Origin of the sequence: Flavobacterium aureirubrum (assembly GCF_038739835.1) — a bacterium.
Classification (GTDB): Bacteria; Bacteroidota; Bacteroidia; order Flavobacteriales; family Flavobacteriaceae; genus Flavobacterium; species Flavobacterium aureirubrum.
The window spans coordinates 1-57,671 of the sequence record NZ_JBCGDO010000019.1 but is presented as its reverse complement, the minus strand read 5'-3'; the positions used below and the strand labels follow the sequence as shown (position 1 = coordinate 57,671).

The window sequence follows — 57,671 nt, the reverse complement described above, 5'->3', positions numbered from 1 at the left end:
CATCTGAATTTGAAAATCCTCCCACAGCTCCAATGAATTGAATGTCTTCTAAGGTTTCGCGTCCCGAAATCAAATCGGTCATGTGAACGTCTTTTACATCAAAACCTGCTAAAAACATGGCGTTTGCCATTTCACGTTCGGAATTGCTTCCTTTTTCGCGAATAATGGCTGCTTTAGGACGAGGGTTATTTGAATTACTAATAGGTTTAATTCCAGTAAAATGTGTTGGAAAAGTATAGTTTAAAACTTGTGTTTTATAATTCTCAAAGCGTTCTTTTGCTTTGTTGTTTTTAGTTTGTTTTTGATCGAGTAGGAAAGATGTTTCGAACCAAATGTCTCTGTAATGGTGAATTGTGAATTGTGAATTGTGAATTGAAAGTGTTTCCGAAGCAGTTGCATTTCCAATTTTAAAGAATTCGATGTTATTTGAATGTAATGCTTTTTCAAATGTTGCATCGTCTTTTGCTTGCAACACCAATCCAATATTTTCGGCAAAAAGAATTTTCACGATATCTTTTTCTTGGAATGAACTGAAATCAATTTTTGCCCCTAAATTATTATCTGCAAAACACATTTCCAATAGAGTAGTAATCAAACCACCACTTCCAATATCGTGACCAGACAAGATTTGTTGGTCTTTAATCAAATCTTGAATAGTGTTAAATGCTCTTTTGAAAAAAGCGGCATCTTTTATGGTTGGTGTTTCGGTACCGATTTTATTTTGCGTTTGTGCAAATGAACTTCCGCCTAGTTTGAATTCGTCTTGCGACAAATTGATATAATAAATAGAACCGCCGTTATGCTGTAAAACTGGCTCTACCACTTTTGTAATGCTTGAACAATTTGCTGCGGCAGAAATAATGACCGTTCCCGGTGCAATCACTTCATCGTTTGGATATTTTTGTTTCATCGACAGTGAATCTTTTCCGGTTGGAATATTAATTCCTAATTCGATAGCAAAATCTGAACAAGCTTGAACGGCTTCATACAAACGCGCATCTTCTCCTTCATTTTTACAAGCCCACATCCAATTTGCTGAAAGTGAAACACTTTTTAAATTCTCTTTTAAAGGTGCAAAAACAATGTTGGATAATGATTCGGCAATGGCATTTCTACTTCCAGCTGTTGGATTAATTAAACCTGAAATTGGCGAATGCCCAATAGAGGTTGCAATTCCTTCTTTTCCATTATAATCCAAAGCCATTACACCAACGTTGTTTAGAGGCAATTGTAAAGGTCCAACGCATTGTTGTTTGGCTACTTTTCCACCCACGCAACGGTCGACTTTGTTGGTTAACCAGTCTTTACATGCTACTGCTTCAAGGCGCAAAACTTGTTCTAAGTAGTTCGGAATATTTTGTTCTGTATATTCTAAATCTGTATAATTTCTATTGACTGTTTTGTCAGCCATGATGGTTTTTGGTGAACTACCAAACATATCTTCTAGGGCGAAATCCATAGGTTTAGCACCAGAAGTTTTGCTTTCAAATGTAAAACGGTTATTATTTGTCACCTCACCAACTTGATACATTGGTGAACGTTCTCTATCGGCAATGCGTTGTAAGGTGTCAATATCTTTTTGACTGATGACTAATCCCATTCTTTCTTGCGATTCGTTGCCAATGATTTCTTTGGCAGAAAGTGTTGGGTCGCCAATTGGTAATTTGTCTAAATCAATCAAACCGCCAGATTCTTCCACGAGTTCGGAAAGGCAATTTAAATGACCACCAGCACCATGATCGTGAATAGAAATTATAGTGTTTTCATCGCTTTCTACCATGCCACGAATAGCATTAGCCGCACGTTTTTGCATTTCGGGATTGGAACGTTGAATCGCATTGAGTTCAATTCCTGAACCAAAAGCACCTGTATCTGCTGAGGAAACTGCTGCGCCACCCATTCCGATTCTGTAATTTTCGCCACCCAAAATCACAATTTTATCTCCAGCTGTTGGTTTCTTTTTAATCGATTGGTTTAGTTTTCCATAACCAATTCCACCAGCTTGCATGATAACTTTGTCATAACCTAATTTTCTATTTTCTTCTTCGTGTTCGAAGGTCAAAATAGAACCTGTGATAAGCGGTTGACCAAATTTATTTCCAAAATCAGAAGCACCATTGGAAGCTTTTATTAAAATATCCATTGGGGTTTGATACAACCAATTTCTTTCTTTCATTCCGTTTTCCCAATCTCTATTTTCTTTTAATCGAGAATAGGATGTCATGTAAACCGCGGTTCCTGCTAATGGAAGTGAACCTTGTCCACCAGCTAAACGGTCGCGAATTTCTCCACCTGAACCAGTTGCTGCACCATTGAACGGTTCTACGGTTGTTGGGAAATTATGTGTTTCAGCTTTCAAAGATATCACAGAGTCAAATTCTGTAGTTTGATAGAAATCAGGTTTGTCAGCGGTTTTTGGAGCAAATTGGGTTACTCTTGGTCCTTTGATGAACGCTACATTATCTTTATAGGCCGAAACAATATCGTTTGGATTTTCGGCCGAAGTTTTTTTGATGAGTTTGAATAATGAAGTTGGCTTTTCTTCTCCATCAATGACAAAAGTACCATTGAAAATCTTGTGACGACAATGTTCTGAATTTACTTGTGAAAAACCAAATACTTCGGAGTCGGTGAGTTTTCGACCAATTTTATTTGCAACACCATTTAAATAGTCAACTTCTTCTTGGCTTAATGCTAATCCTTCTTGCTTGTTGTATGCTGCAATATCTTCAATTTCAAGAATTGGTTTTGGTTTGATATTGATGGTAAAAATTTCTTGGTTTAACTCGCTATATTTTTGTGAAAGCATGGGGTCAAAGTCATTGTAATCTGAATTGACTTTTTCAAATTCTTCAATTCTAATTATGCCTTCAATTCCCATGTTTTGGGTAATTTCTACCGCATTGGTGCTCCAAGGTGTTACCATAGCAGCTCGTGGACCAATAAAAAAATCCGTCAGGACGGATTTTGGTTTATTTCGAGAATCTGAAACAAGTTCAGATTGAAAAAGCCAGTTTAATTTTGAGATAGTTTCTGCCGAAGGTTCGTTTTGCGTTTGAACGGCAAAAACGGTAGTGCTTTCGTTTCCGAAGAAATGAATCATTGTATTTTTATTAGTGTTGTTGTAGTTGCAAATTTAGAGTAAAATAATTAAACCAAAAATTAGTTTTTAAATATTAATTACTCGGAAAAACAATCGAATTATAAGCACCCAAATCAAAAACGCCACTTCTAGGATTTCCTAAAATATCGTTTGGTACATTGATATTTATTCCGAAGCCTTTGGCAGCAGAGTCATCTCCGATATTTAACTTATTTTTTTGAACATCTAAAAATTTAGGATTTCGGTTACGGCGAATATTATTTTCATCGGCATAAATAAAAGCATAAAGTTGGAGAGTACTTGTGCCAAATTTTACTAGACACTTTGAAAAATTGAAATTAAAAGTTTGAGTATCGTCTTTATCAATGTTAAGCTCAAAGTTGTTACTACCATAAATTATACAGTTCTTAAAATCCGCTTGGTTTAATGGAAAAACTTCAGTAGATCCATTTTCTAACTCAAAATAGTTATTTAACAATACTGCCACTTGTCTTGAACTAGGCCAATTATTATTAAATGTACAATGTTTGAATTCATAGTTTCCGCCGAGTGTGCATGCCAACGAGGCTTCACCCGCGTTGTTAATAACCATGTTTTTGCCTTCTATTTTTGCAGCTCGTGCTAATAAACCAACGTTGGAACTGTTATAAATTTGGGTGTTTTCAATCGTCATAGTAGTGCCAAAATTATTTTCAACTAATAATCCAATTATGGCATTTTTTATGGTTAAGTTTTTTATGGAGTGATTAGTGCTTCCTTGTCTTAAATAAATGGTTCCCCATTGTCCAGGCACATCTGAAAAACCGGGTTCTAATCTATCGCCTTCAAAAATTACTTCGTTTTCAAGCGCTGCAGTGCTAGAAATGCCTCCTTCAACTTTTAGTGTGGCGCCTGCTTGTACAACAATTCCGGATTCTGCATGGAAATGTACTCTTGCACCACCAGGAATGGTTAATGTTTCTCCGTTGGGCACACTAGCATAGCCATAAACGACGTAGGGTTTGTCTGTATTAAAATTAAATTCGTCACCGTTATCAGGATGATTATTAGATAAGTTCCGACCGCGTGTTTCCACCACGTTGTTATCTTCGTCAAAACCAATAGGAATAGTATCATAAATTCCATTTTCTCTATTTGGAAAGATGAAGTAGGCATCCTGAATGAGCGTTACCAATTCTACTTGTTGTAAATTGGCACCACTGTCAAATTGGATTTGGTCTGTATAAAGGAAATCAGTTGGATTAGCATCAGCTACATCTGACGTGACCTCTATAAAAATAAACATGCTATCTTTGGCTAATAATTCTACATCTCGAAAAATTCTATTGTTTTCGCCAATCATTCCATCAACAGTCATTCTGTATTTAGAATTCAACCCTTTGCCCAATTGAATAGTTGGGATTTTGATGTCCTTACTGCTTTTATTATAAACTTTTAAAGTATAAGTACTAGAGCCAATGTTGGTAAACACCGTGTCTAAATAAACTGTATCGCGGGAGAAAGCTAAATCGCCTGTACTGGGTTCAAAGACAAAATCTTCACGACAGGAACTAACGGTAATGGCAAGCCCAATAAAAAGAAGTATAATAAGTTGACGCATTGGTAGTTTTAATTTTTGTAAATGTAAGTATTTATCTGAAAATTTGAAAATCACTCTTATATAACGTCAAAAGTTCTAGATTATTATAAATGTAGTTGATTTCACTGTCCTTTGATTTATATTTAAATGCAAATAAGTAGTAATTTTGGAACAAAAATAACGCTATGATATTTGAAAGAGATAAAGTGTTGCAACTATGCAACGATTGGAGTAAAAATACGTTGATGCAAACATTAGAAATAGAATACATTGATGCTGGTGAAGGATTTTTAACTGCAAAAATGCCAGTAAATTCTAGAGTTCATCAACCTATGGGATTGCTACATGGTGGTGCCACTGTAGCATTGGCCGAGAGTGTGGGAAGTGCAGCTTCGCTAATGTTTATTAATACCGAGAAACAAGAAGTTCGTGGCATTGAAATTTCTGCTAATCATTTGAGAAGTAAGCGCGATGGGATTGTTTATTGCACAGCGAAAATTATTCATCAAGGAAGAAGCATTCATCTTTGGGAAATTAAAATTATGGATGAAAAAGACAGGCTTATATCTCTTTGTAAGTTAACTAATATGATTTTACCCCGAAGATAGATGACCAATTTATTTGTACAAGTTGAAATTCATCAGCAGAGTCAACTTCCTTTTGTGTTGTATTGTAAACCCAATTCGGATAGAATTGTTGGCTTATTTCAACAGAATGATCATTTATATTTTATAGAAAGTTTCGAAGAAACGGGTTTTGTTTTTGCTCCTTTTGATGGTAATACAATGTCTTATATTCCGCATGAATACTCAGATATTATAGTTGAAAAGGTCAGCTATTCTGATTTTTATTTTGACAAAATTGCTGCTTTTTCAATAGATGATGAAGCCAAAAATGCTTTTGTGGATTTAGTTCAAAAAGGTGTGAATGTTATTAAAATGAACCAATTTCAAAAAGTGGTTTTATCCCGAAAAGAGAAAGTAGCGCTTTATGATTTTGATTTAGAAACTACTTTTAAAAAACTAGTTCACAGTTATCCTACCGCTTTTAATTATTGCTTTTTTCATCCTAAAATTGGACTATGGATTGGCGCAACGCCAGAACAATTTTTGAGAATTAATGATAAAAATATTCAAACAGTAGCATTGGCTGGAACCCAGAAAGCTGCGTTCATCGATAATGTAATTTGGGGCAAAAAGGAAATAGAAGAGCAACAATTAGTTACTGATTTTATAGTTTCTAGTTTGAACAAAAAAGTAGATGTAATTGTTGTTTCAAAACCATATACGATTACAGCGGGAAGTCTTTGTCATATTAAAACCGATATTTCTGCTATTTTAAAATCAAATACCCATCTCAAAGATATTATAACCAGTTTACATCCAACATCTGCTGTTTGTGGTTTACCTAAAGAGGAAGCCAAAACATTTATTTTAACAAATGAACAGTATGACAGAGAATATTATTCAGGTTTTTTGGGAGAGTTAAATATTGACGTGGCGTCTACTAACACGGCACAGTCCGATTTATTTGTAAATCTTCGGTGTATGAAGATAGTAGATGACTTCGCCGAAGTTTTTGTCGGATGTGGCGTAACCAAAGATAGCATTCCTGAGGCTGAATATCAGGAAACGGTGAATAAATCGCTGACAATGAAGAAATGTATACAGTAAATTGTATTTTTACCATAAGATAAAAAGAGTATGAAATTAGATATATTGGCATTTGGTGCTCATCCTGATGATGTAGAATTAGGCTGTAGTGGCACATTAGCAAAAGAAGTTTCTTTGGGCAAAAAAGTGGGAATTATTGATTTGACCCGAGGAGAATTGGGTACCCGTGGTTCTGTTGAAATCAGAGATGCTGAGGCGCGATTAGCTGCCGAAATTTTAGGTATTTCAATTCGTGAGAACTTAAATATGCGTGACGGTTTTTTTGTAAATGACGAAGCACATCAAATGAAGATTATCGAAATGATACGAAAATACCAACCCGAAATAGTGATTTGCAATGCCATTCAAGACCGTCATGTCGACCATGGCAAAGGCAGTAAACTAGTTTCTGATGCTTGTTTTTTGTCAGGTTTAAGTAAGATTGAAACTATTTATGACGGAATTTTGCAAGAATCTTGGCGACCCAAGGTAGTGTATCACTACATTCAATGGGCAACAATTAAGCCTGATTTTGTGGTTGATATTACAGGTTTTATGGATATTAAAGTAAAGTCTATTTTAGCTTATAGTTCTCAGTTTTATAATGAAAATTCAAATGAACCTGTCACACCAATTGCTACAAAAAATTTTCTAGAAAGTGTGCATTATCGCTCTCAGGATTTTGGGCGATTAGTTGGGGTAGACTATGCTGAAGGTTTCACTACAGAAAGGTATTTGGCAGTCAATCGCTTATCAGATTTGATTTAAAATTTTAAAATTATTCTTTGCATTAGAAAAGAAATGTAATATATTTGCACGCGTTAAAATGGTGGTTGTAGCTCAGTTGGTTAGAGTAGCGGTTTGTGGTGCCGCGGGTCGCCGGTTCGAACCCGGTCAGCCACCCAAAAAAGTAAAAGTCTCGATTTATCGAGACTTTTTTTGTTTTAAATATTTTATAATTTTTATTTCGCGTCGTCTTTATCAACCAGTAATCTTTTTTCACGATTGGCAATTTCCCATGCAATAGCAAACGCATACTGTGTTCTTTTAGTCAAGGCATCAAATTCTATTTTGCTAACTTCATCAGTTGCTTTGTGGTAATCTTCATGAACTCCGCTGAATAAAAATACCGATGGAATTCCGTTTTTTGCAAAATTGTAATGATCAGAACGATAGTAGTAGCGGTTTGGGTCTTTCTTGTCATTGTATTTGTAGTCAATAGTTAACAACTTATGTTTTTTATTCACCTCTTCGCATAAATTGTATAAATCAGTAGAAAGATAATCTGAACCAATTAAATAAACATAATTATTGCTGTCTTTGTGAAATTCATCACGACGACCTATCATATCTATATTCACATTCGCAATAGTGTTTTTTAAGGGATATAAAGGGTTTTCAGAGTAGTATCTTGAACCGTGCAAACCATGTTCTTCTCCAGTTACATGCAGAATTAGTATAGAGCGTTTTGGTCCGTGACCTTCATTTTTTGCTTTTTGAAAGGCAGCCGCTATTTCCATAATGCCCACTGTTCCCGAGCCGTCATCATCAGCACCATTAAAAACTTCTCCATTTTCTATACCAATATGATCATAGTGTGCTGAAATAACTACGATTTCATCGGGCTTTTCTGAGCCTTCTATAAAGGCCCAAATATTTTCTGAGTCAGGAAGATTTTCATTTCTTTTAGCGTTTAAGTAAGCAGCAGGAACAGATTGGTAATAATCTTTAGCTCCTTTTGGAAAACCAACGCCTTGTTTTTTATAAAAATCGATGATGTAACGACCCGCTTTTTTTTGACCTTCACTACCGGTTTGGCGACCTTCCATTTCATCGGATGCAATAATAGTTAAATGCGTTTTTAGACTTTCGGGGTTGATTTGATTGACATAAATAGTTTCGATTTTATCATAATCAACATTTTTTTTTGCTGATGAACAACTAATGAAAAGTGTTAAAGCAAATAAAGGACTGAGATTTTTTATCATGATTTTTAATGTATGTTTATGAATGAATATGCCGCAATGCCAGTAAGAATGATGCCTAGGATGATCATATTAATCACGAAAATGATTGAACCTTTTATAATTGTAATTAATCTTGATTGACCATAAAATCGATGATGCGCTGGAAAAAAATAATACAGAATATAAACGAGTACAATAAAATCTAATATTCCAGTTATCGACTGAAAGATTACATTATTTCCAGCCAAATTAAAGAAAAAGCTATATAATTCTATTATTAAAAAAGCGAGTAACAGAAATGAAAAATAGTGCAATGTAAAAATTCCGTGGTCAAAATAATACCATCGTTTTTTATCTTGAAAAAGCCATAAAACAAAGGCAAATAAAGGCATATAAATGAATAATGCTTTTGGAATATTCTTAAAAAAAGCCTCTGTGAACTTGTCTTTAACTTCTTTTTGGGTTTTGCCTTCTTGAGCGAGAATAAATTTTTTGTTAAGCCTATAGTAAAAATCCCCCAGTTTATCTTCTTCTTTTGCAAATTTTTGAATAGAATCCATTTCTTCTATCGAGGCATGTCCAATATTTACAATCCGTTCTTTGTTTCTGTTCTTCTTTCTAGATATTTCCATTTCTTTTTGAAGAGAGTCAACGTCTTCTTTGTCAATTAACCCATTTTTTTCAAGACCTTTAATGAAATTAGTAGTAACAATACTGTCTTTTTTAGTGTTTAAAGAATCTAATTCATTTTCATAAACAGTAGATTCTTTAACTTTAACAATATCATCATTTTCATTTTCAGGAAATATTGAAATGACAAAAAAAGTAACAAAACTTATGAAAATATACAATCGGATTGGTGCCAAATAGGACATTCGTTTGCCTGATAAATATTCTATCGTAAGCGAAGCAGGTTTGAAAATCAGGTTTTTAATGGTTTTCCAAAATGAATTTTCATAATGGGTTAAATCTTCAAAGAAATGGACAAATAGCTGCAAAAATGTTTTTCGAGTATCAATATTTTCTTGTCCACAATTGGGACAAAATTTATTCTCTACAACATATCTGCAGTTCAAACACGTCTTGTCATTTCTAATTGGACTTTTTGACATAAGAAAACAAAAATTATACGTGTAAATCTATTAAATTTATTTCTATTTTTGGAAATATAAATAACATCCATGCAATCTAAAGCGCTAACACCAGAAGAATATCTTTTTAACTTACCGGAGAATAGAAAAGATGTAATGAATAAATTACGAAACACTATTAAAGATAATTTGCCACAAGGTTTTGAAGAAGTAATGAGTTATGGCATGATAGGTTTTGTAGTTCCGCATTTAATTTATCCCAAAGGATATCATTGTGACCCAAAATTGCCACTTCCTTTTATTAGCTTGGCGTCACAAAAGAATTTTATTGCCTTATATCATATGGGGATTTATGCAGACAATAGGCTTTTAGAATGGTTTGTAGCGGAATATCCAAAACATTGTAAAACAAAATTGGATATGGGGAAAAGTTGCATTCGTTTCAAAAAAATGGATAATATACCTTTTGATTTAATTGGAGAATTAGCAAAAAGAGTTTCTGTTGCTGATTGGATTACAAAATACGAAATAGTATTTAAAAGGTGATTTCAATTGTAAATAATACAGATAACTGTTTCACCGATATTAGAGCTATTGCAAATGAAGTTTGGCCTATTGCTTACCGCACAATTATAAGTAAAGAACAACTCTCGTACATGTTACAAATGATGTATAGCAAAGAAGCTTTACAACTACAAGTAAGAGAAAACAAGCATCACTTTATCCTTGCAATAGAAAATAATAAACCGATTGGTTTTGCCTCATACGAGTTTAATTACAGTGGCTCAAAGAAGACAAAAATTCATAAAATATATATTTTATCGGATCATCAAGGAAAAAGAATAGGGGAACAATTGATAAATTATATTGAAACAGAAGCAAAGAAAGAACATCAAGTCTCGTTATATCTTAACGTTAACAAGTTCAATAGTGCTCAACATTTTTACAAAAAAATGGGTTTCTCTGTCAGTTTTGAAGAAGTTATAGATATAGGAAACGGCTATATAATGGATGATTTTGTTATGGAAAAGAAAATATAATTAATTCGATATACTTTTAAACGAAAATGCCCCGAAAGTTTTCACTTTTGGGGCATTTTTTTATCAAAAAGTTAATTATTCTTTGATGAATTTTTGACTGTAGTTTTTATTGTTACTGTCTGTAAGTTGCAATATATAAGTGCCTGTCGACAATGCATCCACATTTACAGTTTGATTTTGAACCGAAGTAGCTTGAACTTTTCTTCCTGTCAAGTCATAAATCTCAGCGCTAATGAATTCAACTGGATTGGCAGTATTCATTGAGATATTGATGATATTCTTAACTGGATTAGGATACATGGTGAACACAAAGTTTTCGAAGGAATTAGTTCCCAATGTTACACCTTCTACTACTAACAAAGTTTGGTTTGGATTAACATTGTTTAAGGTATCAACTACTCCTGATGGCCATCTTATAATAACTTGATCAATTGTTGTAGCTGTTCCTAGTCCAAAATAAACATTTAATGTGCTCATATATCTGAAGCCTTCACCACTTCTAACATCTCTAATTTGTTTTCCCCATGAACCATATATTTCAACTCGCGCACCGATACCATTTCTGTTACTTTGAATGCCTTGTAAATTTAATTTTAACCATTTGTTAGCATTTCCAGAGTTTATTCTTAAAGTAGTTCCTGATTGAAAGTCTAAAAACCCGTCATTATTCAAGTCACCAACAGCAGATACATCAAAACCATAAGTAAATGGTGCAAAAGTTCCATTACCTTGATTATACATAATTTTATTTCCACCGCCCATTACATCAATAAATCCATTGTTGTCAAAGTCATAGGCAATATGTTCAATACTTGTTGAAGGATTCGTATCCCAGCCTGTTCCTGTTGTAGCATCAGTGAAAGTTCCGTTTCCGTTATTTCTCATGTATTTATGTGGACCATCACTAAAGGAGCTTGCACCTACAAGTGCATCCATATCTCCATCATTATCAAAATCGCCCCAAGCCGCAGACCAAGTTTGAACGGGATCATACATATTTGCAGCTACAGAGACATCAGAAAAAGTTCCGTTTCCATTATTTCTATGCAATTCATTGAATTTTGCAGTACCTGCGCCACCACGACATTTAGCAATAAATAAATCTTGGTCACCATCATTATCGTAATCTGTCCATATAGAACCATAATTTCCGCCTTCGGGATTAATTCCTAACAAGATTGCTCCCGGCGTGGTTGGGTTATTGGATTGAAAATAAGTTAATCCACCAGAGCCATTATTTAAATAGTATACATTTGGATCTACATCGTGACAAGAAAAGGCATCGAGATTACCATCATTATTCAAATCAATAAAATTGGTTCTTTGACAGAAAACAAATTGTGTAAAATCAGTTACTGCTGTAAAACCCATGGTAGTTCCAACAGATCTCATAAATGTAACTCCGCTTCCACCGCCATATATCAAATCATTGAAGCCATCTTTATTATAATCACCAGCTGCAATACTCCAGAAAGGAAGAAAATTACTGTTTATTGTTGGCGTTGCAAAGTTATTAACTGTGAATGTACCGTTTGCATTTTGAGTATGAATTCTAATATTGTTGGCACTAACACCAACGATGTCATCAAGAAAATCATTATTCATGTCCACAACGGCCGAGTTGTAGGTGCTATTTATAGTATTAATTGTTTGTGATGTAAAAGTTACTGGAGCGGTAGGTTGCGGTACAAATGGTGATTCCGTGAGTTGGAATGATATTCCCGCTGAACTCCATTTATTATCCCAAGCTATATAGTATGTTGTACCAGCAACCGCATTGAAAGTAGCTCTTGATAAAAAGGCATTATTGTTTCCAGAATTACAGGCAATTGTACCACTATCATCATCACCCGTTACACAAGTTAAGTTACCACAAGTACCAGTGTAAATATGAACACGGCTGTCTTTACAAATATTCACCAGCAAATCAGAAGTCACAGTTACAGTGTAATTTTGAGTAGGTGTATAGGCATACCATTCTGCGGCAGTTTGGCCAGGCCCATTTTCAGCGCAAATAGGCGAAGAAATTTCTGTACCGTTGATGGCATCTATAACATAAGTTCCAGGTGTTATAGGCAATGCTGTCGAACATGTATTTTGAGCGAAATTTATTTGCATACTAAACGCAAATAATACAAGTAAAGTAATTTTGTTCATGTTTTAAGTTTGGTTAATTATTAGGGACAACCCGATAGTGAGTTGATGTATTCTTTTATTAAATCTACGCCTTCTTCGTGGATAATAGATCTTCCAGTGAGCGGCATTCTATAACTTGGCTCTTCTGTATCTAAACGGTAGTACAACATAGAACGATTGAAATTTCCAGGGTTTATAATTTTACTTAGTGCGCCAGGAAAACCTGCCATATCCTGCGTGTCTTGGCAAACTCCTTGGTTTGTTCTTCCATTTGTGCCACCTGTTTCACTAAATGCAAATCGCATAGGTCTATATGAACAGTGACTTCCTTCTTGATGACAATGAGCACAATTGATATCTAAGTATGATCTAACTCTTTTTTCTAATGGTTGCGAAGCATCTTTATAGTTAATCGTAGACTCAAAATTTGAAGGTATGGCATTTTCCAAATAACCTTCGTCAATCCATTTGGTTAATTGATTTTTGGATACTGTGCCATAATTGTAACTAAAATTTAAATTCTGTGGTTTAATACCAATAGGAATAGCAGCAGAAACAATACCAGAACCTTGGTTCACATCAACTTTATGGCAAATTAAACATTCTTCTGCTGAGGGTATTCTATAATTTGAAACTGTTTTGATAACGTCATTTTCATCTTTCCAAGTGATACTTGTGCTACTGCCATTCATGTTTAAAAAAGCTTCGGTTTGCTCTGCATTCCAAATATATTCGGCAAATATCCAACCATTTGCTTTTCTAATCATTACCCTAGTTTCAATGATACGCGTCGCACCCATAGGTGTTATATCTTGAACATTATTGTAGTAAAATGTTTTGATTAATGCCGCACCAACAGGAAGTTCAATTACGTTATTACTTCCGTTAAAAGTAGCTTTAACACCTTTTGGCATCCAAACAAATCTTTTTTTCAACGCATAATCAGTAAACAATGAACTTGCCGGTTCATAAGGTAAAACACCCAACGAAGGAACTTGATTTTTCATATCGCCTTCGAAAAATTTATAATCCGATAACTTTGAATAAGGTACTTGCGTTAAATCAACTACAACAGGAGAAACTGGTGTATAACCGTCATCATTGTTTTCTGAACAGGCAATAAATGAAGTAATAGATAAAATAGCAAAAATTAGTAGGTAGTATATTCTTTTCATATCAAAGGTAAAATGCAACCAAAAATAATATTTTTTTATTATAAATTAAAAATAATTTAATTACCAATAAAATTAAACATCATTTTATGAGAATGTTACAGTATATTTCTAAATATTATTCAATTTAACACGATAATCTTTAAGTTTATCTCGAGTTTCTTCAGAATGATAATCGAAAATATCTTCAAACAGATTTCTGTCTTTTTTTAAGCTAATTTGCTTTAAAGCGTTGCAAAAACGTTTTAATTCATCATCAGTATTCAAAATCAATCCGGGCACTTCAACATTGTTTCCCTGTTCATCTTTGGCAACCATAGTAAAGTAACTCGAATTACAATGTTTTACTTTGCCCGTTTGTATGTTTTCGGCTTCGACCCGAATACCCACAATCATGGAACTTTTGCCAACATAGTTTACGCTTGCTTTCATAGTTACAAGCTCACCTACTTCTATTGGGTTTAAAAAATCAACCGTATCAACCGATGCTGTAACACAATAATGCCCCGAAAATTTAGAGGCACTAGCAAAAGCAATTTGGTCTAGCAGTGACAAGATATATCCACCATGAATTTTACCACTAAAATTAGTGTAGGAAGGCAACATTAATTGCGAAATGATAACTATTGAGGACTCTACCGTTTTAAAACTGCTGCTCATCTTTATTGGCTCTTTGTAAAATATTTTCTGGTAATGATTTCTTTGCTTTAGCTCCCATTTTTTTTAAGTTTTCAACTCTTCTTACCAAATTACCGTCGCCTGAAGATAATTTTTTCATTGATTCTTCATATGCTTTTTTGCCTTCATCCATTTTTTTACCAACTAATACTAAATCATCAACAAAACCTTGAAATTTGTCATATAATGCACCAGCTTGACGTGCAATTTCTATCGCATTTTCTTGCTGTTTTTGATTGGTCCACATGCTGTCTATGGTTCGCAGCGTAGCCAATAATGTTGATGGTGTAACTATGACAATATTTTTTTCAAATGCCTTGTTATACAGGGTTGTATCCTCATTTAAAGCTAAAGCAAAAGCGGATTCGATAGGGATGAAAAGCAAAACAAAATCAGGACTTTCCATTTGATACAAATCGTGATAATTCTTCTCACTCAATTGATCAACATGACGTTTCAATGCCATGACATGTTCTTTTAAATGCTGTGCTTTTGAATTATCATCTTCCTCATTAATGTAGCGTTCATAGGCCGTCAAAGTTACTTTTGAATCCACAATCATTTTCTTACCGTCGGGAAGATTTATAACTACGTCAGGAAAAACGCGATTGCCTTCTTCGGTTACAAAACTTTGTTGCACTTCATATTCTCTTCCTTTTTCTAATCCTGATTTTTCTAATACTCTTTCCAAAATTAATTCGCCCCAATTGCCTTGCATTTTACTATCGCCTTTCAATGCTTTAGTCAGGTTCAAGGTTTCTTTACTCATTTGCTCGTTCATTTCGCGCAAGCCAAGAATTTGTTGACGCAAAGCTGCATGATAATCAATACTTTCCTTGTGAGTATCTTCTACTTTCTTTTCAAAAAGCTGAATTTTATCCTGCAAAGGGGAAAGAATATTTTTCAGATTTTCTTTATTTTGTTCGGTGAATTTAGTGGTTTTCTCTTCCAAAATTTTATTCGCTAAATTTTCAAATTCTTTGGTGAATTTCTCTTGAAGTTTTTCAACTTCCTCTTTTTGTTCTTTGTTGCGTTCCCAAAGATTTTCAAAATCGGTTTCCTTTTTTGATAGTTGAATGGCTAACGACTCTTTCTCCGTTCGAATGGTTTCTCTTTCCTGAACAGTTTGATTGAGTTGCAATTTGAATTGCTCAATTTGTTGTAACAAACCATTTAATTTTTCTTCCAATCCCGCTTTCTCTGATTTTGCATTGGCAGAAAAAATAATTTTGCCAAGGAAAATACCAACGGCTAAGGCGATGATGAAAGTAATTATAAGTGAGATAAATTCAGGCATTTTGAAATGTTTTTGGTAAAAATAAGCATTAAATTGAAATGTAGGAATTGAAAAATGTATTTTTGTTTTAATTAAAAATCAATGCACCGACACTTCCTTATCCATAAACCTCACGGCTTTTTAAGTCAATTTATTTATGCCAAAAAACGAAATAAAAAGTTGCTGGGCGAATTGCATAATTTTCCCGAAGGTACTATGGCAATCGGTCGTTTGGATGAAGATTCTGAAGGGTTATTGTTGCTAACAACTGATGGAATGATGAGTGAATTGGTGAGAAGCAAAACCGTGGAAAAAGAGTATTATGCCCAAGTGGATGGAATGATTAATCAAGAAGCAATTGACAAATTAAAAAATGGTGTAGAAATAGGATTTAAAGGCATACGATATTCAACCAAAAAATGTGACGCTAAAATTATTTCGGAACTTCCAAGTTGCATTGGCGAAGGACGAAAAATTAGAGATGAACGTCACGGACCAACAAGCTGGATTTCCATCACGTTAACCGAAGGGAAATTTCGTCAAGTGCGAAAAATGACTGCTGCCGTTGGATTTCCCACACTCAGATTAGTGAGAATTAGAGTAGGAAACATACATTTGCAACTCAAAGCTGGCGAAGTACTTGAAGTAGAAACTTTTTTTTAATCCTAAATCATTATGCTTAACATCGTTTTAGTAGAACCCGAAATCCCAAATAATACTGGCAATATTGGTCGTCTTTGTGTCGGTACTGAAAGTCGTTTGCATTTGATAAAACCCTATGGTTTCGAGATTACCGATAAGAATTTGAAACGTTCGGGTTTAGATTATTGGGTGCATTTGGACTGGAAAGAATATGAAACAGTTGGTGAATGGTTGACACAAATTCCAGATAAATCGAGAGTTTTTTTAACTAGTTCTCGTGCTATTAAATCCATCTATGAAGTGGAATACCAAGATGGCGATTGGTTGGTTTTTGGTAAAGAAAGTGTGGGTTTGAGCGAAGAAGTTTTAAATCAATTTGAAAACCATTTGAAAATTCCAATGTCCAACTTAATTCGTAGTTTTAATATTGCCAATTCGGTGGCATTTGTGGTTGGCGAAGCGAGAAGGCAGATTAATTTGAGATAAGTTATGAAAAGCAAGTTAACCAAATATCATTTATATTTGTTGTCTTTTTTGATAATCCATTTTATGATTTATAAATTAACTGGTTATGGTCTCAATCAGACTATTATTTTTTCACTGAAAATTGTTTTATCTTTTACTGGTTTTGTTCTTTTTATTTTTCATTTAAAGCCTTATAAAAAATTATCTTTTTATTTTTCCTATTATATTATTTCACCGATTGTAATGCTTTTAGGTTATCTGTTTGGAGGTGTTTTTTTGGTTGGAATTTTATTATCAACTTTGTTATATCCTATTATACCAAGAACGATTGTTTTTGAAAAAGATGATATTGTAATCTATAATAAATATCAAGATTTTTTAGGTACTTGTTGTAACTACGAAGTTTATCAAAGAAAATATTTTTTGTTTGAACAATATAAAAGCGAAATAAACTCTGAAGGTTTTGATAACGATAGTTTTCAGGTTTTGGTCGAAAAAGAAATTAATAGATTAAAGCAGAAAGGAGTGAAAAATTAATTAATCACAAACTTCCCTTTTTCGCCATCAAAACTGATTGCATTGTCTTTAAAAAGCGAATTGAAAACACCTTTCGTAATCAAATTACAAGGTTGGTCTTGCACCACATTTTCTTCTGACATCACAATCATTTCATCACTCAATTGAATGGCTAAATCCACATCGTGAGTTGAAAATAAAATACATTTATCGGTTTCTTGTGATAGTTTTTTGAGCAATTTAAAAACTGAAACCTTGTGTGGTAAATCCAAATGTGTAGTCGGTTCATCCAGAATAATCAATGGTGTGTCTTGTGCCAAAGCTCTCGCAATTAAAACAATCTGCAACTGTCCATCACTGATTTCATAACATTTTTTATCAAGTAAATGTTCAATATGTGTGAGTACAACCGCTTGATTTATTTTTTGATAATCTTCAGGTGAAAGTTTGCCAAGCCAATTCGTGTAAGGTTGTCTTCCAAGAGCAATCAACTCAAAAACAGTTAAATTGCTAGGGGGTAATTTTTCGGTGAGTACTACACTTAGATTTTGTGCTAAATCTTTCGCATCAAAGTCATGAATGCTTTTCGAATTCAAATATACTTTTCCATCCAATGGTTTTTGAATTCCCGTCAAGGTGCGCAATAAAGTTGATTTTCCGATGCCGTTTGCACCAACTATAGCAATGAGTTTCCCTGCTTCCAAACTTAGGTTTAAATTAAAGGCAATAGTATTTTTCCCCTTCTTGGTGGCGTAACCAATGGAGAGATTTGATGTAGATAATATGTTTTTATTTATAACCACAAATTCGCGAATTATTATTTTGCTGTTTACCGAACACTAAATACTGATTACTGAATACTAATTACTGAATACTAATTACTGAATACTTTTCTTCCTAACAATTAACCAAATAACTACTGGTGCCCCAATAATAGAGGTTATCGCATTGATAGGTAACGTAAAATCAAATCCAGGCATTTGGGAAACCATATCACAAAATAACATTATTATAGAACCAATAAGCACCGTGGCAAAAAATAAAACTTTATGGTTACTCGTCTGAAATAAAAGTTTTCCCAAATGCGGAACCGCTAAACCAATAAAAGCAATTGGGCCAGCAAAAGCGGTAATGCTTCCGGCAAAAACACTCGTTGCTAGTATTATAATATAGCGTGCTTTTTTGATATTTAAGCCCATACTTTTGGCATAGTTTTCTCCCAATAACAAAGCATCTAAAGGTTTTAAAGAAAGCAAACTCAGCAACAATCCAATGAAAACTGCAATGCTTAATAGAACAATATTTTTCCAAGACAGATTTCCAATGCTTCCCATAGACCAAAAGGTATATTTCTGTAATTGTTCGGCCGAACTAAAATACGTAAAAACGCTTACAATAGCACTAGTAAAACTACTGAACATCAATCCCACAATCAGGATAGACATGGTGTCTTTCAATTGCTGGGAAACAATTAAAATTAATAACAACACCAGCAAACTACCGATGCAAGACGCCAATATAATTCCATATTGCGATAACAAAATTTGAGATAAAAAAGTTGGTAAAAAAGTAGCACCCAGAATTACAAAAGCCACTCCCAAACTGGAACCCGAACTCAATCCGAGAACATAAGGTCCGGCCAATGGATTTCGAAATAAGGTTTGCATCAATAAACCAGAAATGGAAAGCCCAATACCAACAAGAATAGCCGTAATGGCTTTCGGTAATCGAAAATTCACAATAATATATTCCCAAGTATCTTTTGAAGCATGACCACCAAATAAGCTATTAAAAACTTCTTTCATTGGAATGTCCACTTGACCAAACGAGATATTCAATAGCAATGTCAATAGCAATAGCAGTGTTAAAATGGTAAAAATTACTGTTTTTCGACTTTTAAACATTTTTATTTCTTTTTTTGTCATTCCGACGAAGGAGGAATCACATTACGTATGATTCAAATTATGAGTTTCCTCGTGCCTCGGAATGACAATATTGTGGTGAAAACTATTTTAATTTCTCAAAAAAGACAGGTTTATAACTCGACAACAATTCAGGATGCAAAATCTTTACCAAATCTTTCAGGACTAAATCCGGTCGGTTTGGAGCCAATTCATAATACAAAACACCACCCGTTTTTCCTTTCTTGCCACTGAACGAATATACATTTTTATTTTTGAAAGCTTTGAATTTAGCATAATGTGGATTAGAATTGGTCATTTCGGATAAAGACGAAAATTGTCCTGAAGTAATCCAAACGTCTGCCATGGCTGCTTTTTCAAAAACGGTTTCAAAAGAAAAGGACAAACTTCCGGTGCCGCTGGTTTCTTGCCAAAGATAATTGCCATTGGCTTGTTTTAAAAGTAAACTTCCCCAGCTGCTGCCTTTGGGCAAATACCAGCGGTCTTCAAACATATCGCCAGCTAAAATTGTTGGTTGTGTTTTTGCTTTTTTGGCAAGCTTAATAGTATTTAAATAATCCTTTTCAATTTTAGAAAAGATTTCTTTCGCCTCTTTTTCTTTGCCGTATAAAGCACCAAAGAATTTAATCCATTCGGCTTTTCCAAGAGGCGTTTCTTCGTTCCAATCGCCATTGAACATTACTTTTAATCCATTTTTTTGCAGATTGTCCAAAGTAGGATTACTATTGTCAATGCCATATCCAATAATCACATCGGGTTGCATGTCGAGTAAGACTTCGGTATTTAAAGTCTTATTGTTGCCTAGTTCTGTTATTTTTTTTGCTTCAATTCTAGCTCTTACTTTTTCCGAAGAAATATAATTCAGATTGGGGAAACCTATTAAAGTATTTTCTACACTAAGCATTTCCAACGAAGGAATATGGGTTGTAGAAGTAACTACAATATTTTTTATAGGAATTGAAATGAGGGTATTTTTTTTTAAACTATCAGGAATAATTCCATTTTTTTCTTTTAGAATATACCTGTAGTTTTTGTTGGCATTCGGCCAAGGATTTTTAACGGTTACAACCGAATATCCCTTGTAATTTTCAATAGAAAAACCTTTGGCATACTGGACTGTATTTTTTTGCGATTTTAATTTTGCTGATTTTGGTTCATTTTTGCATCGAACTAATGATAAAGAAATAATTACAATCGACAAAATAGTAGCAATATTTTTCATTATAACGTTTTCACAAAAGTAACATTTTGTGTTAAATAAATTAAACTTACATTTGTACCCGAATTAAGGTTGTGATTTTACTTTTTAAAATTACATTAAAAGGGAATCGGGTGATTGAAGATTGATGAGTAACGATTGAAGATTGCAGAACTAAAAATCTGAAATCAATAATAAACATTCAAAAATCAAAAATCCCGAGCTGTTCCCGCAACTGTAAGCTATCAAGCTTGTTGTTATCTACAAAACCACTGTTTGTAGATTTAGGAATTAGGAATTAGGAATAGGAATTTTTTTAAATCCCAAATCTAAAATCCCAAATCCCAAATCCGAATGGGAAGGTAAACAACAAGACGCAAGCCAGGAGACCTGCCTTTTTTCATTGAGTAACAAACTTTCGGGAAAAAAGGTTTGGGTATGGGTAAATTCTATACTTTTCTCCCTGTATTATTAAAATTATTGTTGAACTAAAAATGAAGAAAACAGTAAGAGCAATGGCTATTGTAGCCTTGTTAAACACTTGTGCCTATGCGCAAGTAAAGGATTCTACCAAAGTGAATTCCTTAGAAGAAGTGGTAATTTCTGATACCAAATTTGCGCAACGCAAAGAAAAATCAGGAAAGGTAATCGAAGTCATAACGGCGAGCGATTTAGAAAAAAAGTCAGGACAAAATTTAGCTACTGTTTTGTCTCAAGTTGTAGGAGTAGATATCAACGGAAATCAATCGGCAAACGGAAAAAATTTAGGCTACTACATTCGTGGTGGAAAAAACCGTCAGGTCTTAATTTTGATTGATGGTATTCCGGTCACTGATGCATCGGGTATTAGTTTGGAATATGATTTACGATTATTGCCTGTAGAACAAGTAGAGCGCATTGAGGTAATGAAAGGCGCAGCAGGAACGCTTTATGGAACTGGCGCAGCAACGGGTGTTATAAACATCTCTTTGAAAAAAGGAACTAAAAAAGGAATGACTGGAAATGCCTATGTCAACATTGGTTCAAACAATACGTTTGATGATAAAAAATACAATGGACAAGATTTCAATCAAGGAATTTCCATCAACGGTGCTAATGAAAAGTTCAGCTATTTTGCCAGCTTTAATAGTACAGAAACGGGCAATATGTCACAAATAGCGGCACCAAGTTCGGGTTTGAAGTATGAAGAAGATATTTTTTCTAGACAAAATGTTTTAACAAAATTTGGAGTAAAAGCTACAGATAAGATAACCCTTGATTTTTTTGCTAATTATGATAAAATCAGTAATAATTATGACGCCGCTTTTGACAATACTGGGTTGAACGATAATGCGGTAAATACCACAACTTCGGAGCAATTCAGAGTTGGTTTTGCACCAAAATATAAATACACTAAAGGAGAATTCAATATTAATGCAGCGGCAAATAGAATTTCGCGCGATTATTTTGAGCTGAATAGTTTTTCAAATACGGTTGACTACTCGTTGTATGAATCGCGTAGTGCTATTGTAGATGCTTTTAATAAATACCAATTCAATGACTCCTTTTTTATGGTAACGGGTTTTAACTACCAGTTTCACGATATGCTGAGCCAAACACCCTTTGGCAATCTTACCAGAGAAAGTACCAAATTTACCATGCTCGATCCCTACGTTACTTTGGTGTACACTTCCAAATTTGGTTTGAATATTAACGCGGGTTCACGTTTAAACCATCATAGCGAATATGGTAATTTTGTAGTATATAACGTCAATCCATCCTATAGTTTTAAAACTTCGTTTCCGTTGAAAGTGTTGGCTTCCTACAGCACCGCTTACATCACGCCTAGTTTATATCAACTGTATTCCGAATTTGGAAACACTAGTTTAACACCCGAAGAAAATGCAACTATCGAAGCAGGATTTGAAACGGAGTTATTTAATAAAAGACTACGATTGAATGTGGTAGGGTTTTACCGAGATGAAAAGAATTCCTTTGGTTTTTATTTTGACCCAACCACATTTGATGCTTTTTATATTAATATCAATGGAAAAAATAAAGCTAAAGGAATCGAAACCGGCCTGAGCGTTGCTGTTTCGGACCAAATAAAATTCAACGGAAACTATACTTTTACTCAAGTAGACGAAGCGTTGAATAGATTAATCCCTCGACATAAAGCCAATGTCAGTTTGGATTTTCAACCGTCAAGTCGAACGCTGTTCAATGTGAGTTATCAGTATTTTGATGCCAGAAATGATGCTTTTTTTGATGGAACTACTTTTCAAACCACTACAGTAGAATTGGGTTCTTACCAACTGTTTAATTTTCTTTTTAAACAAGAGTTGATAAAAAATAGATTGACCTTTTTTGGCACAGTAACCAATATTTTGAACGAGGAATTTACAGAAAATGTGGGTTATGCTACACGAGGTCGAAACTTTCAAGTGGGTTTGAATATTACACTTTAAAACAATAACTGACGGCAAATAAAAAAAGGATAACTAAGATTATCCTTTTTTTGTTTACAAACGTTTCTGATAAAATTAATCAGTTTCGATCGATATACATTTCTGTACGCAACGGATTGATCGCTTTAGAGTCAGTAAAGTCTCGTGCCATAGTACTTAATAGTTGCGGATACATTCTACCACTAGCTATGATTTGATTGATGGCAGCATTTAGTAGCGGTTCGTCCACATCACCTAAAACGCCTAAATTGGAAAGATTTTCTTGCAAAGGTACTGTTGGAGAAATTCCTGCCACATAATCGCCAAAGCCATCTTTATTTACAATTTTTAATACCACAGGTTGCATCGCATATTTATGATTGGGATTTACATTGGACTTAGCAAAAGTAGGCGAGTCATATAACGTAATCGATCCTACATTTTTACCAGTCGTAACATCACCAATTTGAACTACATTGATATACGGTTTTAGGCAATTAATTACCAATTCACTGGCCGAAGCAGTGCTTTTACTGGTAAGAACATACACTTTGTTGAGGTTTAAACTATTCAATCCACCAACAAACTTATTTTGAAGTGCGCCCGGATTATTTTGTTGAAAAAAACTTTGTGCTTTTGAATTCCATTGTTGACTAGCAAATACTTGTCCCGTAAATTGACCTGTAATCATGCTGGCTAATTTTGTAGCGGTACCAATCGATCCACCCGAATTGTAGCGCAAATCCAATACTAGATGCGTAACACCTTGCGATAAAAAATTACCAAAAACGGTATTCAACTGATTGTCAAAGGAAGCGAAAAACCCATTGTACATCAAATACCCAATTTTCTTTTCATTTTGAGTAATCACAGTATTTACTAAAATAGGATTTTCTGCCAATTCCGTTTTCGTTAATGTAACCGATTGTCCGTTGGGTGTAATAGTAACAAAACCATTGCTATCACTACTGTAACTAGCCAAGTTGACCGTATATGTTGTGTTATTACCAAATAAAAGCGTTCTAAAATTATCCTCATTTAAGGGAATGCCATTGACGGCATAAAAAATGTCGCCGCGCTGTATGTCTTTTGTAGCTGCATCAGAGTTTGGAATAATATAGCGTACCCAGCCATAAACACTGTTTGTTCCGTTTATTGATCGCACGCCAAAATCCATACCATTATTTAGCGTGTTTCCCGAAATTATACCTTCCAGCACATCATAATCGCTATAAATAGCACTATATCGGTCTATGGAATTATTAATGCGTAAAGCATTGAAAAGCGTAGTAGGATTTTCAAACGGTTCAAGAAAATTGTTGAGTTCTTGTTGATTGGCAAATCGTTCGTCGTCTAAATCGGGAACATCAGCTTGCCATAAATAATATAAATTCATACCTTTCCATACAAAGTCTTTAATCTCGAGACTACTAGGAACTGCATTGTCATCCATATCTTCGCAGCTAGTCAGGGAAAATAAGAATAAGAGTAAAAAAGATTTCACAAAAGTTTTCATAACTGCTTTTTTGTTTTTAATAAATGTAAATTTACTAAGTTTTGATTAATAATTACATTTTGTTTGTAACAAATAAAATGATGTGTCGTCTTGATTTTATAACCAGTAACCAAAATAGCTTTAATGAACCAAAATGAGTTTATGCAAATGGTTAATCCATTTAAGGACAAACTCTTCCGAGTAGCGAAACGATTACTCGTAAGCAGGGAAGAAGCCGAAGATGCTACTCAAGAGGTATTAGTAAAACTGTGGAATAAAAATGACAATTTAGAAATTTATACTAGCGTGGAAGCATTAGCCCTAACAATGACAAAAAATTATTGTTTGGACCAATTAAAATCAAAAAGAGCCAACAATTTAAAAATTGTACATACTAACTACACCGATAGGGAAGCTAGTTTACAACAAAAAGTAGAAGACAAAGACACGTGGCATTGGGTAGAGAAAATGATAAATGAATTACCCGAAACACAAAAATTGATTGTTCAGATGCGCGATATTGAGGAAATGGAGTTTTCAGAAATTGGTGCGATTTTAGACATGAACGAACAAGCCGTCAGAACAGCATTATCAAGAGCAAGAAAAACGATAAGAGAACAAATGATAAAAACACATCATTATGGCATGGGATAGAATAGAAAATTTACTAGAAAAATACTTTGAAGCAGCAACCAGTATTACCGAAGAAAAGGAGTTGAAAGACTATTTTGCTTCCTCAGATGTGGCGCCACATTTGGAACAATACAAACCAGTATTTGGTTATGCAACGCAAGCAAAGCAAGAACAATGTAGTGCTACGTTACCATTAACCGCAGGTCGTCAAGATAAGAAGCGTAATATAGCAGTTTGGTTATCAGTTGCCGCTTCTGTGGCCGTTTTATTGAGCGTGGGTTTGTTTACATTTAATCATTATAACCAACCAAAATCGAATGATTTAGGTACTTATGATGATCCTGAAGTGGCGTTTAGAGAAACGCAAAAAGCATTGGCTTTAATTTCAGAAAGTGTGAATAAAGGCATTGGAAGTATGAATTATTTAAATGAATATGAACAAACAAAAAACAAAATTTTTAAAAAATAAACAATCAGAAATTATGAGAAAGTTACTTTTAAGTATTGTATTAGTGTTAAGTGCAAATACTTTTTTTGCACAAAGTGTCTTCGATAAATTTGAAGACCAAGAAAAGATAAAAGCAGTAATTGTCAATAAAAAAATGTTCTCCTTATTGAGTAAAATGGATGTCAAAGACAAAGAAACCCAGCAGTATGTCAATCTGATAAAAAAATTAGACAACCTTAAAGTATTTGTCACAAATAGCGATTTAAAAGCAGCTGAAATGAAAACAACTGCTGACAAATACCTTAAGACCGCTGGTTTAGAAGAGTTGATGCGTGTAAACGAAGGTGGAAAGAGTGTGAAAATTTATGTTAGATCGGGTGCATCAGAATCTCAAATCAAAGAACTAATGATGTTTGTTGAAGGTTCGGGCACAGAAGAAACTGTTTTAATGTCATTAACAGGCGATTTTGATTTGAATGAACTTTCGGTATTGACAGATAAAATGAATTTACCCGGTGGCGATGATTTGAAAAAAGCTTCAAAAGGTAAAAAGTAAAAAAGCATGAGAGCCATTGTTATTTTAACCGTTTTTTTGACTTCATTATTATTGCTTAGTTGCGACAGTAAACCTACACTTCAAAAATATTTTGTAGAAAATTCAGAGAAAAATAATTTCGTGGTGTTGGATATTTCGCCCTCTATTTTGAATGTAGATAAAGCAAAACTATCTGCCGAACAAAAAGCAGCATTGGCTTCTTTTGATAAAATGAATATTCTAGCTTTCAAATTAGACGAAAAGAATAAGGAAACTTATGAAGCAGAAAGCCAAAAAGTAGCGCAAATTATGAAAGGCAAAGACTATCAGCAATTGATGAAAGTAGGGTCAGGAAAAGATGCAGCTTCAATCAGTTTTGTAGGCGATGAAGATAATATCAACGAGTTTGTAGTATTTGCTAAGAGAAAAGAAAACGGATTTGCTGTAGTGAGAATTTTGGGTGATGATATGAACCCAAACAATATTATGACGATGCTTTCGGTTTTGAGAGAAGCAAACATTGATACGGCACAGTTAGCGCCACTAAAAGATTTGATAAAATAATTGGGTTAGTTGTTTAATGCAAAAGTTCCAAACAGTACTGTTTGGAACTTTTATCGTTTTTTGAAGTAGGTACGCGCTATAAATAGTATATGAAAATAATCTAGTAAGCTGGAGCAATCAAAATCGCAAACCTATCAAAAGGTACAATTAAAGTAGCTTTTTAAAAGCGTAATTATAATAAATTCAGTCTATAGTTAACGTAACATCTGGCCATCAAACCAAATTTTTGATAATCGGGAACGCGTATTCTTGTATTTTTAATTTCAGTAGAAGGCGTTTTTTTCAGTTTAGACAACAATTTTTTATAATAAACAAAGGCTGTATAAACACCAAATTTCGCTTCCATAGGCAGTTTTAAAATCCCTTCAAAACCCGCTTGAAAATCGGCTTCAATTTCCCTGATAATATCGTTTTTAGACTGCTCATCTAACTTTGATAAGTCTGTATTAGGAAAATAAGTTCTATTTAAATCTTCATAATCCGCTTTTAAATCGCGCAGGAAATTCACTTTTTGAAAAGCCGAACCCAGTCGCATAGCAGCATGTTCTAATTCTTGAAATTTAGCTTCGTCACCATTAACAAACACCTTCAAACACATCAGTCCTACAACATCTGCTGATCCATAAATGTATTCATTGTATTCGTCGACGGTCTTGTACTCGCTTTTATGTAAATCTAATTTCATACTTTTCATAAAAGCAGTAATCATACTCATCGGAATAGAATACTGATGAACTGTATGCTGAAATGAATTCAAAATAGGGTTTAAACTAATTTTGTTTGTCAAAGCGCTATCCAAGTCTTTTTCAAACATTTCAAAGAGTACTTCTTTGTTATAATCATGAAACGTATCAACAATTTCATCAGCAAAACGAACAAATCCGTAGATGTTGTAAATATCTTGGCGAATGCTTGGCGCTAACATTTTAACGGCAGCAGAAAACGACGTACTGTATGATTTTGTTACGTTTCGGCTGCAATCAAATGAAATAGTATCAAAAATGGACTTCATATATTATAAATTTTTCTTAATCAATTCGGCAACTAGCTTTCCTGAAATCAAAGCGGGTGGCACGCCCGGACCGGGAACGGTCAATTGTCCAGTGAAATATAAATTTTTAACCTTTTTACTTTTTAATTTTGGTCTGAGAAAAGCGGTTTGCAATAGCGTGTTAGCCATCCCATAAGCATTTCCTTTGTAGGAGTTGTACTCTTTAATAAAGTCCTTAACACAAAATGATTCTCTAAAAATAATATTATTTTTGACATCTTGTTGCGTAACGGTCTCAAATCTTGAAATAATTTTTTCAAAATAGGCATTTCTTAGCTCGTCAGTATCTTCGATTCCGGGTGCAATAGGTATCAAAAAGAAACCGTTCTCACAATCTTTTGGTGCTAGACTTTCATTGGTGATGGAAGTGAAATTGGCATAAAACAAAGGCTCATTAGGCCATTTAGGATGGTCATAAATGTCGGAAGCATGGGTGTCAAAATCCACATCAAAAAACAAATTGTGATGTACCACATTTTTCAGTTTTTTATTGAAACCTACGTAAAACAGTAGGGAAGAAGGTGCAAACGTTTTTTGTTCCCAATATTTTTCAGAATATTGTCGGTATTCTTGATCTAGTAAAGTTTCTGAATGATGATAATCAGCACCCGACAACACAATATCAGCTTCGATAGAAGTACCGTTGACCACAATACCAGTGGCTTTCTTATCTGTTACTATAATTTTATCAACAGGTGTATTAGTTTGTATGGTCACACCCAATTCCTTGGCTAATTTTTCTATACCCAAAATCACACTGTACATACCGTCTTTGGGTTGCCATGTGCCTAGCCCAAAATCAGCATAATTCATAAAACTGTAAAAGGAAGGCGTGTCCGATGGTTTAGCACCCAAAAACAAAACCGGAAATTCCAATATTTGAACCAGCTTTTTGTTTTTAAATTTCTTTTTAACGTCTTTACTAATGTTGGAAAGAAATTGATTGACTCTTGCTGCGGTCTCTAATGTTATCAATTCGAGAGGCGACTCGCCAGGTCTGTAAACCAATTCTTTAATAGCAATATCATAGTTGCTTTTGGCTTCTTTCATGAACGCTTCGAGTTTAGCGCCACTTCCTTTTTCGATAGTTTCGAAGGTTTTGACAATATCGGGTAAATTATCGGCAATAGACACAAAATCATTAATGCCAAAATAAACGTTATAAGCTGGAGACAGTTTGCTCAATGGGTAATAGTCGGAGGGTTTTTTATTAAAATCACTAAAAAATCTCTCGAAAACATCGGGCATCCAATACCAAGATGGACCTATGTCAAATGTAAAACCTTCTTTAATAAGCTGTCTCGCTCTGCCGCCGATAGTGGGATTTTTTTCATAAACCGTAACGTCGTGGCCTTGTTGAGCAAGGTAACAGGCACCAGCCAACGAAGAGAAGCCAGACCCAATAATTTTTATCTTTTTTTTCATATAGTATAAATACAATTTTCGATAGTCAAACAATAATCTCGTTAATCGATGTATTCAACTAGTTCTTTAATTGAGGTAAAGGTAGTGTTTTTATGGCTCAATCTCTTAGGGTCAATATTTTCAATCATCCTTCCAATGAACCACAAGTTCGAACTCTCTTCGAGTATCTCTTCATTCAATTTTTGAATATAATCGTTAATCTCCTCTTTATCGGGCTCAACAGTAGTGTAGCAGATGTAGGTAATATTATCAAAGTATTTTTTTAAATCTTTCAAACTATCAATAGGCACACTCTCTCCCAAGTAAATGGTTTTGTAGCCAAGCGATAATATTTCGTAATTTAAATACATCAACCCTAACTCATGGATTTCGTTCATAGGTAAGTACAAAACAAAAACCCGATCATTTTTTACAGGAGGTTTCGTTTGAATCTTTTCAGTATTGGTTAACAGTTTTTGCTTTATGAGATAAGTAATAAAGTGCTCGTGAGCAGGAGAAATAGTGTCTGTTTGCCACAAAAAACCCAATTCTTGTATCAGTGGAATAAAAACATCATAAAAAACTTCTCTAAATGACTTTTCAGACAACAAATTATTATAAGTAGTAAAAAAAGCAGAATGATCAAAATTCATCATTGCCATTTTAAAGGCACTAATAGCATGGTGTTTTACACTCTTTTCAGAGATGATTTCGTTGGCTAGTTGCGGAATACGTTCTGGAGGCAGTTGAGATATCTTCGATATTTTATAGCCATGATTGTGCAATAACGTGATGTTTAAAAGCTTTTGTAGGTTAGACAAATCATAGGTTCTGATGTTGGTTTCCGTACGCATCGGCTCCAATACATTATATCTTTTCTCCCAAATCCGAATGGTATGTGCTTTAATACCAGATAGATTTTCTAAGTCCTTAATGCTAAAGATATTTTTAATATTGTTCATCTTTTAGAAAAATTTGTTGAACAAAAGTAAATAAAATAACTTTACGATAAGCTAATAAAGTAAAAAATAAAGCAGAAATTAAGCTAAAGGATAATAAAGGGAGAAAAAGGCCTACAATATAAAGTATCATTGATGAAAAAAGACTCTAAATCTTCCTTCCGTCAACGTTTTTAGATTTTATTTAATTTGATTTGGAATGGAGTACGTTTTTTTGTAGTACACTGGCTATCAGTACATAATAGTCGGTACTGAATTGGTGTGTTGCATAAAGCAGTATATGACGCAAAACACAATCTTCAGCATACTGCAGATTACACCCGATAGCAATCGATTTCATTAGTAGTAGCAAGCACAATTTGCTAAAAACAAATTTACAAGTGACCACGATGGGATTCGAACCCACACGTCCTTTCGAACACCACCCCCTCAAGATGGCAAGTCTACCAATTTCTCCACGTGGCCTTAAATAAAAAAAGTTATCCCTGTAGATGGACAACTTTTTGGTGACCCGACTGGGGCTCGAACCCAGGACCCCATCATTAAAAGTGATGTGCTCTACCAACTGAGCTATCGAGTCAGATACTCATACAAAAGAAATAAAAAGTGACCCGACTGGGGCTCGAACCCAGGACCCCATCATTAAAAGTGATGTGCTCTACCAACTGAGCTATCGAGTCTTAATTATTTCTTAAATACTTCACATCATTCTTATTTTCATAGGAGTTCAGTGAAAAGCCTTACGGCTATTTTGAGCGTGCAAATATATGATGTTATTATTTATAATTCAAAGCAATTTTAGTATAAATTTACCTTTTTTTGACACCAAGTGTTAATGACTTAATTTATAAGCTTTTATTATAATGCATAAACTAATTTTGATAGGGTATATGGGTGTAGGTAAAACAACTACAGCACAATTATTAGCTTTAAAATTGAATAAAAAGTGGGTTGATTTGGACGAATTGATTGAAAAACAAACGAATTTATCTATTTCAGCTATTTTTGAACAAAAGGGTGAAGTCTACTTTAGAAAACTAGAACACGAGACTTTTTTACAAATCATCGAAAGTGATGAACAACTTATCATTAGCACTGGTGGTGGAACTCCGTGTTATGCCAACAATCACCTCCTATTAAACGGAGTAAATACCAAGTCAATATACTTAAAAGCTTCCATAGAACTCATTTTTGAACGCTTAAATGCTGGCAAAACTAATAGGCCTTTGGTTGCGCGTTATAGCGAGGAGGAACTAAAAGAGTTTATAGCCAAAAATCTTTTTGAACGCAGTTATTTCTATAACCAAGCTACTTACACTGTCAACATTGAGTCAAAATCTCCCGAACAATTAGCCGACGAAATTATCGCATTATTACACTAAATAAGCATGGTTATTGTTTTTTTCGAAAACTACCTGTACGTGTTCCTTGTGGGAAGTAGAGAGTGATATACCCTTGAAATCGGCTTTTACAGGGAATTTTTTATGATTTCTGTCTACTAATACCACTGTTTTAAACTTTTTAGTAGGTACTTCTAAAAAATGTTTTACTCCATAAATTAAGGTAGAACCTGAGTTTAACACATCGTCAACAAGTACAATGCTTTTGTCTCGATACTGTTCACTAGGTATTGAGGTTGCAATAGGGTTGAAGGGATGTTGCTTATCCATTTTCACTTCACACAAAACCACTTTTATCGGCGCTATTTTATGAAGTGCCTCTGCTATTTTTTGTGCTAAAATAAATCCATTATCAGCTATTCCGGCTACAATAATTTCACCATCGTCCACAAAAGTTTCCAAGATTTGGTATGCAATTCTTCTGACTTTGTGTTCAATTTCTTGATGGTTAAGGATAATTTTATGGTCCATTTCTTTTTTTTTCAAAGATAGTGAATTGTTGAAATGATTTTAGGTTGACGCCATGTTTTTAGCTACCAGCTACTTAATATAAATAAGAATTGTAATATAAATATAATTTTTAATCATTGTAAATTAACAAATTTTAACCAAAATTAACAAAAAATAGGCTAAAAATGATTTCATATTTTGTAAAAAATGTACTTTTACGGGTTGTAATAATACTATTTTTAAGCAATTACAGTATAGTAGTTAGAATGATTTAAAGTGCAACGCACGATAGCCTATTTCTAGTAGTGTTTATTGTTTAATTCTGTCAAAAAGTAAAGCTATGTACAGTAAGATAAACTGGAATTTTCTAATGTTTATTATGGTTTGTTGCGTGCACTTAGGAGTGGCACAAGTAAACACTTATGGATATACCGAAGCGGTAACAAGCTATGTTCCATTAACCACCCCAACGCCCACCGTAGCCTACACAGCGCCATGGGATGATCATAGTGCTGGTGCGGCTACACAAGCACCCTTAGGGTTTAATTTCGTTTATGATGGTGTGTCACATAATCAATGTTTTATCAGTCCTAATGGTTTTATTACTCTTGGTGCTGTGCAACCCGCTCCCAATAATTATTTGCCTTTAAGTAATGCTACCCCACTGACAGGTGGCGGATCGATTGCTGCCCTCGGTGTTGATTTAACAGGTACTGCGGATATAGTTTACAGTACTATCGGCGGCGCTCCCAATAGAACTTTTGTGGTGCAATGGTCTAATGCAGTTCGCAAAGCGGGCACCGGGAATTTTAATTTTCAGATTCGATTAAACGAAACTACCAATACCATCCAATTTTCTTATGGTGCATGTGCGCCAACAGGAGTTTCTGCGATAAATGTTTTAGTGGGTTTACGGGGTGTTACTAGTGATTTTTTGCAAGCCGATGTGAAAAATAGGTTGCAAAACGGAACTAATGTAAATTTTCCATGGTTAGGAAGGACTATTGAGGGTATAGCAAACTCCAGCACAGTAAGAACAAGTGCAACAGAGTTTCCCAATAATGGTTTGCTTTACACATTTACGCCTCCTGTAGCTTGCGTAACACCCTCAGCTAGTCCATCAGGGTTGCTTATTGGTAGTACTAATGTAACTGCAACAAGTTTTGTAGGCAATTCATTTACTGCGGCAACGCCTGCGCCAACGAATTACTTAATACTAAGAAGTACAGTAAACACGCCACCCACTGCTGTACAAATTCCCAATAGAACGTATTGGAATAATGGAAACGTGATAGCGGGTACGTATACTGTTGTTGGAAATTCAGCAGCAACGACCTTTAATCAAACTGGTTTGGCACCCAATACCACTTATTTCTATTGGGTTATCCCTTATAATGCTGGATGTTTAGGAGGACCTTTATACAGATTAACAGGTATTATTACAGCATCAAGAACCACTTGTGTAGCTGCACCAACGGGTTTAGTCGCATCCGCAGTGGCGGGAAATTCTTTTACAACTTCATGGAATACTGTAGTTGGCGCAACAGATTATTTAGTTGATGTTTCCACTACCAATACGTTTACTTCTATTTTACCGACCTATAATGGTCTTTCTACAGCAGGTTTGACTAGTTTAGATGTTACAGGTTTAAATGCAGTAACCACCTACTTTGTTCGGGTGCGAGCTGTGGGTACTTCGTGCTTTTTTTACAGCACGACTCTAACTGTTGCTACACTTTGTGGCTCGTTTCCTATTCCTTATTTTCAGAACTTTGACACTACGCCAATAAACACTACGCCACAGTGTTTTACGATAACCAATGAAAATGCGGATGCAACGATTTGGCAAGTGCGCAATACCCTGTCGGCTTCCACGCCCAATTCTATTCATTTGAATACCAATACAGTCGCTGACTCTGATGATTGGTTTTTTACACCAGGATTGCAATTAACAGCGGGCGTTACTTATCGTTTACGTTTTAGGTATAATACGGAAAGCGCGGGTCTGTTTTCCGAGAATTTGAGAGTTCGCTTGGGTTCGGGTCCTTCAGTGGCTGCTATGAATCTCTCGTTATTGAACTTACCAGGTATCATAAACACAGTGTATCAAACAGCGACCGTTGATTTTACCGCTTTTATTACCGATATCTATTACGTAGGTTTTGAAGCCTTTAGTTTTGCAGGTCAAAGTAAAATAATGATTGATGATGTAAGCGTTATCGTTTCTCCTACTTGTTTTGAACCTACCAATGTAACCGTTACCGCCGTTGGAGTGACCACGGCATCCATTAGTTGGATAGAGTCTGTGCCTCCTGCTACTAATGGTTATCAATATTATGTTAGTACTTCTGCCGTTTTACCTAGTGCGTCACAAATTCCAACAGGAGCTGTTGGACCTGGTGTTACTACGGCTACTTTAATAGGCTTAAATTCGGCAACACTCTATTATGTATGGGTTAGAGGAAACTGCTCACCAACAGATCAAAGTATTTGGAGTTTGTCTGAGAGTTTTAGTACCGATTGTGCTTTGCCTACTGTTATCCCTGTTATAGGAGGAAGTTTGTGTGGAGGAGGTTCTACGGTGCTTCAAGCTACTCCCACATCTGGCGGTATTATTGAATGGTATTCTGATGCGGCAGGGACAAATCTCTTAGCCACCGGAAATTCATTTACCACACCCAATTTATCAGCAACAACTACATATTATGCACAATCCAAATCTTCTGGAGGTTTAATAACCATGGGACCCAGTTCTCCTACTGCCCAAGGAGGTGCTTTGGCCTCGGAAAACGAGCTTTTATTTTTTAACTTTGGCACAACCACTGTAACCGACTTATTATCAATTGATGTTTATCCCTTAGTGTCAGGACAAGCGGGTGCCATTACCGTTAGAAATTCATTAGGTACAGTAGTGGGAGCCTTTTCATTTACTACTAGTGTTAATGGTGGTAATACGCCACAAACTATACCGCTCGGGGTAAATCTAATCCCAGGGAGTTATACTTTAAATTTTGATGCAGTACCCGCTGGCGGTTTTATCATTAATGCGGATAATGCCTCTTATCCCTATACCTCTTCGGTAGCTGCGCTATCGGGAAACAGTTTTGATAACACCTTTTATATGTATGCCTATAATTGGAAGTTTTCTAACATTTGTCGTTCGCTTTTGACACCAGTTGTGGCTACCATCACTCCTGCGCCTGCCATTGCTTTAAGTCAATCTACAGCAACAATTTGTTCTGGTGATGTAACGCCAACTGTAACACTTACTGGTTTTGGGAGCTATGACACGCTTACTTGGTCACCACTAACAGCAATTTCAGGCGATGAGTTCAGTGGTTATACATTTAATCCTACAACGACCACCAATTATACTTTGACGGCTACACAAACTTCAGGAAGTATGTGTATGCGCGTGTTAAATTTATCTATTACTGTAAATCCTGAGCCACCAGCCATTAGTATTGTTCCTGCGAACGCCACTTTGTGTGAAGGACAAGTTCAAATTTTAAATGCCGCACTCTCCACAGCAACGCCATCCATTATATTTCAAGATAATTTTAATGCACCGACCAACAGTTGGATCAATTACAATACTTCAACGGGCGGTATCATAGCTAATTCTATTTGGACACTGCGCAATAGCGTTTATAATTACAGCAGCGTCTATTGGAACATAGCGGTTAGTAGTAATGACGCTTCTCAGTTTTATATGACCAATTCGGATGCACAAGGCGGACCAGTGGGCAACAGAACCATGTCTTTTTTAGAAACGCCGGTGCTCAACTTTACAGGATATACTAGTGCGTCTATCAATTTCTGGCATTTCTTGCGCTATTCAGGTGGTAACAGGGCTCGAATAGAGGCGAGCATCAATGGTGGTGCTACTTGGGTTACGATGGCTACGTTTACTACTAACGTAGGTACTGCCTCCAATTTTGTAAATTCAACCGTTAGTTTAAACAGCTTAATAGGTAATCCTGCGGTGCGACTCCGTTTTTATTTTGATGCTACCTGGGATTTTGGTTGGGCTATAGATAATGTTGTTATATCGGGTAATTTGGCTATTGAAGTAGCGTGGTCACCTGCAACAGAACTGTTTTTTGATGCGGCTGCCGTGACACCTTATATTGCGGGCACGCCTACATCATCTGTATTTGCCCGACCTTCTGTTACGCGAACTTATACCGGAACTGCGCTGGGCTCTAATGGTTGTTTTACTGCTAGCGCGACTACGCTGTCTGTTATTGAAGAGCCTACCTTGGGTGTGCTTTCTTCTAATCAAACGGTTTGTGCTAACTGGCAACCGCTCGACATTGTATTAACTGGTAATACGGGTACTATCGTTAACTGGCAATTTGCTAACGATGCTGGGTTTACTTCGGGTGTTACCCCAATTGCTAATACGACCAACGTTTTAACCGGCGCTGCGATGGGCGCTTTTTCGGGGAATCGCTTTTTTAGAGCCCTACTTCGAAGTGGCACTTGTCCTACGGTAAATACCAACTCGGTTTTGATATCTCGACCCTTTACCGTTTGGGATGGTTCCGCTTGGACAAACGGTTTCCCCACTTCATCCGTTAAAGTTATTTTTGCAGGTAATTATACCTCTGCCGGAAATATGCCCGCCTGTTCTGTGGAGGTGTTCTCAGGCAATGTGGTGTTTAATCCTGGGCATAATTTGATTGTTGAAAACGATGTTCGTGTTGTTGGCGGTTCGTTAACTTTTGCTAATACCGCTAGTTTGATACAACGCAATACACTCGACAATACCAACACGCAGTTCTCTAATTCAGGGAATATTGTTTATCAAAGAACGACAACGCCTATCCGAAAGTTTGATTATACCTACTGGTCGTCACCCGTTTTTCCTCAGACCATCAGTTCATTTTCACCCAATTCGAACCTGTTTTATGAATATGACCCTACTATAGTCAACTGGTCGTTTACTAACCAAGCGACCGTGATGCAGCGTGGCAAAGGCTATATTATACGCACGCCCGATGTAGCACCATTTAATACTGTTACCGGCAACTTGTTTACAGGTTCTTTTATAGGTGTACCTAATACAGGGACAATAACAACGAGTATTACCGGTGGTGCGGGTCAGTTTAACTTGATTGGGAATCCTTATCCCTGTGCTTTAAGTGCCGATTTATTTTTAGCCAATCCTGCTAATGTGCCTGTGGTGGAAGGTACTATCTACCTGTGGACACACAATACACCGATTACGAGTAATCAATATACTTCCAACGATTATGCCGTTTATAATTTTTCTGGTGGTGTGGGTACTGGTATAGTGGCTTTAAATCCTACTCCTAACAATGCGGTACCTAACGGAAGAATAGCCGCAGGGCAATCCTTTTTTATCAAAGGGTTATCTAACGGTAACGCCCAGTTTACCAATGCCATGAGAGTAGTGGGCAATAATACGCAGTTTTTTAGAGCGACCAACCCAACGGTTACTGAAGAACCTATCACAGCGTTGGAACGTCATCGGTTTTGGATTGATGTTTATAATGATACGGGTGCCTTTAAACAATTTCTGGTGGCTTATATAGAAAATGCTACCCACGGTTTGGATAGAGGATATGATGGTGAAATGTTTGACTCAGGTCGCGCCATCACAATGTATTTGATGCAAGATGATAAAAAGCTATCGATTCAAGGACGACCTCTGCCTTTTGCAGTTTCAGACCGCATTCCGGTAGGCTTTAAATCCACTATTGCTAGTAGCTATACCATTGCACTATCTGATTTTGATGGTTTATTTACTTCTCAAAGCATTTACTTAGAGGACAAAGAATTGAATATCATCCACGATTTGAAAGCAGGTCCGTATCAGTTTACTACTGCGATAGGCACATTTGACACTCGTTTTGAATTGCGTTTTACAGCGGAAACTTTGGGCATTGACAATCCTGCTTTTACTGAAAATAGTGTGGTGGTTTATAAAGACAATGCCAACGACTTTGTGATTAACACCACTACTTCTTTGATGGAGAACGTCAAACTGTTTGACATTAGAGGACGTTTGCTTACAGAAAAGAAAGGCATTAATGCTACGCAAACTACGGTTGACGGTGGTACAGCGAATGGTGTTTTATTGGTTCAAATCACTACAGTTGATGGGGTAGTGGTTACTAAAAAGGTGGTGCGATGAGGTGGAAGTTGGGAGTTGGGAGTGAAGAGGGAATAGTACTTGCTTTTACTTGGTATACTATGTAATTGCCATTCACATAATACAGCACTTTTTTTGTGAAAAAATAATAACAAAATTAGTGTTTTATTAGTTTTGTAAACCAACTTTTGTTACATTTACACCATCGAATTGAGTAGCTGAAACTGCTCGAGGTCTTAGAATTATACAGCTCAAAAAACGGGGTTCTAGCCGCTTTTTTGGGCTTTTTTTCTGATTAAAATGGTACTGAAACACGGCTAAAAAGAGGTGTTTTGCCACTAAAAACAGTGTTTTTTTTCAATTTTTCCCTTCTTTGCAACATAAAAAAACCAAGTTGCCCTTCATTTTTTGTGCGAATAGCCTCTTTTTCAATTGGTGCTGACAAACAAATTGACTCGTCCTGATGAATCAATCCACTCGTCCTGACGAAACATTTATTTCGTCCGCATGAATCAACGAAAATTTTCGTCAAAATAAGCAAAAAAAAAGACCCCGAGCGCTGAAACACTCGAGGTCTTAGAATAAACAGCTATGCTGCTTACGGGGTTCTAGCCGACTTTTTTAAATGATAAATCATTTAACAATAAACGCAGTTTTTTACCAGGTCTGAAATTAATTCTCGTCTTGGTAATACTGCTAGCATTCACTTCTTCGGGGGTAATCATACCATCAGAGCTAATGCCAATTTGGAAATTACCCAAACGACCTAGTTTAACAATGCGCCCTTGGGCTAGTTCGCTTACAATGTTTTTCTCTAACGAAATTAACACCGCATAGCAGTCTGCTTCGGTCACGGTACACTGGTAGGAAATCATTTCCGCCAAACTGTCCATAGTAACCTCGCCATCGCCGACGGCACTGGCATAGAACTTCTCAGGTGCTACCAGGTCCTGAGGATTTTTTCTAGGTAACGATTTGAATTTAATTGCCATAATAGAACAATTTAAATTAATAAAAAAAATTTTGACTTAGTACACAACGGCGCCATTATGCCTAACTGTCTGTCACAAAGATGCATGCTTTCTGTGAGAAAAAAAAGCCAAACTTATTCACAATCAGGTCTTCTTTTTAACAAAAAGTTCGTTTTTACAGCACTTTTTTAACTTTGCTATAATGCTGTTTATCAATAATATATATTTTTTAAAAAAAGTAGAAACCCCGTAAACAAAGGGATTTACGAATTTTCTTTCGACAAAAAAACAACAAAAAATTAGGGCGCAAAATCTTCCAAACCAGCCAGCAATGTGATGCTTTACAATGAAGCAAAGCAACACTAAAGACACCCTATCGTTTCATTATTTTTTATTCCTAAAAATAGTAGCGATGCGCCACTTGCTTTGGCACCAAATCAATTTCCTGATGGCAACGGAACTAAAATAGCGGTTGTTTTTACACGCTTTATGCAGGAGATTAATGGTAAACTATACCCTTTTAAAGCTATGGAAAAGGTGGTGTTGGAGGTGGTATATGTGGGGTAAGTATTGGTGGTATGTTTATAGTGGTTTGTAGTTGAAGGTTATGGTTGGAGGTTGTATGTTTGGATGTTTAAGGGTTTATTGGGCTGCGCTCAGGATGGCAGTAGGGTTTAATTGTTTAATCGGTTAAGGGTTTCTTGTACTGCGCTCAGGAAGATAGTAGGGTTTAACCTTGTTAATGGAAATTTTAAAAGATAAAAAGTCTTTTGAAAAATTATTTAAAGATAAATATCAAAAAGACTCTCAAATATCTTTGTTTGATGATGATTTCAATATTGATCCAGATTTATTAGCTGATAATAAACTATCTGATTTTAATGCTAAAAATAAATAATAAAAAGCTTCAAATAAGGGGCTGCTATATTTATTCTTTTACGAAATAACCACCTTCTTTCCAATCTCTATTATCTTCATACCAATCCAATAATTCTCGCATAAACCCCCATACTATTGCAATACCTGTAGCTTGCATAAAATTTACTTGAGGTTCATTGTACTTGCTATCATCAAACTCTCTTACTACAATTCTACGTTTATGTAGAGGTTTGTGACCAATAACTATATAAGCGTGAGATTTACCAGCCTTAAAATATCCATTTATCTCAAGTTTCTGTTTAGCTCTTATCTGTTTATCGATAAAGCTAATATCTACTGTGGGATGCGCCATTCTAACAGGTCAATTCAAGTGTTTCAACAAATTTATCTCCTGTTTCCATAATTTGGTCAAATATTACATTTGAAGTGTTGAATGACATTAAAACAGATTCTTCATCTTCTGATATGAAATCCCAACCTAACAATCTTAATTCAGTTTCTAATCCGTTACCAAATTTTTCACTTGTTACACAAAAAAGATTTATACATTCTTTAATAGCTTCTCGGGAATCTATTTCGTTTTTAGCAAAAGTTTTAATACCTAAAAAAGGGATATTAACCGACATGAACTCATCTTCAACAATTTTATCCCATATAGGCATATCAATTGTTATAGAAGATAGTTTTCCATCAATTCTATTAATTTCAATATTTGCTTCAGTAAATTTCACTTGTTCTAGTTTTAGTGGAATAAATATATAATTAATGTCAGCAATACCTATAAAGTAACCTATAAATTCGATAAAATGCTTTTTTTATCGTTAAAAGGTAGGTTAACTACTAACTTATTTGACAAAGTTACAAACAAAAAGTTATGCTTGCATATAAAGTATTGTTAAATTTCAACATTTGTATTATGTGTATTTACATAATGTTTAGTATCATATGTACTCAAAAAGTTATAAAATATTATACTTGGAGTAAAATTATATTACAGTTACCTTGTTTAAATGTTTTAATGTTATTCGTTTAATCGTTATACTTGGATTTCTTCGACTGGGCTCAGGATGGCAGTAGGGTTTAATTGTTTAATAGGTTAAAGGTTTCTTGGACTGCGCTTAGGATTGCAGGGGTAGTCGTTTGTTTACTGATATACACGTTCTCTTCACTTTTCACTTTTCACTTTTCCCTCTTCCCTTTTCACTCTTCCCTTTTCACTTTTCACTTTTCACTCGTCACCTTTCACTCTTCCCTCTTCCCTCTTCACTCTTCACTTTTCACTTTTCACTTTTCCCTCTTCCCTTTTCACTTTTCCCTCTTCCCTCTTCCCTTATAAAAAATAAGATTTCCTTTATTGCTTTTTTGTTAAAAATTGATATAAATATGTTAATTTGGTGACAACTTATTAACATTTACTATTTTAAGTTGACATTTTATGGTTTTATTGGCTACATAATGCTAAAAAAATTATTTTTGTATGTTTATGGTAAAGTATGGTTTAAAACTAGGTCGCTGTTGTTTTTTTTAGTGTAAAAAGAGTACAGTATATAGTGTTTTAACCGATGCTTTGCGCCGTTGGTCGAAAAAAATCATTTTGTTGCCTGCTAGGTATAGTAAATAGGGTGAAATACTGTATTTTTAGCCTCGCAAAATTAATTTAACGTTACGATTATATTATTATTTCTTATTCATTATATATTAAAGTATAGTATTATGAAAAAAACATTACTTCTTGTCCCGAGTAATTCTTTAAAAAAAGTAGTACCAACTTGGCTAGCGCTGCTGTGCTTGTTAGTAGTAACTACGGCTTCCAAAGCGCAAGTAAATACTAACTACCTTTTCTCGCAAGTTGACACCGGTTTGACTTATACCCCTATTACTGGAGGAACTTTGGTTACAAATTATCCAGCGGTGAATAATCCTATAGTAACTGCCCCGTTAGGTTTTGATTTTATTTTTAATAACGTTACCTACAATCAGGTATTTGTTTCTGATAATGGTTTTATAACATTTGGTACAGCACCGTTATTTAATCTTCCTTCTCCTATAAGCTCAGGAGCGGCTTTTGCTGGTGTCATTTCAGCTTATGGGGTAAATTTACAAGCAGCAAGTACCAATCCAGCCTATCCTTTAACAACCGTATCAACTGTTAGCTACCTAACCACTGGTGTGGCTGGTAGCAGGATATTTACCGTACAATATGAAAACGTGGTTAGAAAACCTGCGGTACCGCAAATTAATGGTTTACTCAATATGCAAATCAGGTTGCACGAAGGTACTAACCTAATTGAAATACTCTATGATGCCTTTCCTCCATTACCAGTAGCTGGCTCTGCCAATGGTCAAGTAGGATTGAGAGGTACTACTAATGGAGATTTTAATAATAGAATCGTAAATGGAGGAACGGGTAACTGGACTTCTACTCTTCCTGGTGGCTCAAATACTGCTTTTATGACATTGAGTAATACCGTTTTTAATGCTAATGTCACGCGTTTTTTATGGACACCTTGTTTTTCACCTTCAGGTCTAACGGCTACGTTACTTGGCGATAATAGTACGGCAAACCTAAGTTGGAGTGCGCCCTCTATACCTCCTGCTGGCGGTTATGATTGGGAAGTGCGCACCAGTGGTGATCCAGGTTCGGGTGCTGTTGGGAGATTTGCCTTTGGCAATACCAGTAGTACGTCAGTTTTAATACCAGGATTATTGGAAGGGACAACATATTATTTTTATGTGAAGTCCAGTTGTAGAAATGTGTGGTTGCCTAGTAATACCGCTCCTTCAACCGTTTCTATATTGCCAGTATGTCCTGTCGCTACGATACCCTATAGTCAAAATTTTGAAACCGCTACGGTGCCAGGGATGCCCTTTTGTACTACGGTAGTTGCTCCATCGGGTGCCAATTTTAGAACGACAGATAATTCAAGTTTGGCTCTTTTTGGTTTTAATAATAAAAATTTAATTACGACGGGTAACCTTGCACAAAATGCGTGGTATTTTACTCAAGCTATTGATTTTCCTGCGGCGGGCGATTATCGCTTGTCCTATAAATATGGAGGAACTAGAGAACAGGTGTTTTTCCAACAAAGAATGCGTGTTTGGTATGGCGCTGCCAATACCGTGGCAGGTATGACCACCTTATTAGTAGACCATAACGATATTAAAACTTCTCCAATAAATAATGCGTTGAACTTTACAGTGCCTGCCGCAGGTACTTATTATATAGGTTTTCATGGCTATGCTAATGCTACTAATGGTAGCTTGCAGTTAGACGATATTGTGGTGGAGGTGTCTACCTGTAGACCACCTACGGCTTTGATTGCGGGGACTCCGTCATCGAGCACCGCCGCTATCAGCTGGACAGCGCCAGCCACACCGCCTAGTGATGGGTATAGCTATTTTGTTAGCACCTCTCCAACGGCACCTACATCTATCACGGTACCCACAGCTAGTTTGCCAGCAGGTACAGTGATTACAACGGTGTCGGGTTTAGCCGCTAGTACTACCTATTATTTTTGGGTTCGTTCCAACTGTGGTAGTGGGGAGTTTAGTTCTTGGTCTACGGTAGGTACTTTTACTACCGCAGCACCACCGCCACCACCGCCAGCAGGGTATTGTGTGCCTACGCAATCAGGAGGTAGTAACATTACCTCGGTGCGATTTAACGCTATCAATAATTCGGTAGTGCAGGTAAGTCCTTTTTATAATGATTATGCGCCTGGTCCTACTACGACTACTATAGTTCGAGTAACCCAAACTTATCCGTTGCAAGTAGCTACATCGGGAGCCAGTATTGTTTCTGTTTGGATTGATTACAACCGCAATGCTGTTTTTGAAGTTAGTGAGTGGACACAAGTATGGACTGATGCCAATTCGGGTACGGTCAATATAACCATTCCTGCTGGTGCAACCGGTGGTTCAACCAAAATGCGTGTACGAAGCCGCCTAAATGGAAATCCTAATGCTGCTTCGGATGCATGTACCATATTTGGTAGTGGTTCAACACAAGATTATACCATTTTTATAGACGCTACCTTGCCACCTGTTTTAACCATAGACACGGCAACTGCCTCTATCTGTAGTGGTGAAACGACACCTAATGTAAGGATTAATTCCCCTTTAGGTAACTTTAATGTGTATTCGTGGTCGCCATCTACAGGCGTTACTGATTTGGGTGGTGGCGTTTATACTTTTAGTCCTACCACTACGACTGTTTATACTTTAACAGGGCAACAAACTAGTAGTCCTTTTGATAGCAATTCAGTGGTCTTACCTGTGACCGTGCGACCTACGCCAACTCCTATAGTTATTACTCCTGCCACTCCTACTATTTGTCAGAATGCCCTAACGGGTCAAGCGTTGACGGCTACTGGAGGAATCGTGTCTGGGGCAGTGGTGCCTGGCGTTAGCGAAAACTTTAATGGTGGACCTGGTGGTTATTCTACATTAAATACTTCTACTTTGGGGACTGATGCTACAAGAGCAGCTTGGACCTTACGTCCTAGCCCATTTACTACGGCTACGGCTGTGGAGACTTTGAGAAGTAATGACAATACTCAGTTTTATACAACGGATAGCGACTGGCACGGAAGTGGCGGTCAAACTCGAACTCAGTTAATTTCGCCCGTATTTGATTTATCAACCTATACGGATGCCTCGTTAAGTTTTTGGCACTATTATCGTGCATGGATTAATGGTTCTGCAACGGTACAAATCTCTACTGATGGCGGTACTAATTATACTGATTTGATTGTTTTTACCAGTACTAGTGCTGGTGGACCAACTAATTTTGCTAATCAAGTCATTAGCTTAAATGCTTATACTGGTTTGGGCTTTACTAATTTACGTTTACGATTTATTTACTCAGCAGATTGGGGTTATCGCTGGTCTATTGATAATGTAGTAGTATCGGGAACGAATTCCTCTAATATTACTTGGTCGCCAACGGCTAATTTATTTACTGATCCTGCAGGTTTAATACCTTATACAGGTACACCTACGGCTACCGTATTTGTTAGAACTACGAGTGCTGCTCCTTTGAGTTTTACGGCTACTTCTACTGGTGCGGGTTGTGTCGCGACAAGAGTCGTTCCAGTTACTGTCACCCCAGTATCGGGTGGTGCGCCGTCGCCGCTAAACCAAGTGCTTTCTTGTACATCACCGGTAAGTGATTTGACCTTAACTGGTTTTAGTGGCACCGTAACTAGATGGCAGTTTTCTAGCAGTCCTACTTTTGCATCGGGTGTGGTCACTATTCCTACCAGTAATGCCGCTACGTTAACGGCTGCGCAGATTGGATTATTCAGTGGAATACGCTATTTTAGAGCAGAGGTGACTAACGGATCTTGTACCCATTTCTCCGCTATAGCTTCTATTTCTATAGCAAGAACAATTTGGAATGGTAGCGCATGGTCTGTCGGTGCGCCTAACAATGCGACCGTAGCGGAATTCCAAGGAAACTATAGTTCCACCGGCGATTTGAATGCTTGTAGTGTTTTGGTTACTTCAGGGAATGTAGTTTTTAATGGGGGACATACCTTGACCGTGCAGACCACTGTGAATGTTGCGGGAGGAACTTTAACTTTTAACGATGATGCCAGTTTGTATCAAGTGAATAATGTGGCTAATGCGCCGGGTGTTTTCTCAGGAGGTAACTCAGGAAACATTACAAGCGTGCGCGATGCTGCTCCTATGTTCCGATTTGATTATACGTATTGGTCTACACCAGTAAACCCAATGACTTTACTGGCGGTTTCACCAGGATCGCCAATAACCTTGGCTTATGAATTTAACTCCTCGATAAATAACTGGTCGTATTTTAACCCTACAAATACAATGGTTCCGGGAAGAGGGTATATTTTTAGAGCGCCAACGTCATTTAATTTACCGCCGCCTAATCCGATCCCAAATACGCCATCGGTACACACAGCCTCTTTTGTTGGTGTTCCTAATAACGGTACGATAACAGTTCCTGTAATAGGAGGTGGAGGCACTATGAACCTACTAGGTAATCCGTATCCAAGTGCTTTGGATGCTGCTGATTTAATTGCGGCTAATCCTGCCATTAATGGAACGCTTTATTTCTGGACTCATAATACGCAGTCTACCGCACCTTTCGCTTATAACCCAGCTGATTACGCCTCTTGGAATGGTACTGGTTTTGCAGCGACCACGATTGGAGCTGGTAACAGTACTGCACCTACAGGATTTATAGCTTCTGGTCAAGGATTTTTTGTGGAAGGTTTGTCAACAGGCACGGTTACTTATACTAACGCGATGCGAGAGCCTGGAAACAACGCGCAGTTTTATAGAACAAATGGTAGTAATCAAACCAATTCCATTTTAGAAAAGCACCGTTACTGGTTGAATATAACTGGAGAACAAAATGCCTTCAAACAGGTTTTGGTAGGTTATATTGAAACGGCAACCAATGGCATGGACCGTTTGTTTGACGGAAAGATGATAGATGCTACCAGCTCGGTTACTTTATATACGAAAGTGGATGATGAAAAGTTAAGCATACAGGGAAGAACACTACCTTTTGATGTGAATGAAATCGTACCACTAGGTTATAAAGCGCCTATTGCGGGTACTTATACCATAGCTCTTGCTGATTTTGATGGCTTGTTTGAAGACCAAGCTATTTATCTTGAAGATACGCTTTCGGGTGTTGTTCATGATTTAAAAGAGTCGTCATATACTTTTGCTACAGCAGTAGGGACATTTGAAAATCGTTTTATAGTGCGCTATACTAATGCTTTATTGGGTATTGATAATCCCGCTTTTAATGAAAATACTGTCGTAGTTTACACTAACGAAAGTGGTTTAATCGTTAATTCGGGTACTGCTGTGATGGAAACGGTTACTATATTTGATATCAGAGGAAGACAACTAGCGACACAAAAACAAATAGGTGGAACTACGGCCGTGTTTACTACGTTACCAAAGACGAATCAGGTACTGTTAGTAAAAATTGAAGGTGCTGATGGGGTTGTAGTAACTAAGAAAGTAGTGTATTAGGAGGTACGAGGTACTAGGTTTTAGGTACGAGGTGCACTTTTCATAACAATTTTAGATTAAAAGAGTTTCCAGATTTTGGGAACTCTTTTTTTTTGGTTTAACCACTAAGGGCACAATGATTTTCATTAAGGGCACAAGTTTTTATTGATTTATTTTTAGCTGTAAACCTCAGTTCGATTGTTATTTTTTCAACCACATAGAGACACATATTAATAGCGTATTTAAGAAAATTTCATTTTTCACATAGCTATGGTCTTTCAAAATAGAGCATAGCGTCTTTTTTTGGTATAACCACGCAGGGCACGAGGGTTTTACACGAAGTTCACAAGGTTTTTTTGCTGCAAAGGCGCTAAGGCGCAAGTTTTTTTTGGAGCACAAAGTTGATGACGTTTGAGCACAAAGTTCTCAAAGTTTTAGCAGGCTATTGTGATGTTAGTTTGGATTTGTTGTATTGTGAACGCTAAGGGCTTTGCTGTATATTGTATACTGTAAACTGTGTACTGTAAATTGTATACTGTAAACTATATACTGTATACTGTAAACTGTATACTGTACACTGTATACTGTACACTGTATACTGTAAACTGTAAACTGTGTACTCTTAATTTGGGTAAGAAATGGTTAGTATTTTGTTTGTGACAGATTTTACTTTAGTGGTTTTTTAGAATGTTTATTTGATTGTTACGTTAAACGATTAAATACGTCATTCGTCGAAAAGTTAACAACCTGTTATTATTTAATTAACATTATATTGTAAATTCACAACTTGTGATTATTGTTTGCAATTAACTCACTTAACAAATTAATTAAACTAAATTATTTAATCTATGATCAACAACTACAATTGTTTAAGATCGGGTAGGGATACCCTTCTTAAAAATGGAATTGGGGAGACGGTCGGTTCGCCGCCTATTTCTGGTTCAAAAGCCATGACCAAGTCATGGTTGGCGGTGTTTGTTCTGCTGTTGTCCCTTACTTTTGGGCATCATGTCGGTGCGCAGACCTTAGCCAATTATGCCTACAGCACGGGGACGAATGGATCCTTAGAGGATCTTTCTACTGGTGCTACCACTATCATGACGGGTCGTAATGACGACTTAGGTGGAACTGTTACTGCTATTGGATTTAATTTCCCTTTTATGGGGCAAGTTTATTCGCACTTTAGCGCGAACTCCAATGGACAGATGTTGTTGCATACTTCGGCTGGCGCTACCGCTGCTGGTTCGCAGGAGTCGGCTCTAGTTGCCGGACGCGCGATATTATCTCCGATGAGTGGAGATAACGAGGTGGGTAATGGTATTCGTATACGGGTATTTGGTACTGCTCCCAACCGTAAATTGGTTGTGGAGTGGAATCAATTTACTGTTGGTTTTGTGGATGTAACCAATGCTGGTAATATGCAGGTTTGGTTGGACGAAGCCACGGGTGCTGTTACCTACATATATGGTGAGTTGTTTAACGCATCTTCTTCTTCACAAACTCGATCAATTTTTATTGCTTCGAGCAACACAGCTACGACAGCGGGTTCGGTGACTCTTTCTGCTACACCAACATTTGCGCTTGGTACAACCCTTGCGTCAAACACTATAGCGGCTGGTTCAGGTACTGCAACTGCTTCGCCTTTAATTGCGAACTTAGGTTCGGCTGCACAGGGAAGTCGCAGGTTTTTTACATTTACACCAACACAAGTTTCTGTTGCTGACCCTATCACGCTGACTTTTACGGCAGTTGGAAGTGCAGCAATAACTGTTAACTGGATAGATAACAGTACCAATGAGTCTTCTTTTGCTATCATAAGAGCTACTGATGCTGGGTTTACTCAGGGTCTGACAGTTTTAAGTGTTACAAGTACTACAGGCGCTGCTACAGGCGGTGCATACAATTCTGTGCAAACGGGTTTAATACCTGGGACTACCTATTTTTATCGTATACAGGCGGTTAGCGGTGAAGCTTCTGTGAGCAGTCCTGGATTAACAGGTTCTCAATCCACAACTGCTGGTGCTACTTATTTTTGGGTAGGTGCCTCTGGCGGCACATGGGGCACAGCTGCTAACTGGAATACTAATCCTGCCGGTGGAGGTTCAACTAGAACTACACCTGCTGCTACCGATATTCTGATTGTGGATGGTGCAGGAACTACTCCGGGTGGTTCCTTAATTATTAGTCATGATGTGGCAGGGCAAACTATTGGTCAGTTCAGAGTAACTAGTAATACGACATTATCATTGCAATCCAGTATCACTACTACTCGTACTACTACCATTTCTGGTGGAGGAGGTGATGATTTAGTAGTGGAGGCTGGCAGTACATTGCAATTAATTAATGCTGCTAATGCCTGTGCTTTTGCATTTAGTGGCACTGGAAATACTGGTCTCATTGCTGGAACCTATAATGCGGCAGGAAGTACTTCAAACGTGATTACTACCACTGGTGGTACAGGAACATTAGTTACAGTAACTGGTTCGGTTAATAACAATATTGCAGGCGCATCTGGATGTTTATTAGGGTCTGCTGCTACTTTGGCATTTGGTGCCAATTCCAATTATTTACATGGGTCTTTTACTTCTACTAATGGATTTATACCTTTGGCAACATGGGATACTACTTCTACTGTAACTATTACTGGAGGAACATCTTCAACAGGGATCACAAACCCAACTCAAAGCTTCGGTAATTTCGTCTTCAATTCTACGACTTTAACTGGAAGTATGAGTGTTTGGGGTACTGGTACCACTGCTGTGATCAAAGGAAATTTGACGATTTCAGCTACTGGTTCAGGTGCTGCTTTGTTTAGAGCAACTACTTCTGGATTAGTAACCGTTAATGGTAATTTAAACATTAATGGCACTTCTACTTTCCAAGTAGGAAACAACTCCTTTGGTACTGTAGCTGTTTTAGGAAATACGACTATTGCCAGTTTAGCGCGATTGGATTTGAATTCAGGTGTGCTTTCTCAAAGAGGTACAACATTTACCAATAATGGTACTTTGACAGGAACGGCTGCGGCTTCAAATTTACAGTTCTTCTCTCCAACGAATGTGGCTCAAACATTTAACGGTACAGGAACCGTATTGACTAATATTGGTTCACTTTCTTTGCTAAACACTAGTGGTTTGACTATTTCGACTACGAATCCTATTATTACTTTAAGAGTTAACTTATTCAACGGTACGATTACCGGAAGTAACTTAATTACTATCGGAACTGGCGCTGCTTTAAACACAGTTGTTCAAATAGGATATACTGGTAACGTACTTGCTGGTGGATCTTTTGATGTGGCTCCTACCTATAACTTAGGAACAGGTACACACGGTGTTTTTTACGGTGTGGAACTTGCTGCAAGAACAACCGGTTTTGAAATTCCTCCGTCAAGATCTTTAGGATTTTTGAATACAACCAACGTTGGCGGTGTAGTTATCGCTGGTGGAAATTTGGGGGTTGGTACTTTAACTTTTGGTGCAGGAACAGGTAATATTACTACCAATGCTTCTAATGTACTAACCGTTACTGGAACAACCGTAGGAAGCGTAGTGAGAACTTCGTTGACTGCCTATGTAAATGGTCCATTAGCATTGACGCTTCCAGCTAGTTTAGCAACTGGTAGCACTTATACTTTCCCAATTGGAAAAGGAACTATCAATACTTTTGCTTTAGTTAATCCTACTACCAACGCTGGTGGTACGGTTACCGTTCAAGCAGAAGCTTTTGATGGTGATGCTGGTGGAACACCTGGTTTAAATATTAGTGCTATTAGCAATACGAAGTATTGGGCTGCTAGTATTACAGCGGGTGCTGCTAACTTTACCAACTCTTTAATTCAATTAAACGATGCTACTGCGGGCAGAGATGCTATTGCAGCTAGTGCGACTTCAAATGGGGCTTATGATTTGCAAGGTGGCGTTACTGTAACTACGACACCTACTACGATGACTACTACTGCTCCTGCTAATACTACTTTGCCAGGTTTCTTCTTGTTAGGTAATAAAGCAGCTGCTAATTTTGCTAACTTAGTAATTAGTCCAGCTGGTAATCAATGTACTAATGTAGCTAGAACTATTACTGTTGACGTGACCCCCGGAGGTGGTGCCGTTACAGGAGTAGTGATTAACTACTCTATTAATGGTGTAGCACAAACTGCGATCACGATGAGTAATACTACTAATAACGGTGGTTTAGCTACTGATACTTGGTCGGGCGTTATACCTACTGTTACCCCAGTAAATGGTACTGTGGCTTGGTCGGTAACTGCTACTGATGCTAATACTTTGGTTCAAACGCAATCGGGTGTCACTTATAGAGATGAGCCACTTTTAGGGTTTGCCTCTAGTAATGCTAGTGCATCAACGATCTGTGCGGGTGCTTCTACTACTTTAACTGCTGTGTTGAGTTCACCAGGAGTTGCAACTATAGGTACTCAAACTACTACTGAGTTTGGTGGTAGTGTTTACAGACATGGTTTTGGTAGTGGTGATTTTAGACACCAACTTATTTACACAGCGGCTGAATTGACTGCGGCTGGTGTTACTGCCGGGAACTTAACTTCTATCGCGTTTAATGTAACATCATTAGGTTCAGGTGCTTATACTAATTTTACTATTAGTTTAGGTTCTGCTAGTGCCGCAACAGCTGTATCAGCGTTCCAAAGTGTTCCATTAACTCAAGTATTTACACAAGCTTCTTTTACGCCCGTATCTGGTGTTAATACTCATACATTTCAAACTCCTTTTTCTTGGAATGGTACCTCAGATGTTTTAGTTAATATTTGTTATACAGTTGCATCAGCTAGCGCAACCTCAACGCTTGCCGCAACTACACCTGCTACATCTAGAAATTCTCAGTTGTTGGGAACTGCTGGTGCGTGTACTGCTGTAAGCGGAACAACTTTCGCTAACAGACCATTGGCTACTTTTGGATTTAATCCTGCTCCAGCCATTACTTCGGTTAGCTGGTTTGATGGTACTACATCTGTATCTGGTAATCCAGTAGTTGTTTCTCCAACTTCTAGTACCACTTATGTTGCTACTATTAATGCTGCAGGTTGTTCTATATCACCTGCTGGCTTAAATATAGTGGTTAATCCTCTTCCAACGGCACCTGCCGCTGGTGTTACAACCAATTCTTGTGGAATAGCTGTTCCTTTGGTTTCTGTAACTGATCCAAATGGCTTTACTACTCCCACTTTTAGATGGTATGCTACTAACGAAGCTACTACCCCTTTACAAGCTAGTACTTCAGCTACTTATACAACGGCTATAAGCGCTACAACTACTTTCTTTGTATCTGTGGTTAATCCAACAACGGGCTGTGAGAGTTTAAGAACGCCTATAACTGCTACCGTTGATGCTGCCACTGCTATTGACGCTATTGCCAATCAAGCGGTGTGTGCGAATGCTGCTTTTAGTGTGACGGCTACAAGCGCCAATAGTGCTTATTCTTATACTTGGACTGCGTCTCCTGCTACTGGAAGTGGTATTGCTACTTCTTTAACAGGGGCTTCACAATCTATTACGCCGACTGCTGCTGGAACGTATACCTATACTGTAACTGCAACTGATGGCGTATGTAACGCTATTACTACTTTTACAGCTACTGTAACTGGTTTCCCAGTTTTAACTTCTGCTACGGCTACTCCAGCCGCTGTTTGTGCGAATGGAATTAGTACATTGACTGCTGTGCAGCCTTTAAGTCCTGCAAGCTATGCTTTTGCGGCTACTGCTGGAACTTATACACCTATTACTGGCACTACTTTGGGAGCTACTGCTCTTGGCGATGATGTTGGTATTGGTAATTTGCCTATAGGTTTTACTTTTAACTATGGTGGCGTACCACAAACCGTTTTCGCAGCTTCTTCAAATGGTTTATTGTTGCTGGGTAACACCTCGCCGACTATTACAGGATTCTCAGCTAATGCTCTTCCGACAACTGCCAATGCAATTTCTGCATTCTGGGATGATAACAATACTGCTAATGGTAGCATTATTTATGCTACAACAGGAACAGCACCGAACCGTGTATTAACAGTACAATGGACTAATATGAATGTGGGCGGTACTGGTAGTACAACTACTCCAACACTATCTATGCAAGCGAGATTATTTGAGAATGGTACTGTACAGTTTGTTTACGGACCAAGGAGCGCTCCTTTATCTTCACCAACTGCTTCTGTAGGTTTGTCAGGTGCTGTAGGGCAGTATTTAAGCGTTACACCACTTTCACCTATAGCCTCTTCAACTGTTTCTTCAACTGTACATAATTCAAGTGTTACCGATGTAAATATTCCTGTCGGTACAACATTTACATTTACACCACCAGTTGCTAATGCAATAACATGGGCACCAACAACCGAATTGTTTACAGATGCTGCTGCTACTGTTCCTTATACTGGAGGTAATGCTTCAACGGTATATTCTAGACCAACCGCTACGAGAACATATAATGCTACTGTAGCAGGAACTGCTGGTTGTAATACTGTTTCAAGCAATGTGGTAGTTACACAAAATGCTGATGCTGTTACTCCTATTACAGGGGGTGCTACAGCAGTATGTTTGGGAACTACTACTATCCCTGCTGTAGTTGATTTTGATACTACCACGGAAGGGGTGACTTGGACAAGTTCTAATCCTGCAGTTGCCACTATTGATGCCAACGGAATTGTTACACCTTTGACCGCTGGTGTAACCACGATAGGAGGTTTTGTGAATAACACTACAACAGGTTGTGTTACTAACTTACCTAACACTATTGCGCTAAACGTGTTTTCACCTGTTGCTATAACGAGCAACCCTGCAAGCCAAAATATCGAAATCAATGCGTCAACACAATTTAGTGTTGCTGCTACAGGTTCGAATTTAACTTATCAGTGGTTCTCGTCAACCAATGGTGTTACGTTTACTACACCAGTTACTAATGATGCAGTATACTCTGGAGCTACAAGTCCTATACTTGTTATTACCGATGCACCGTTGGCACTTTCGGGCACTTCATACCGATGTGAGATTACTGGAAGTAGCCCATGTCTTTCACCAGTTATTTCAGAAAGTGCTTTATTAACTGTGGAATTATTCTCGGTTACTAATCCTGCCTCTCAAACACTTTGTAGTACTTCTGGTACAGCTACCTTTACGGTAACTACTACAGGTACTTTTGACTCTATTGTTTGGGAAGTTTTTGATACTAATGATTGGATTGTTATAGACGATCAAAACCTAACCGTTGGAGGTCTTACCTTTGGTGGTGATGTTTTCTCTACTTCTTTAGTGGTTAACGGTATTACTACTGCTAACAATAACTACCGATTTAGAGTAAATCTTGTTTCGGATCCTACTGTTGTTACTTCTGCTGAAGCTGTATTAACAGTTAATCCAATACAGACTGTTGTTACTTCAGGTCCAAGTGCTGTTCAAGACAGAACCATCTGTTTTAATGCGGTAAATAGTTCGACGTTTACCGTGGTTTCATCTGGAGGTACTGGCTTTCAATGGCAGTATTCTGCTAATGGTTCATCAGGCTGGCAGTCTGTAGTGAATAATACACCAGCAGGGGCGAATTATCTAAATGCGACTGGTGCTACGTTAACAGTAAATAGTACAGCAGCTTTAGCGGTAGGTACTTATTTTTATCGTTGCTTGGTATCAGGTCCAGCAGGTTGTCCTACTACTATTGAGTCAAATACGGCTCAGTTGAATGTGGTTACGCCAACTATAACTGCTGTTGCTAGTGTACCTACAATTTGTGGTACAGGTAGTAGTGTTTTAACTGCTAGTGGTGCTGGTACGGGTGGTACTTACGTTTGGACTGCCGCACCTTCTTTAGCCGCTCCTTTAAATGTAGCTACTGTTACTGCTACACCAACGGCTACTACCACTTATACGGTTACTGGTACAACAACTGCGGGCTGTATTAATAGTGGTACTGTCACTGTTATTGTATCTCCTGCTATAACTGCTGCTGCTCTTGCAACACCAAGTGTAGTATGTTTAGGAGGTGATAGTCAATTGCAGGCAAGTTATACTCCGCTTGCAATTGTAACTCCAGCAAGTTATATATTTGCAGGTTCAACAGGAACTTATACCCCTATAACAGGTGGTACAGTTTCTACCGCTGTGGGTGATGACGTAACGCAAGCAGCAATACCGATCGGTTTTAATTTTACTTACAATGGTACTGTTTTTACCGATTTTGGTTTGAGTACTAATGGTCATATCCGTTTAGGAACTGGCACTCCTGCTGGTTTAACTAATGCATTAGCAACCACAACCGTAACAAACACCATTGCACCATTATGGGACGACAATGACAATACGACTGGTACGATACGCTATGAAGTAACAGGATTGTCTCCTAATCGTGTGCTTACTATTCAATGGGCGAATGTTTCTATTGGAGGAAGTGGTTCGAATAGCAATCCTGTTTGTAACTTCCAAGTGCAGTTGTTTGAAACTACCAATTTGGTACGTTTTAACTATGGTAATTTAGTGCCTAATACTTTGAGTGCTTCTATTGGTATTACCGGAGCTACCGGAAACTTCTTGAGCGTTACACCTGGTTCGCCAGCTAGCGCTTCTACGGTAAGCTCTGTAACGGCAAATAACGGCATTTCTTCGGTAGCGAATATTCCAACTGGAACTTCGTATACATTTACTCCGGTATTTCCTACGATTAATTATTCGTGGTCGCCAACTACTTTTTTGAGCAATCCAAACATTGCTAATCCGATTGCACAGGCGGTAACTACACCTACTACATATAATGTAACTGTGACTAGCTCAACAGGTTGTTCTGATACTGAAACAGTAACTGTTGCTGTTTCGACTGGAATTGCAATAAGTACTCAGCCAGCAGACGCTAGTTTCTGTCAAGGAGCTACTGCTACGCTTTCTGTGGGAGCAAACGGTTCAGGTTTGATTTACCAATGGAGAAGAAATGGTGTAGATTTGTTTGGAGAAATTAACTCTTCAATCACAATACCAAATGCTACCCCTGCTAACTCTGGAAACTATGATGTTATTATTACTGATGGTTGTGGTGGTACTCCAGTAACTAGTTCTGTTGCTGTGTTGACTATTACTCCTACACCAACAGTAAACGCTCCAGCTGCTTGGCCTTCTACGGTATGTGCTGGTACAGCTACTGCTGCAGTTCCTTTAACAGGTTCGGCTGGTGCTGTATTCAATATTACTGGTGGTGCTGCTATAGGCTTAGCTAATCAAACTGGTGTTACTTCGATACCTTCCTTTACAGGAATTGCTGGAACCGCTACCTTGGTTATTACACCAACTAGTGGTACTTGTACAGGAACACCAATTAATTATACTGTAACTATTCAAGCGTTACCAGCGCCTGTTACGGTTACTCCAACAGCTGCCACACTTTGTAGTAATGCTAACCCTGTATTATTAACTGGAGCAGGTGGTTTTATTCCGTCAGAATATTGTATTCCTAGTATGATAATAATTGCAGCTGGAGGTGACTTTATTAATAATTTCAGCTTTGCTGGAATTGTAAATAACAATAGTGGAGACGCTGCCACAGATTATACTTATTACAGTTCATTGACTGCTAATGTTGTAGCTGGTGTTTCAAACCCTGTGACTTTGCAGGCTGGAGGTACAGCTTCTCTATTTGCTCAACAATTTAGAATATGGGTTGATATGAATCAAAATGGTATTTTTGAAACCACTGAAAGTGTGTTTAATACTACAACAGCTACTTTTAGTCCTAACAATGCAACTGGAAATATAACTATTCCTGTTACTGCATTTAATGGTGTTACACGTATGCGCGTAGCTTCAAGATTTAGTTCACAAGTTGGAGCAGGTGACTCATGTCTAGGTCAGTCTAATTTTGGTGAATATGAAGACTATAATATTTCAATTACGGGAGGCACTAATCCTCCACAACCGTTGTATGTTTGGTCATCTCAAAATGGTGGTCTGTTCACAGATGCTGCTGGTACTGTGCCTTATAATGGTACTACACCAAGAGCTACTATTTTTGCTAGACCAAGTGCCACAGGTACTGTAATAGCAACCTTCACCAATGCTGCAGGTTGTCAAGCTACTGCAAGTAGCACTATTACTATAAACCCAGCGCCTGCTACTTCGGCAATTGTTGGTACGACTACTGCTTGTGCAGGTTCAACTGCTTCTTATAGTGTTGCTAACACTGCTGGAAGTACTTATGCATGGACTATCACAGGAGGTACACAAGCTTCAGGAACCAATACGAACAGTATTACTGTAACTTGGGGTGCTGCTGGCGCTGGAAGTGTAAGCGTTGTAGAAACCAATGCGGCGACTTGTGTTGGTTCGGCAGTAACTCTTCCAGTTACTGTAGGTGCACAACCAGTTTGGTATACAGATGCTGATAATGATAATTATCCATCATCAGCGGCTACGGTTACACAATGTGCTCGTCCGTTAAATGGTAAGTTGGCAAGTGAATTGACTGCGCTTACTGTTGACTGCAACGATAACAACCCAGGTATCAACCCAGGTGCAACAGAAATCTGTTGGAATGGAGTTGACGAAAATTGTAATGGTTTACGTTCAGAAGGCTGTGCACCAGTTGTGGTAAATATGGCTACGGCTAATAACACGGTATTACCATCATTTGCAACGGGAGTTGCAGCGCAAGCTTATAGTTTTGCAGGTGCTACTACCGCTACTTACCGCTTTACGATAGTTAATTTACAAACATTAGAGAGTCAAGAAGTGACTTCACCGACACGTTTTATTACTATCCCATTAAGTATGCGTAACTTTAACATCAGCTACTCAGTAACAGCTGCTGCTGTAATAGATGGAGAGAATGTACCATATGCGGGTAATACTATCACTGTATTAAGTCCGATAGTTCCATTAGTAAAATTAACTCCAG

At 37.0% G+C, this 57,671-nt stretch carries 37 protein-coding genes, 4 tRNA genes and 1 riboswitch (1 of these 42 running past the window's edge); of the genes, 19 read left to right on the top strand and 22 right to left on the bottom strand.

Translation table 11 applies throughout. The annotated features are described in order from the left end of the window. A protein-coding gene (gene purL / locus WFZ85_RS12895; RefSeq protein WP_342696711.1) for a phosphoribosylformylglycinamidine synthase crosses the window boundary here: on the bottom strand, window positions 1-3,103 show its 5' portion. Its footprint begins 572 nt before the window's first position; only the first 3,103 of its 3,675 coding nucleotides appear in the window; the start codon lies at window positions 3,101-3,103; its stop codon lies beyond the left edge, outside the window. Window positions 3,104-3,176: 73 nt separating this feature from the next. Then, window positions 3,177-4,703, bottom strand: coding sequence for a hypothetical protein (locus WFZ85_RS12890; protein WP_342696710.1), 1,527 nt, complete (start codon window positions 4,701-4,703; stop codon window positions 3,177-3,179). A 164-nt stretch (window positions 4,704-4,867) separates the two neighbouring features. Between WFZ85_RS12890 and WFZ85_RS12885 the strand changes: the two genes are divergently transcribed. The 4 genes from WFZ85_RS12885 (at window position 4,868) to WFZ85_RS12870 (ending at window position 7,237) form a co-directional block, all read left to right on the top strand. Continuing rightward, window positions 4,868-5,290 (top strand): PaaI family thioesterase, encoded by a 423-nt coding sequence (locus WFZ85_RS12885; RefSeq protein ID WP_342696709.1) that lies wholly within the window; start codon window positions 4,868-4,870, stop codon window positions 5,288-5,290. Further along, window positions 5,291-6,355, top strand: coding sequence for a chorismate-binding protein (locus WFZ85_RS12880; protein WP_342696708.1), 1,065 nt, complete (start codon window positions 5,291-5,293; stop codon window positions 6,353-6,355). It abuts the gene before it with no gap. Window positions 6,356-6,385: 30 nt separating this feature from the next. Continuing rightward, the gene (bshB1, locus tag WFZ85_RS12875) at window positions 6,386-7,102 is read left to right on the top strand and encodes a bacillithiol biosynthesis deacetylase BshB1 (protein WP_342696707.1); all 717 of its coding nucleotides are present in this window, start codon (window positions 6,386-6,388) and stop codon (window positions 7,100-7,102) included. A gap of 61 nt (window positions 7,103-7,163) precedes the next feature. Then, window positions 7,164-7,237, top strand: a tRNA-His gene (locus tag WFZ85_RS12870). A gap of 59 nt (window positions 7,238-7,296) precedes the next feature. On the opposite strand, the gene WFZ85_RS12865 is transcribed toward WFZ85_RS12870, so the two are convergent. Both WFZ85_RS12865 and WFZ85_RS12860 read right to left on the bottom strand, forming a co-directional pair. Further along, window positions 7,297-8,322, bottom strand: a complete 1,026-nt coding sequence (locus WFZ85_RS12865) for a M28 family metallopeptidase (protein ID WP_342696706.1) — start codon at window positions 8,320-8,322, stop codon at window positions 7,297-7,299. Window positions 8,323-8,327: 5 nt separating this feature from the next. Then, a complete protein-coding gene (locus tag WFZ85_RS12860) occupies window positions 8,328-9,413 on the bottom strand; it encodes a DUF3667 domain-containing protein (protein ID WP_342696705.1) in 1,086 nt (361 codons plus the stop codon). Between the two features lie 69 nt (window positions 9,414-9,482). Here WFZ85_RS12860 and WFZ85_RS12855 point away from each other — a divergent pair, with 69 nt between their 5' ends. Together WFZ85_RS12855 and WFZ85_RS12850 are read left to right on the top strand one after the other, a co-directional pair. Further along, the gene (locus WFZ85_RS12855) at window positions 9,483-9,938 is read left to right on the top strand and encodes a DUF1801 domain-containing protein (RefSeq protein ID WP_342696704.1); all 456 of its coding nucleotides are present in this window, start codon (window positions 9,483-9,485) and stop codon (window positions 9,936-9,938) included. Beyond that, the gene (locus tag WFZ85_RS12850; RefSeq protein WP_342696703.1) at window positions 9,935-10,432 is read left to right on the top strand and encodes a GNAT family N-acetyltransferase; all 498 of its coding nucleotides are present in this window, start codon (window positions 9,935-9,937) and stop codon (window positions 10,430-10,432) included. The genes WFZ85_RS12855 and WFZ85_RS12850 overlap by 4 nt, the downstream gene beginning before the upstream one ends. Window positions 10,433-10,507: 75 nt before the next feature. Here WFZ85_RS12850 and WFZ85_RS12845 read toward each other — a convergent pair whose 3' ends face one another. The 4 genes from WFZ85_RS12845 to WFZ85_RS12830 form a co-directional block, all read right to left on the bottom strand. Continuing rightward, complete coding sequence (locus WFZ85_RS12845; RefSeq protein ID WP_342696702.1) at window positions 10,508-12,589, bottom strand: FG-GAP-like repeat-containing protein; 2,082 nt, start codon at window positions 12,587-12,589, stop codon at window positions 10,508-10,510. Between the two features lie 20 nt (window positions 12,590-12,609). Beyond that, on the bottom strand, window positions 12,610-13,743 hold the full coding sequence (locus WFZ85_RS12840; protein WP_342696701.1) for a hypothetical protein: 1,134 nt from the start codon (window positions 13,741-13,743) through the stop codon (window positions 12,610-12,612). A 108-nt stretch (window positions 13,744-13,851) separates the two neighbouring features. After that, window positions 13,852-14,400 (bottom strand): acyl-CoA thioesterase, encoded by a 549-nt coding sequence (locus WFZ85_RS12835; RefSeq protein WP_342696700.1) that lies wholly within the window; start codon window positions 14,398-14,400, stop codon window positions 13,852-13,854. Further along, on the bottom strand, window positions 14,384-15,715 hold the full coding sequence (locus WFZ85_RS12830; protein ID WP_342696699.1) for a DNA recombination protein RmuC: 1,332 nt from the start codon (window positions 15,713-15,715) through the stop codon (window positions 14,384-14,386). The genes WFZ85_RS12835 and WFZ85_RS12830 overlap by 17 nt, the downstream gene beginning before the upstream one ends. An 81-nt stretch (window positions 15,716-15,796) precedes the next feature. On the opposite strand from WFZ85_RS12830, the gene WFZ85_RS12825 reads away from it, so the two are divergent. The 3 genes from WFZ85_RS12825 to WFZ85_RS12815 are packed head-to-tail and all read left to right on the top strand — an operon-like array spanning window position 15,797 to window position 17,338. Further along, on the top strand, window positions 15,797-16,357 hold the full coding sequence (locus WFZ85_RS12825; protein WP_342696698.1) for a pseudouridine synthase: 561 nt from the start codon (window positions 15,797-15,799) through the stop codon (window positions 16,355-16,357). Window positions 16,358-16,369: 12 nt separating this feature from the next. Then, window positions 16,370-16,822 (top strand): tRNA (cytidine(34)-2'-O)-methyltransferase, encoded by a 453-nt coding sequence (locus WFZ85_RS12820; protein ID WP_342696697.1) that lies wholly within the window; start codon window positions 16,370-16,372, stop codon window positions 16,820-16,822. Between the two features lie 3 nt (window positions 16,823-16,825). Then, the gene (locus tag WFZ85_RS12815; RefSeq protein ID WP_342696696.1) at window positions 16,826-17,338 is read left to right on the top strand and encodes a hypothetical protein; all 513 of its coding nucleotides are present in this window, start codon (window positions 16,826-16,828) and stop codon (window positions 17,336-17,338) included. Here the strand turns inward: WFZ85_RS12815 and WFZ85_RS12810 are convergent. The 3 genes from WFZ85_RS12810 to WFZ85_RS12800 all read right to left on the bottom strand — a co-directional run bounded on the left by WFZ85_RS12810 (window position 17,335) and on the right by WFZ85_RS12800 (window position 20,461). After that, window positions 17,335-18,114: an ABC transporter ATP-binding protein gene (locus tag WFZ85_RS12810; RefSeq protein WP_413789739.1), complete on the bottom strand. Its 780-nt coding sequence runs from the start codon at window positions 18,112-18,114 to the stop codon at window positions 17,335-17,337. The two genes, WFZ85_RS12815 and WFZ85_RS12810, sit on opposite strands and share 4 nt — an antisense overlap. 81 nt (window positions 18,115-18,195) lie before the next feature. Then, window positions 18,196-19,221 carry an iron ABC transporter permease gene (locus WFZ85_RS12805; protein WP_342696694.1) on the bottom strand — a complete coding sequence of 342 codons (1,026 nt, stop codon included), beginning with the start codon at window positions 19,219-19,221 and terminating at the stop codon, window positions 18,196-18,198. Window positions 19,222-19,324: 103 nt separating this feature from the next. Beyond that, on the bottom strand, window positions 19,325-20,461 hold the full coding sequence (locus WFZ85_RS12800) for an ABC transporter substrate-binding protein (protein WP_342696693.1): 1,137 nt from the start codon (window positions 20,459-20,461) through the stop codon (window positions 19,325-19,327). Window positions 20,462-20,510: 49 nt separating this feature from the next. Then, window positions 20,511-20,849: riboswitch (cobalamin riboswitch) on the top strand. Window positions 20,850-20,931: 82 nt separating this feature from the next. On the opposite strand from WFZ85_RS12800, the gene WFZ85_RS12795 reads away from it, so the two are divergent. Continuing rightward, window positions 20,932-22,884: a TonB-dependent receptor plug domain-containing protein gene (locus WFZ85_RS12795; protein ID WP_342696692.1), complete on the top strand. Its 1,953-nt coding sequence runs from the start codon at window positions 20,932-20,934 to the stop codon at window positions 22,882-22,884. A gap of 79 nt (window positions 22,885-22,963) precedes the next feature. Here the strand turns inward: WFZ85_RS12795 and WFZ85_RS12790 are convergent, their stop codons facing one another. Then, on the bottom strand, window positions 22,964-24,379 hold the full coding sequence (locus WFZ85_RS12790; protein WP_342696691.1) for a S41 family peptidase: 1,416 nt from the start codon (window positions 24,377-24,379) through the stop codon (window positions 22,964-22,966). Window positions 24,380-24,502: 123 nt separating this feature from the next. Between WFZ85_RS12790 and WFZ85_RS12785 the strand changes: the two genes are divergently transcribed. From WFZ85_RS12785 to WFZ85_RS12770, 4 genes are read left to right on the top strand one after another with little or no spacing between them, the layout of a single operon-like run. Beyond that, window positions 24,503-25,012 (top strand): RNA polymerase sigma factor, encoded by a 510-nt coding sequence (locus WFZ85_RS12785; protein WP_342696690.1) that lies wholly within the window; start codon window positions 24,503-24,505, stop codon window positions 25,010-25,012. Then, window positions 24,999-25,460 (top strand): hypothetical protein, encoded by a 462-nt coding sequence (locus WFZ85_RS12780; RefSeq protein WP_342696689.1) that lies wholly within the window; start codon window positions 24,999-25,001, stop codon window positions 25,458-25,460. The genes WFZ85_RS12785 and WFZ85_RS12780 overlap by 14 nt, the downstream gene beginning before the upstream one ends. A gap of 13 nt (window positions 25,461-25,473) precedes the next feature. Beyond that, window positions 25,474-25,995, top strand: a complete 522-nt coding sequence (locus tag WFZ85_RS12775) for a DUF4252 domain-containing protein (RefSeq protein WP_342696688.1) — start codon at window positions 25,474-25,476, stop codon at window positions 25,993-25,995. A 6-nt stretch (window positions 25,996-26,001) separates the two neighbouring features. Continuing rightward, window positions 26,002-26,538 carry a DUF4252 domain-containing protein gene (locus WFZ85_RS12770; protein WP_342696687.1) on the top strand — a complete coding sequence of 179 codons (537 nt, stop codon included), beginning with the start codon at window positions 26,002-26,004 and terminating at the stop codon, window positions 26,536-26,538. Between the two features lie 172 nt (window positions 26,539-26,710). On the opposite strand, the gene WFZ85_RS12765 is transcribed toward WFZ85_RS12770, so the two are convergent. The 6 genes from WFZ85_RS12765 to WFZ85_RS12740 form a co-directional block, all read right to left on the bottom strand. After that, a complete protein-coding gene (locus WFZ85_RS12765) occupies window positions 26,711-27,550 on the bottom strand; it encodes a phytoene/squalene synthase family protein (RefSeq protein ID WP_342696686.1) in 840 nt (279 codons plus the stop codon). Window positions 27,551-27,553: 3 nt separating this feature from the next. Then, window positions 27,554-29,014: a phytoene desaturase family protein gene (locus tag WFZ85_RS12760; protein ID WP_342696685.1), complete on the bottom strand. Its 1,461-nt coding sequence runs from the start codon at window positions 29,012-29,014 to the stop codon at window positions 27,554-27,556. Between the two features lie 41 nt (window positions 29,015-29,055). Then, a complete protein-coding gene (locus WFZ85_RS12755) occupies window positions 29,056-29,955 on the bottom strand; it encodes a MerR family transcriptional regulator (protein ID WP_342696684.1) in 900 nt (299 codons plus the stop codon). Window positions 29,956-30,333: 378 nt separating this feature from the next. Further along, a tRNA-Leu gene (locus WFZ85_RS12750) sits at window positions 30,334-30,417 on the bottom strand. 39 nt (window positions 30,418-30,456) lie between these two features. After that, window positions 30,457-30,532 (bottom strand) — tRNA-Lys (locus WFZ85_RS12745). A 27-nt stretch (window positions 30,533-30,559) separates the two neighbouring features. After that, window positions 30,560-30,632: transfer RNA gene (locus WFZ85_RS12740), tRNA-Lys, on the bottom strand. Between the two features lie 183 nt (window positions 30,633-30,815). Here WFZ85_RS12740 and WFZ85_RS12735 point away from each other — a divergent pair. Continuing rightward, window positions 30,816-31,334 (top strand): shikimate kinase, encoded by a 519-nt coding sequence (locus tag WFZ85_RS12735; protein ID WP_342696683.1) that lies wholly within the window; start codon window positions 30,816-30,818, stop codon window positions 31,332-31,334. On the opposite strand, the gene WFZ85_RS12730 is transcribed toward WFZ85_RS12735, so the two are convergent. Further along, window positions 31,326-31,823: a phosphoribosyltransferase family protein gene (locus tag WFZ85_RS12730; RefSeq protein WP_342696682.1), complete on the bottom strand. Its 498-nt coding sequence runs from the start codon at window positions 31,821-31,823 to the stop codon at window positions 31,326-31,328. The two genes, WFZ85_RS12735 and WFZ85_RS12730, sit on opposite strands and share 9 nt — an antisense overlap. A gap of 319 nt (window positions 31,824-32,142) precedes the next feature. Here WFZ85_RS12730 and WFZ85_RS12725 point away from each other — a divergent pair, with 319 nt between their 5' ends. Then, window positions 32,143-37,965, top strand: a complete 5,823-nt coding sequence (locus tag WFZ85_RS12725; protein WP_342696681.1) for an Ig-like domain-containing protein — start codon at window positions 32,143-32,145, stop codon at window positions 37,963-37,965. A gap of 566 nt (window positions 37,966-38,531) precedes the next feature. Here the strand turns inward: WFZ85_RS12725 and WFZ85_RS12720 are convergent. After that, complete coding sequence (locus WFZ85_RS12720) at window positions 38,532-38,915, bottom strand: HU family DNA-binding protein (RefSeq protein ID WP_342696680.1); 384 nt, start codon at window positions 38,913-38,915, stop codon at window positions 38,532-38,534. Between the two features lie 721 nt (window positions 38,916-39,636). Between WFZ85_RS12720 and WFZ85_RS12715 the strand changes: the two genes are divergently transcribed. Further along, window positions 39,637-39,792 carry a hypothetical protein gene (locus tag WFZ85_RS12715; RefSeq protein WP_342696679.1) on the top strand — a complete coding sequence of 52 codons (156 nt, stop codon included), beginning with the start codon at window positions 39,637-39,639 and terminating at the stop codon, window positions 39,790-39,792. Window positions 39,793-39,822: 30 nt separating this feature from the next. Here WFZ85_RS12715 and WFZ85_RS12710 read toward each other — a convergent pair whose 3' ends face one another. Then, window positions 39,823-40,125 carry a hypothetical protein gene (locus WFZ85_RS12710; RefSeq protein ID WP_342696678.1) on the bottom strand — a complete coding sequence of 101 codons (303 nt, stop codon included), beginning with the start codon at window positions 40,123-40,125 and terminating at the stop codon, window positions 39,823-39,825. A 1-nt stretch (window position 40,126) separates the two neighbouring features. Next, window positions 40,127-40,504 carry a hypothetical protein gene (locus WFZ85_RS12705; protein WP_342696677.1) on the bottom strand — a complete coding sequence of 126 codons (378 nt, stop codon included), beginning with the start codon at window positions 40,502-40,504 and terminating at the stop codon, window positions 40,127-40,129. A 982-nt stretch (window positions 40,505-41,486) separates the two neighbouring features. On the opposite strand from WFZ85_RS12705, the gene WFZ85_RS12700 reads away from it, so the two are divergent. Both WFZ85_RS12700 and WFZ85_RS12695 read left to right on the top strand, forming a co-directional pair. After that, on the top strand, window positions 41,487-46,793 hold the full coding sequence (locus WFZ85_RS12700; protein ID WP_342696676.1) for a GEVED domain-containing protein: 5,307 nt from the start codon (window positions 41,487-41,489) through the stop codon (window positions 46,791-46,793). Window positions 46,794-47,620: 827 nt separating this feature from the next. Next, window positions 47,621-57,671, top strand: a 10,051-nt coding sequence (locus WFZ85_RS12695) for a beta strand repeat-containing protein (RefSeq protein ID WP_342696675.1), incomplete at its 3' end; no start/stop codon positions are given.

What these genes read in the sequence shown, in the direction of transcription:
- WFZ85_RS12890 (WP_342696710.1), bottom strand. Translation starts at nt 4,703, where the DNA reads ATGCGTCAACTTATTATACTTCTTTTTATTGGGCTTGCCATTACCGTT.
- WFZ85_RS12885 (WP_342696709.1), top strand. Translation starts at nt 4,868, where the DNA reads ATGATATTTGAAAGAGATAAAGTGTTGCAACTATGCAACGATTGGAGT.
- WFZ85_RS12880 (WP_342696708.1), top strand. Translation starts at nt 5,291, where the DNA reads ATGACCAATTTATTTGTACAAGTTGAAATTCATCAGCAGAGTCAACTT.
- bshB1 (WP_342696707.1), top strand. Translation starts at nt 6,386, where the DNA reads ATGAAATTAGATATATTGGCATTTGGTGCTCATCCTGATGATGTAGAA.
- WFZ85_RS12865 (WP_342696706.1), bottom strand. Translation starts at nt 8,322, where the DNA reads ATGATAAAAAATCTCAGTCCTTTATTTGCTTTAACACTTTTCATTAGT.
- WFZ85_RS12860 (WP_342696705.1), bottom strand. Translation starts at nt 9,413, where the DNA reads ATGTCAAAAAGTCCAATTAGAAATGACAAGACGTGTTTGAACTGCAGA.
- WFZ85_RS12855 (WP_342696704.1), top strand. Translation starts at nt 9,483, where the DNA reads ATGCAATCTAAAGCGCTAACACCAGAAGAATATCTTTTTAACTTACCG.
- WFZ85_RS12845 (WP_342696702.1), bottom strand. Translation starts at nt 12,589, where the DNA reads ATGAACAAAATTACTTTACTTGTATTATTTGCGTTTAGTATGCAAATA.
- WFZ85_RS12840 (WP_342696701.1), bottom strand. Translation starts at nt 13,743, where the DNA reads ATGAAAAGAATATACTACCTACTAATTTTTGCTATTTTATCTATTACT.
- WFZ85_RS12835 (WP_342696700.1), bottom strand. Translation starts at nt 14,400, where the DNA reads ATGAGCAGCAGTTTTAAAACGGTAGAGTCCTCAATAGTTATCATTTCG.
- WFZ85_RS12830 (WP_342696699.1), bottom strand. Translation starts at nt 15,715, where the DNA reads ATGCCTGAATTTATCTCACTTATAATTACTTTCATCATCGCCTTAGCC.
- WFZ85_RS12825 (WP_342696698.1), top strand. Translation starts at nt 15,797, where the DNA reads ATGCACCGACACTTCCTTATCCATAAACCTCACGGCTTTTTAAGTCAA.
- WFZ85_RS12820 (WP_342696697.1), top strand. Translation starts at nt 16,370, where the DNA reads ATGCTTAACATCGTTTTAGTAGAACCCGAAATCCCAAATAATACTGGC.
- WFZ85_RS12815 (WP_342696696.1), top strand. Translation starts at nt 16,826, where the DNA reads ATGAAAAGCAAGTTAACCAAATATCATTTATATTTGTTGTCTTTTTTG.
- WFZ85_RS12805 (WP_342696694.1), bottom strand. Translation starts at nt 19,221, where the DNA reads ATGTTTAAAAGTCGAAAAACAGTAATTTTTACCATTTTAACACTGCTA.
- WFZ85_RS12800 (WP_342696693.1), bottom strand. Translation starts at nt 20,461, where the DNA reads ATGAAAAATATTGCTACTATTTTGTCGATTGTAATTATTTCTTTATCA.
- WFZ85_RS12795 (WP_342696692.1), top strand. Translation starts at nt 20,932, where the DNA reads ATGAAGAAAACAGTAAGAGCAATGGCTATTGTAGCCTTGTTAAACACT.
- WFZ85_RS12790 (WP_342696691.1), bottom strand. Translation starts at nt 24,379, where the DNA reads ATGAAAACTTTTGTGAAATCTTTTTTACTCTTATTCTTATTTTCCCTG.
- WFZ85_RS12785 (WP_342696690.1), top strand. Translation starts at nt 24,503, where the DNA reads ATGAACCAAAATGAGTTTATGCAAATGGTTAATCCATTTAAGGACAAA.
- WFZ85_RS12780 (WP_342696689.1), top strand. Translation starts at nt 24,999, where the DNA reads ATGGCATGGGATAGAATAGAAAATTTACTAGAAAAATACTTTGAAGCA.
- WFZ85_RS12775 (WP_342696688.1), top strand. Translation starts at nt 25,474, where the DNA reads ATGAGAAAGTTACTTTTAAGTATTGTATTAGTGTTAAGTGCAAATACT.
- WFZ85_RS12770 (WP_342696687.1), top strand. Translation starts at nt 26,002, where the DNA reads ATGAGAGCCATTGTTATTTTAACCGTTTTTTTGACTTCATTATTATTG.
- WFZ85_RS12765 (WP_342696686.1), bottom strand. Translation starts at nt 27,550, where the DNA reads ATGAAGTCCATTTTTGATACTATTTCATTTGATTGCAGCCGAAACGTA.
- WFZ85_RS12760 (WP_342696685.1), bottom strand. Translation starts at nt 29,014, where the DNA reads ATGAAAAAAAAGATAAAAATTATTGGGTCTGGCTTCTCTTCGTTGGCT.
- WFZ85_RS12755 (WP_342696684.1), bottom strand. Translation starts at nt 29,955, where the DNA reads ATGAACAATATTAAAAATATCTTTAGCATTAAGGACTTAGAAAATCTA.
- WFZ85_RS12735 (WP_342696683.1), top strand. Translation starts at nt 30,816, where the DNA reads ATGCATAAACTAATTTTGATAGGGTATATGGGTGTAGGTAAAACAACT.
- WFZ85_RS12730 (WP_342696682.1), bottom strand. Translation starts at nt 31,823, where the DNA reads ATGGACCATAAAATTATCCTTAACCATCAAGAAATTGAACACAAAGTC.
- WFZ85_RS12725 (WP_342696681.1), top strand. Translation starts at nt 32,143, where the DNA reads ATGTACAGTAAGATAAACTGGAATTTTCTAATGTTTATTATGGTTTGT.
- WFZ85_RS12720 (WP_342696680.1), bottom strand. Translation starts at nt 38,915, where the DNA reads ATGGCAATTAAATTCAAATCGTTACCTAGAAAAAATCCTCAGGACCTG.
- WFZ85_RS12715 (WP_342696679.1), top strand. Translation starts at nt 39,637, where the DNA reads ATGGAAATTTTAAAAGATAAAAAGTCTTTTGAAAAATTATTTAAAGAT.
- WFZ85_RS12710 (WP_342696678.1), bottom strand. Translation starts at nt 40,125, where the DNA reads ATGGCGCATCCCACAGTAGATATTAGCTTTATCGATAAACAGATAAGA.
- WFZ85_RS12700 (WP_342696676.1), top strand. Translation starts at nt 41,487, where the DNA reads ATGAAAAAAACATTACTTCTTGTCCCGAGTAATTCTTTAAAAAAAGTA.